This window comes from Achromobacter sp. EB05 (assembly GCF_044232075.1).
Classification (GTDB): Bacteria; Pseudomonadota; Gammaproteobacteria; order Burkholderiales; family Burkholderiaceae_B; genus Achromobacter; species Achromobacter dolens.
The window spans coordinates 1,076,765-1,131,730 of the sequence record NZ_CP155917.1 but is presented as its reverse complement, the minus strand read 5'-3'; the positions used below and the strand labels follow the sequence as shown (position 1 = coordinate 1,131,730).

Sequence of the window (54,966 nt, the reverse complement as noted above, 5' to 3'; positions counted from 1 at the left end):
TACGGCCCTCAGGTTTATTGAGGGAGCAGACCATGTCGATGGCTGACCGCGATGGCTTCATCTGGTATGACGGCAAGCTCGTGCCCTGGCGCGACGCGACCACGCACGTCCTGACGCACTCCCTGCACTATGGCCTGTCGGTATTCGAAGGCGTGCGCGCCTACCGCTCCGAGATCGGCACCGCCATCTTCCGCCTCGAAGACCACACCAACCGCCTGTTCAACTCGGCGCACATCTACCAGATTCCCATGCCGTTCGATCGCGACACGATCAACGAGGCCCAGCGGATGGTGGTGCGCGAGAACAAGCTCGAATCCTGCTACCTGCGCCCGCTGGTGTTCTACGGCCCCGAAAAGATGGGCGTGTCGCCCAAGGGCGCCAAGGTGCACGTGGCGATCGCCGCCTGGCCCTGGGGCGCCTACCTGGGTGAAGAGGCCCTGTCGCAGGGCATCCGGGTCAAGGTGTCGTCGTTCGCCCGCCAGCACGTCAACGTAACCATGCCGCGCGCCAAGGTTGCCACCACCTACGCCAACTCGATCCTGGCCAACACCGAGGCCCTGCAGGACGGCTACGACGAGGCCCTGCTGCTGGACACCGAAGGCTTCGTGGCCGAAGGCTCCGGCGAAAACCTCTTCCTGGTCAAGGACGGCGTGCTGTGCGAACCCGAGATCGCCTCCGCCCTGACCGGCATCACCCGTTCCACCATCCACGCCCTGGCGGCCGATTTCGGCCTGCGCGTGGTGACCAAGCGGCTGACCCGGGACGACGTCTATATCGCCGACGAGGCCTTCTTCACCGGCACCGCCGCCGAAGTCACGCCGATCCGCGAGGTCGACAACCGCCAGATCGGCTCGGGCCGGCGCGGCCCCATCACCGAGAAGCTGCAGAAAGCGTTTTTTGACATGGTGAATGGCCGCAACCCGAAGTACCATCACTGGCTGAGCAAAGTCTGATCCACGCCGCCCTGCCCAACAGGGTGACATTACTGCCCCAACCTACCGATTTACCGGTATTTTTTATTCAGGAAATTCCATGACCGCCGCTGCCCCGGCCGCCGCCCCCCACGAAGTCATCGAAGTCGGCGCCGAAGACCTGCCTGTGTTCTGTCCGGGTCCGAAGGCCCCGCTGTGGAGCATGCACCCGCGCGTATTCCTGGACGTCGCCCGCAACGGCTCGGCGCGCTGCGCCTACTGCGGCGCCGAGTACAAGCTCAAGCCCGGCACCGTGCTGCACGGCCACCACTGAGAATCGCCGCTCAACAGCCATCCGCCCCGCCATCATGTTCGCCACGCCCGAAGAAGCAGAACACGCGTTCTACGAAGCCCTTGAGCAGGGGGACACCGTCCGCCTGATGCAAGTGTGGGCGGACGACGAGGAAGTCGTCTGCATCCACCCGGGAGGCCTGCGCGTCGTCGGCCACTCGGCTGTGCACGAGTCCTGGCAACACGTGCTGGCGAACGGTCCCCTGCACATCCGGCCGCTGCGCCCGCTGGTCATGCTGAGCATGATGTGCGCGGTGCACGTGCTGGTCGAGCAGGTCGCGGTGCGCACACGGGAAGGCACGCAGTTCGCCAACTGCTACGCCACCAACATCTATCACAAGGGCCCCACGGGCTGGCGCATGGTCATGCACCACGCCTCGTCGGCGCCCACTGAAGCCGGGGTGCTCGACTTGCACGACGTGCCCGACATGCTGCACTGATCCGGGTCGACTTTGGCTGCTGCACGTTTCGACACAACGCCCTGCCCTGTTCCGTCCTGGCTGCCCGGAGGCGATGCCCAGACGGTGTACGCCGCGCTGTTCGCGCAGTACCACCGCATCGCCTTCGTGCGCGACCGGGTCGAGACGCCCGACACCGATTTTGTCGACTTCGACTGGACCGGGCCGGGGCTGTTCCCGCACAAGGCCGCCAACGGCGCGCCCGTGAGCGGTCAACAGCCCGTGGCCAACGGCAAGACCGCCGCCGCGCGCTGGATGACCGACGCCGACTGGAAGTCGCTGCCGCAGACGGCCGACACGCCCGCGCTGCTGCTGTTCCACGGCCTGGAGGGCGGCAGCAACAGCCGCTATGCGCAATCCATCGCGCACCATTTCCGGGCGCGCGGCTGGATCGTGGTCATCGCGCACTTTCGCGGTTGCTCCGGCGTGCCCAACCGCCTGGCGCGGGCTTACTACTCGGGTGATTCAGCCGAGGTCGGCTTCCTGCTGAACACGGTACGCAACCGCATCCCGCATGCGCGCTGGCACGCCGTTGGCGTATCGCTGGGCGGCAATGCGCTGCTGAAATACCTGGGCGAGCACCAGGAGGACACCGGCTGGCTGACCGCCTGCGCGGGCGTCTCGGTGCCGCTGGACTTGGTGGCCTGCGGCAAGACGTTGTCCACGGGGTTCTTCAACCGCAAGGTGTACACGGGCCACTTCCTCAAGACCCTCAAGCACAAGGTGCTGGAGAAGGCCCATCGCTACCCCGGCGCCATTGACGTGATGCGCATCGCCCACGCGCGTGACCTGCGCGACTTCGACGACGCCTACACCGCGCCGATGCACGGGTTCCGCAATGCGCTGGACTACTGGACGCGGGCGTCCAGCAAGCCGTGGCTGCCGCGCATCTCGGTGCCCACGCTGGTGCTGAATGCGCTGAACGATCCGTTCATTCCAGCCAGCGCGCTGCCCAAGCCGGACGAGTGTTCGCCCACCATCCTGCTGCACCAGCCCGCCGATGGCGGCCACGCCGGCTTTCCGACCGGCGCCTTTCCGGCCCATTTGGGCTGGCTGCCGCAACGGCTCGGGCGCTTCTTCGAGACCGGGCTGTAGGCGCCGGAAGGCGTCGGCGGCCCGCCTACGGCGTCAGCCCGACTTGAAGCGTTCCAACAGTTGGCGTTCTTCGGCCAGCTTGTCCTTGACTTCCTTGATCTGCACGTCGATTTGCGATTGCTCGTAGAAATCGCTCGACATGCCGCGCGCCTGCTGCAACTGCGATTCCGCCGCCGCGAAGGCGCCGGTCAGGACGTAATAACGCGCCAGGTCGCGGCGCGCCTGCACCGGCTTGCCGGTGCGCTCCTCGCTGTGCGCCAGCATCTGGTAAAGGCTGGGCTCGTCGCTGCCCCACTGCTTGATCTTGGCCCGCAGGTAGTCCTGGGCCTCGGCATGGCGGCCGTTGCTCTGCAACGCCGAGGCGTAGGCGATGCCCAGCGCGCGCTGTTCGGGCCAGCGCTTGGTGGCGGCCTGCGCCAGGTCCAGCGCGCGCCGGTTGTCCTTGCGCGCCAGCGCGATGTCGACGGAGAGCCTGGCCATCTGCGCCGACTCGCGGCCGTCGGCCGCGGCCAGGCCCAACTGGCGCTCGGCCTCGTCCAGGTTGTTGCGCTGGAACGCCTGCAACGCCAGCCCGTAGTAGGCGGCGGAGCGGCGCACCCCGGACAGGGCCTGGGCCTCGTCCTGCAGTTGCTGCGTGGCCGAACGCAGGCTGACCGCGTCGCGGCCCTGCACCACGCGCATCTTGGCGCGCACGTACCAGAAATCGTCGCTGTCGACGTGTCGCGAGGGCGGCAGCGAGCGCACGCGGTTCTGCACGTCGGACATCCGCTCGATAGACAGCGGGTGGGTGCTGGCCCAGGAGCCGCCGCCCGCCCCTTCGTTCAGGCGCGAGGCGTTCATCAGGCGCGAGAACATCTGCGCCATGCCTTCGGCGTCGTAGCCGGCCTTGGTCAGCATGGTGAAACCGGCCCTGTCGGCCTCGCGCTCGGCGTCGCGCGAAAAGCCCAGCTGGCGGTTGATGGCGGCGGCCTGGCCGAACGCGGCCACGCCCATCGCCAGGTTGCCGCCGCCGCCGGCCAGCGCTGCCAGCAGCGCACCCGCCAGGCTGGCCAGCATGACCATGCTGTTCTGGCTCTGCTGCGTCATGCCGCGCGCGATGTGGCGCTGGACCACGTGGCCGATTTCGTGCGCCAGCACCGCCGCCAGTTCCGATTCGCTGCCCGAGGACACGATCAGCCCGGTGTTCACGCCGATGAAGCCGCCCGGCATGGCGAAGGCGTTGATCTCGGGATCGCGCACGCCGAACATCTCGACTTCGGGCACCGCGCCGGGCGCGAAGGCCGCCAGCTTGCGCCCCATGGTGGTGAGATATTGGCTCAGTTCGGGGTCATCGACATAGGTCGGGTCACGGCGCCCCTGCGACATGATCGCCTCGCCGAGGCTGCGTTCCAGCATCGGCGAGAGCTCCGCGGAGGAAGCCGCGCCCATCGAGGGCAGGCCCACGGGCTGGGCCCAGGCCGTGACCGGCAGGGCCGGCGCGGCCAGGGCGACACAGAGTCCGGCGATCGCGCCCCGCTGCGCAATCGAGCAAATGGATGGCATTTTTCTGCGATTCATGAACCTATGATAGCGATGCGCTTAAAATGTTTCATCGATCGCCCCTTATGAGGTTTAAATGCGCCCCGTCCGTAAAGCTGTTTTTCCTGTCGCGGGCATGGGTACGCGCTTCCTGCCCGCCACCAAGGCGATGCCCAAGGAAATGCTTCCCGTCGTCGACAAACCGCTGATCCAGTACGCAGTCGAAGAAGCCGTCGCCGCCGGCATCACCGACCTGATCTTCGTTACCGGCCGCAACAAGCGCGCCATCGAAGACCATTTCGACTCCGCTCCCGAGCTCGAATCCGATCTCGAAAGCAAGGGCAAGCATGAGCTTCTGGCAATGGTGCGGGGCATTCTACCCGCCCACGTCAATTGCCTCTATATCCGCCAGTCGGCGCCGCTGGGTCTGGGCCATGCCGTGTTGTCGGCCGCCCCGGCCGTGGGCGATGAACCCTTCGCCGTGCTGCTAGCCGACGACCTGATCGACGCCGATACGCCGTCCATCAAGCAACTGGTGGATGTGGCTGTGGCCCGCAGCGCCAGCGTGCTGGGTGTGCAGGATGTCCCGCGCGAAGACACGCGCAAGTACGGCATCGTCGCGGCCCAGGCCGACAGCAGCCATGCCGACGGCCGCACCGAGCGCGTGACCCACATCGTGGAAAAACCCGACCCCGCGGATGCGCCGTCGACGCTGGCGGTGGTGGGCCGCTACGTGCTGGAAGCGGCGATCTTCGACCACCTGCGCTCGACCAAGCGCGGCGCCGGCAACGAGATCCAGTTGACCGACGGCATCGCCTCGCTGATGCGCGAGCGCGCCGTGTACGCGCACCGCTACGAAGGCACGCGCTACGACTGTGGCAACAAGGCCGGCATGTTCGAGGCCACGGTGGCGCTGGGCCGGAAGTACCACGGCCTGCTGCCGCAATAAGGCGGCCGGCGCCCGCCCGCCAGACCCGACGCGAGCGCCCCTGCGGCGCTCGCGACGCTTTTGGAGCGGCGCTCAGGCGGAAGCCGCGCGGCGCCCCCGGGCGCGCGCCATGGCGTCGCGGTCGGCCTTGCGCAGGCGACCCTTGGCCGACAGCCGCATCAGGGTCCCGAGGGCCACCATCAGGCCGATCACCTCGACCAGCGCCGCCGGGATCCACATGGTCAGCCCACCGATCGTCTGGTCGGTCTGCGCGGACATGGCAATGGCGCGACCGCACAATTCGAACAGGGGATAGATGTCGCTTTCTGTGAAGGCGATGACCGCACCCGCCACCATCTGCGGCAGCATCGTCAGGATCGGCGAGATCACCCGGCCGCCCGGCGTCATCGCGGCCGGCGGGGCGGGACGGCGGTCCAGGATCAGGTTCCAGTACATGAAGCCGCTGATGACCACGGACCAGTTCATCAGCCGGTACAGCCGCCAGTCGAGCATGGAATAGAACTGCACCGACGGAATCAGCCAGACCAGCACCAGGAACACGAACAGGGCCGGCACGAAGATCTTGTTGGTCAGCACCGCCACGGTGGCCCGGCCTGCGCCGGTGCGCAGGAAATCACGCAGGCGGATGCGCCACGACATCGGCAGCCCGGCGCGCATGACCTGGCCGGGGAAGGCCGCCATCACCAGCAGCGGGCCGAGGTGATGCAGCACCAGGTGCTGGATGCGGTGGATGAAGAACATGCGCTCGGCGTAATAGTCCAGGCGCGTGTGCATGGACAGATACAGCAGCACCATGCCCAGCCAGAACAGCGCGCGGCGCGCGCCCGTCACGTGGTGCACGCGCTGGCCGCGCACGAACAGCACGATGGCCACCAGGAAGGAGGCCACCAGCGTGGGAGAGAACTCCCAGGGTATGAGCCATTCGAGACTGTCCATGCGGGTCATCCGGAAAATGCCGACGGGGGCGTGGCGGGCCGTAACACGCAGCCGGGTCGATTGTAGTAGACCCGGCCGCCCCCTGTACGGCTCAGAACCGGTGCGAAATACCCGTACCGAAGCGCGACGTGTGGGAATGGCCAGGGTCGAACTGGTTGTCCAGGGTGTAATTGGACGCGTAGCCGGCGAACGCATAGAGCGTGGTGCGCGGCGACAGGTCATACGTATACCCCAATGTCACCAATTGCGCATTGCGCGCGCTCGAACCATCCTCCCATTTCCAGTCGGGACGCGCCAGCGACCACTGCACCACCACCGTGCCGTGGCCGACCGGCATGCTGGCGCCCAGCAGCCAGGCGTCGACGGTGCCGCCGCGCGCAAAGGCCGCCGGCCCCAGGTTCCGGCCCAGGTTGTCCGGATCGCCGCCGTCCAGGCCAACGTAGCCGTTGCGCTGGCGCGACCATCCCGCCGACACCTTGAACACCTCGAAGTCGTAGGAGGCGCCCAGTTGCACCGCCTGCGGCCGGCCGTTGCTGCCCTCGACCGGCTCGGCCAGGCGCAGTTGGTCCCAGGTGGCGACCGCCAGCAAGGGGCCGTCCTCGTACTTCAGGCCGAGGCTGAGGGCGCGGCTGTTGGCCGCGGTCTTGAAGCGGTCGCCGTCGTCGGCGTCGAAGGAATAGCCGACGCCCGCCTGGAAGCCCTGCCAGGTCGGCGTGTAGTAGTTGACCAGGTTGCTGAACTGGTAGTTGTCCGAGGCCTTGAAGGTGGCGCCCATGCCCATCTCCTTCCAGGAGGCCAGCTCCAGCGCATTGCCGTAGGTCTTGCCGACGGTGTACTGGCGCCCCAGGCGCAGGTCGCCGTAGCTGTCGTGGGCCAGCCCGACCCAGGCGCCGTAGTTGAACAGTCGGTCGTCATCGGCGCGCTTGCCGGTGGACGGGTCGAAGCCGCTTTCAAGCTGGAAACGGGTGCTCCAGCCGTCGCCCAGGTCCTCGGTGCCGCGCAGGCCCCAGAGGGAATCGGTCAGGCCGCCGTTGAGGATGCCATTGTGGGTGCCCTGTCCGGAGGTGTGGGTGGTGGCGATGCCCGCATCCACCACGCCGTAGAGCTGGACGCCCGGGCCATCGCCGGCCGCACAGACCGTCAGGGGAAGGCTGGCCGCGCCCGCCACGAGCGTCGTGGCAACAGTCGAGATTTTCATGCTTATCTCCAGAATCCGGGGTGGCACCGCCACCGCCGGTGGTATTGAATCGACGGTGGGCGCCTGCCCACCGCCAGGTGTATCAATAGTGACTATTGCCAGCCGTAGCGGCGCACCCACACGCCCTTGAGCAATTGGGTCAGCACGCAGTAGCTCAGCAGGATGCCGGCCAGCCAGGGGAAGTAGCTCCACGGCAGCGCCTGCAACTGGAAGTACTCGGCCAGCGGCGAGAACGGCAGGAACAGGCCCAGCCCGACCACCATGACCGTCATCAGCATCAACGGCCATGCGGCGCGGCTTTGCAGGAACGGGATCTTGCGTGTGCGGATCATATGCACGATGAGCGTCTGCGACAACAGCCCTTCGACGAACCAGCCGGACTGGAACAACGTCTGGTGCTCGGGCGCATTGGCCTGGAATACGTACCACATGAGCGCGTAGGTGGTGATGTCGAAGATGGAGCTGATGGGGCCGAAGAAAACCATGAAGCGGCCCAGCCCGGCGGGATCCCACTGTTGCGGCTTTTTCAGAAGCTCCTCGTCGACATTGTCGAACGGGATCGCGGTCTGCGAGATGTCGTACATCAAGTTCTGCAACAACAGGTGGATCGGCAGCATCGGCAGGAAGGGCAGGAACGCGCTGGCCACCAGCACCGAGAAGACGTTGCCGAAATTGGAGCTGGCCGTCATCTTCAGGTACTTGAGCATGTTGCAGAAGGTCTTGCGGCCCTCGATCACGCCGTCCTCCAGCACCATCAGGCTCTTTTCCAGCAGGATGATATCGGCGGCCTCCTTCGAGATATCCACCGCCGAGTCCACCGAAATGCCCACGTCGGCGGCGCGCAGGGCCGGCGCGTCGTTGATGCCGTCGCCCATGAAGCCCACGGTGTTGCCCTGGGCCCGCAACATGCGGACGATGCGCTCCTTGTGCGCTGGCGTCAGGCGCGCGAACACATTGGCCTCGCGCACCGCCACGGCCAGCCGGTCGTCGTCCATGGCCTCGATGTCGGCGCCCAGGCAGACCTTGCGGACCTCGAAGCCGACTTCGCGGCAGACCTTCTGCGTCACCAGTTCGACGTCGCCCGTGAGCACCTTGACCTCGATGCCGGAGCCGCGCAGCGCGGCCAGCGCCGGGCCGGTGGATTCCTTTGGAGGATCGAGGAAGGCGATGTAGCCGACCAGCACCAGTTCGGCCTCGTCGGCCACGCCATAGGCCTGCTGGGTCGGCGGCAGCTCGCGCACGCCCACGGCGATCACGCGCAGTCCGTCACGGTTCAGGCCGGCGGTGACGCGACGGATGTCGGCGCGGCGCGCGTCCGTCAGCGGATGCACGTCCTTGCCGATCCGCAGGCGGCTGCAGACGGAGAGCATTTCCTCCAGCGCCCCCTTGCAGATCAGTTCGTGGTGCTCGCGGCCGTTCTCGGTTTCGCTGACCACCACCGACATGCGGCGGCGCGAGAAATCGAACGGAATCTCGTCGATCTTGCGGTAGCGCGCGGCCAGGTCCAGCTTGCGTTCCACCTCGGCGTGACGCAGCACGGCCACATCGAGCAGGTTCTTCAGGCCGGTCTGGTAGTAGCTGTTGAGATAGGCGTAGGCCAGCACGTCGTCACTGGTGGCGCCATACACGTCGGTGTGACGTTCGAGCACGATGCGGTCCTGCGTCAGCGTGCCGGTCTTGTCGGTGCAAAGCACGTTCATGGCGCCCAGGTTCTGGATCGCGTCCAGGCGCTTGACCACCACCTTGCGCCGCGACATCCGCACCGCGCCCTTGGCCAGCGTGGCCGTGACGATCATCGGCAGCATTTCCGGCGTCAGGCCGACCGCGATCGCCAGCGCGAACAGCAGCGCCTCGAGCCAGTCGCCCTTGGTGAAGCCGTTGATCAGCAGCACGATGGGCGCCATCACCAGCATGAAGCGGATCAGCACCCAACTGACCCGGTTGATGCCCTGCTGGAACTGCGTCGGCATGCGCGAGGTCTGCGTCACGCGCCCGGCCAACTGGCCGAAGTAGGTGCCGGCGCCGGTGGCCACCACCAGGGCGGTGCCGGAGCCGCTGACCACATTGGTCCCCATGAAGGCCATGTTCTCGAGTTCCAGCGCGTTGGCGGTCTCGACGCGCTGCATGGCGTACTTCTCGACCGGCAGCGATTCGCCAGTCAGGGCCGCCTGGGCCACGAACAGATCCTTGGCGCCCAGGATGCGGCAGTCGGCGGGGATCATGTCGCCCGCGGACAGCAGCACCACGTCGCCCGGCACCAGTTCGGCCAGCGGCACCTCGATCTGGCGCGAGCCCGAAGCGTGCAGCGTGGCGCCGAAGAAGCGCCGCGCATCGCCCTCGCCCATGCCGGCGGCGTCGCTGCGCAGCACCGTGGCGGTGTTCTGCACCATCGCCTTCAGGGCCTCGGCGGCGCGGTTGGAGCGGCGCTCCTGCACGAAGCGCAACAGTGTGGAGATCACCACCATCGAGCCGATGATGATGACGCCCTTCCAGGACTGGTCGTCGGGCTCGGCCATGTACACGTCGGTGACCCACGACAGCGATGCGAGGCCGGTCAGCAGCAGGTTGAAGGGGTTGCGGAACGATTGCCACAGATGGGCGTACCAGGTCAGCGGCTTTTCGTGGTCGACTTCGTTGGCGCCATAGCGCGCGCGGGCCTCATCGGCCTGGACTTCGGACAGGCCGCCGCGGCCGCTGCGGAACATCGAGAACAGCGCATCGAAATCCATGCGCGCCACATCGAGCATGCGACGGTTGGCGCGGCGCGCGGCATCAGAAGAATCGGCCGCGGTGGCAAGTTGCGCGCCGCCCTGCTCCAGCATGGGGGAACGCCGAAAATGGCGCCCCGATCGCCGCAGCCCGGCCGCGGAGGAAAAGAAGGTCTTCAGGAATTTGAACATCGGAGTGTTCCAGTTATTGGTGTTGTTCTGGAAGACACGGGCTGCCCGCCGCCATGCCTTTGCGCGGGCAGCACGGGGCCGCGGCCCGCGCAAAGCAGGCCGTTTCCGCCACGTACAGGCGTGCGCAGGCACCGGGGCGATGTTGCCGGTGTCCGGATCGCGTCGAGGCGCGCCGGGTGCGGAAGGCGGAACGGGAAACTAGCGGAAGAACCGGGGCCGGCTGAACCGGCGCGCGCGGAGCGGGCCTGGCCGGGGGTTCAGGGCTGCGGATTCCGTACAGACCGGGTGACTATCCGGCCAGTCGGCTCGCAAGGGAGAGGACGGGTCAGACAGGCAGGCCGGCGCCGCGCACAAGGCGCAATCGAGGCTCGGGGTCTAAGGCACTGGGCATGGTCTCTCCTGGATTGGCGGACGGCGGCGTCAGGCCGCCAGCGGTTGCGCGCCGAAATGCACGTGGCGCACAGCGGGGTTGGCGCTGAGCCGGCGGGCTTGCGACATCAGTTCGCCGCGCAGCTCAGGCGGGCAGTTCACGGTGATGCAGGCCGAAGCCATGCCGGGGTCGCGGCCCTGGTCGATCTGCACTTGCGACACGTCGAGTCCGGCCGCGCTGAAGTCAAGGCAGATCTGCTTGCGCAGGGCGCCCAGTTCATCGCGCGGGCAGATGACCGTCAGGCGCGAAGTGCCGCGGCGGCGGCCCATGGCGGTGGCGCGGTCCACGCCGGCGCGGCGCAGGAACAAGTCGAAGAAACGCATAGCGGCCTCCATTGCGTAATGGGGAGCGGCTTTCGCGCATACGCGCGCACGCAGGCACACGGCGCATGGCGGGCGGGCACGAAAAAGGCGTGCACGAACGCGGGCGCTGCGACTAGCGGCGGTTCTGGCGGTTTACGTTGGGGAGAATCCCGGCAAGCCGTGGGCTTGCGCTGCTGCCCGGCAAGAAGCCCGGGGCTTGGGATACAACCGCAACCTGCTCAACAGGCTGCGGCAGATGGAGTTCTGCGTGGTCCTGTCAAACAGCGACGTCGATGCAAGATCGACTACTTTCGCCGGAATCGGTATTCACGAAGACTGCTCCTGGGATGGATAACGGGCAAGATTTTACGCGGGTTTCCACTGATGGACAAGGTTTCTGGGCAGAAAAAGCCTCTTCGGTGCAAAAAAGGCGCGGGGCGGTTGCGTCCCGCGCCTTCAAACCCTTCCCGACTCGTCAGGCGTAGAAGTGCCAGCCCAGGTAGGCCGCGAACAAGGCGTAGAAACCACCCACCGCGGATAGCGCCGGCACGCTCATGCCGGCGCGACGGAAGCGCAGCCACAGCAGGCCGATGGAGAGCATGGTGAACAGGCCGGCGGCCAGCAGCGGGCCGTCGAGCAGCCAGGGCGTCAGGAAGATGCCGAGCGCGCTGGGGATGGTGGCCTGGATCATCATGGCGCCGGAGATGTTGGCCAGCGCGAGGCGCTCCTTGCCCTGGCGCACCCAGATCAGCGCGTTCATGATCTCGGGCAGTTCGGTGGCGACGGGCGCCAGCAGCAGCGCGGCCACGTGCGGCGAGGCGCCCATGGCAATGCCGAGCACCTCGATCTGGTTGACGAACACGTGCGAGGCGCCGGCGATCACGACCAGCGCCAGCAGCGTCTGGGTCGCGGCCCAGAACATCGACGGATTGTCGTCGCGCGGCCGCAGCTTGAGCGGCTCGAGGTCTTCGCAGTCAATGCAGTCTTCGTCGTTGCTCAGTTCGCGCTTGATGTACAGGCCGTACGTCGCCAGGAACAGGATGCCGAGCCAGGGCTTCCAGGCAAAGGCCAGCAGGCCGAGCCCGACCTTGAAGACGAAGATGCCCATGAACCAGGCCTGGTCGCGGGCCAGCCGGCGCTGGTCCGCGTTGATACAGTCGGCTTGCGCGGGCTGGCCGCGACGCGCACGCCACAGGGCCAGGCCGACCACGGCGTAGGCCAGCGTCGCCAGCACCAGCGGCCCGCCCATGGCTGCGCCAACGCCGATATCTTTCTGTTCGGGCGTGTCGCCGAACACCACGGCCATGAAGGTCACTGCGCTTTCCGGCAGGGCGGTACCGAAGGCGGCCAGCACGGTGCCGGTCGCGGTGGCGCCGAGCTGGAAGCGGTGTCCGACCCATTCGACGCCATTGACGAAGAATTCGCAGGCGAGGTAGATCACCGCCGCAGACAGGAAAAACAGGAAAAGGGTGAGCAACATATAGACGAGCCGGACGAGCAGAAACCAATTGGCGCGACATTGCGGCTCGCCCGGCCAGGGTGAACGCAACGCGGCCAAAGGTCTCGCCTGGCTGATCCATGCGCGGGCGGGCCGCGACATGGAGACCGTTAGCGCCATGGAGTTCTGGCTACCGCTACGCGGCACCGAACCACCAAGTCTGTTGACGCTAACTCCTTTGGGGACAAAGGATGGCTACTCCCCAATGACAGTGCCGCGATTGTAGCAGCCCGTCCGTGACAGTCCAGTGAATCCATGCGTCGGGCGCGGGAATGCCGCCAGACTGTCGCATCGGCGGCACGACGGGTAAAGTAAACGGCACCACAGCTTCCCGCCGGGCCTTGCGCCCCCTTGCCCATGAGCCTGCCTCCCACCGATATCGCTCCCTTCGCCGCCCGCCGCCAGCGCCTGATGGCGCGAATGCGCGCCGATGGCGGCGGCATCGCGGTCCTGGCCACCGCGCCCGAAGCCATGCGCAACCGCGACGCCGAGTACCCCTACCGGCACGACAGCGACTTCTTCTACCTGACCGGCTTCACCGAGCCCGGCGCCTGGCTGGTGCTGATCGCGGGCGCCACCGACCGCGCGCTGCTGTTCTGCCGTCCGCGCCATATCGAGCACGAGATCTGGGAAGGCCGGCGCTTCGGCCCGGAGGCCGCGGCCGAGCATTTCGGCTTCGACGACGCGCACGCGCTGGACGCGCTCGACGAACTGCTGCCCCGACTGCTGCTGGACCAGCCCACCCTGTACGCGCCCCTGGCCGGCGACAAGCGTACCGACGGCCGCCTGCACCGCTGGCTGGCGGCGGCGCGCGAGGCCAGCCGCGGCGGCCATCAGCCTCCCATGCGGCAACAGGACATCCGGCCGATCCTGGCCGAAATGCGGCTGATCAAGGACCCCAGCGAGATCGCCGCGATGCGGCGGGCGGCCAAGATCTCCGCCGGCGCCCATGCGCGCGCCATGCGAGCAACGCGCGCCGGCATGCGCGAATACGAACTGGAAGCGGAGCTGTTGTATGAATTCCGCCGCCATGGCGCTCAGGCAGTGGCCTACAACAGCATCGTCGCGGCCGGCGCCAATGCCTGCGTGCTGCACTACCCTGCCGGCGAGGCGGTGCTGCGCGATGGCGACCTGGTGCTGATCGACGCCGGCTGCGAGGTCGACAGCTACGCCAGCGACATCACCCGCACCTTTCCGGTCAACGGCCGCTACAGCGGCCCGCAGCGCGCGCTGTACGACCTGACGGTGGCGGCGCAGGAGGCCGCGGCCCAGGCAACCGCGCCCGGCCGCGGCTGGAACGACGGCCATGAAGCCGCGGTGCGGGTGCTGGCCCAGGGCATGCTGGACCTGAAACTGCTGAAGGGGTCGCTGGACGGCGTGATCGAGTCGGGCGACTACAGCCGTTTCTACATGCACCGCACCGGCCACTGGCTCGGCCTGGACGTGCACGATGTGGGCGACTACCGCCAGCCGGGCGGCGCAGCCGGCGCGGAACGCCCATGGCGCAAGCTGGAAACCGGCATGATGCTGACGATCGAGCCGGGCATCTATGTGCGTCCGGCCGACGATGTGCCCGAGGCCTACTGGAACATCGGCATCCGTACCGAGGACGACGCGCTGGTGACGGACGAGGGCTGCGAGCTGATCACTCGCGGCGTGCCGGTGCAGGCCGGCGAGATCGAGGCGCTGATGCGCGAATGAGCGAGCGGCGCGCGCAGGCCGGCATGGCGTCGGCCGCGCTCGTGAGGGCGGCCCCGGACCTACAGCGTCAGGCCGTCCAGCCAGCCCATCGCCACCCAGACGTAGACCACCACCATCGCGATCGCGAACATCGACACGGTGGCGCCCACCAGGCAGGCCAGGATGGCCACCAGCACCGGCCCCCAGCCGGTCCTGGGGGACGGCGGCAATCCGGGGTTGTAGCGGCGGTCGAACTTCTCGTCGGGCATCAGCGAGAACACCGCGCTCTCGATGAAGCCGTCGATCATGGGAATGAACACCAGGAAAAAGGCCGGGTTGTCGTACCAGACCGGGTAGTAGCGGAACGCGCAGAACAGGCTGAGCAGGGACAGCGTCGTCACCAGCCAGGCGTAACGCCGGCCCAGGTACCACCAATGAGCGCCGAGCCAGCCGAACAGACAGGCCAGCAGGCCGACAGCGACCTTGCCGCGAGGGCGGCGCGGGATTGCGGCGGACAGCGAAGAAGAAGCCTCGAGCTGCGTCATATCAATCAACCGGTGAAGGGTCCCGGGCGCCAAGCCGCGCCGGCAGACTCGGATTGTAGTGGACAGGTAAAATCGCGACATGACTATCTCCGCCTTCGACATTGCGATTCTCGGCGCCGGCCCCGTGGGGCGTGTCCTGGCGTTGATGCTGGCGCGCGTGGCGCCGAACCCCTCCCGCATCGCCCTGCTGCAAGGCGCCAGCCCGGCCGCCGCGACGCCAGCCGCCGCCATTCCCGCGGCCGATCCGCGCGTGCTGGCGATGAACCATGGCAGCCGGGTGCTGCTCGAATCGCTGCACGCCTGGCCCGCCAAGGCGGCGGACATCCTCAATATCCACGTTTCCCAGCGCGGCCGGCTTGGCCGCAGCGTGATCCGCAACACCGATTTCAACGTGCCACAGCTCGGCTGCGTGGTCGCCTACTCGGCGCTGCACGCCAGACTGGAGGAATGCGTGGCCGCCAGCGGCGTCACGCTGCTGTCCGGTCCGCCAGCCGTGGTCGACGGCCAGGACGCCGACGGCGTGCGCATCAGCCAGGGCGACACCGCCCTTAGCTGCCGCATCGCCGTGCAATCCGACGGGGCCGGAGGCAGCGACGTGCGCCGCGACTACGGTCAGCACGCCCTGCTGACCACCACCCACGCCAGCCTGCCGCGCCGTGGCTGGGCCTGGGAACGCTTCACCGCCGAAGGGCCGCTGGCGCTGCTGCCGCATCCGCAGACGGCGGACGCCTATTCGGTGGTCTGGTGCAGCGCGCCCGGGCGCGCGGCCGAACTGGCGGCGCTGAACAACACCGCCTTCTCGCACGCGCTGACGGCGGCCTTTGGCGACCGCCTGGGCCGCCTGACGTGCCAGGCGCCGCGTCATGTCTTCCCGCTGGCGCTGAGCGCGCGCCGCGGCCTGGTGCAGGGCCGCGTGGCCGTGATCGGCAATGCGGCGCAGACGCTGCACCCGGTGGCCGGCCAGGGACTCAACCTGGGACTGCGCGACGCCGCCCGGCTGGCCCAGTCCCTGGGCGGCTGGCTGGCCCAGCCGAACGCCAATCCCACCCAGGCGTTGCAAGACTTCGCCCGCGCGCGCCAGGTCGACCGGCTCATCACCGCCGGCGTCACCGACCTGATGCCGCGCATCTTCGCCACCGGCCTGGCGCCGGTAGAACACGCCTGTGGCCTGGCCTTGCTGGGCCTGGATCTGGCCGCGCCGCTGCGGGCGCCGTTGGCGCGCCATCTGCTGCAGGGTTTCCGGGCCTGATCCTCCCCTTTTTTCGTCGGCCTGTTACCAAGCTGTTGCGGACGAAAAAAGAGGGTTCGATCGAGCCGGTTAAAATGTGACCATGCGCATCGGCCCGTGGACTCTCCCCAACAACGTTCTGGTCGCGCCCATGGCGGGCGTGACGGATCGTCCTTTCCGACAGCTCTGCAAGAAATTGGGGGCCGGCTACGCCGTCTCGGAGATGGCCGCCAGCAACCCCAAGCTGTGGGACAGCGTCAAGACCTCGCGGCGCCTGAACCACGACGGCGAGATCGCCCCCATTTCGGTGCAGATCGCCGGCGCCGACCCCGCCATGATGGCCGAGGCCGCCGTGTTCAACGCCAACAAGGGCGCGCGCATCATCGACATCAACATGGGTTGCCCGGTGAAAAAGGTCTGCAACGTGGCCTCGGGCTCGGCCCTGCTGCGCCACGAAGACCTGATCGCCCGCATCCTGGACGCCGTGGTCGAGGCCTGCGCGCCGCTGGGGGTGCCGGTCACCCTCAAGACCCGCACCGGCTGGGACCGCAACAGCCGCAACGCCCTGCGCGTGGCCAGACTGGCCCAGGACGCCGGCATCGCCGCCCTGACACTGCATGGACGCACCCGCGCCGACCTCTATACGGGCGAGGCGGAATATGACACTATCCGCGCCGTCCGCGCCGAGCTGAAAATCCCGCTGATCGCCAATGGCGACATCGACTCGCCCGAAAAGGCCAGGCGCGTCCTGGATTACACTGGCGCCGACGCGGTCATGATCGGCCGGGCGGCCCAAGGGCGTCCCTGGATCTTCCGCGAGGTCGACCATTACCTGCGCACGGGCGAAACACTGGCCCCACCCAGCTATGGGGAAATGCGCGAACTGCTGCTCGAACATCTCGACGACCACTACCGCTTCTATGGCGAACACACCGGCGTACGCACGGCGCGCAAGCACATAGGGTGGTATCTGGACGGCCTGCCGGGCGCGGACTCGTTCCGCGACCGCATGAACCTCATCGACAACACCCGCGACCAGTGGCGGGCGGTGTCGGAATGGTTCCTCAATCTTTCCCGTGACGGCAACCCCAACCCGGCGCCTGTCGCGAAAGCCCTGCTGGCGGCATAACCGCCTCACCACCAACATAAAAATATCTGTACTCCGATGAGCAAGAAAGATGTCCTGGAAGAATGCGTGCGCGCCAGCCTGGAGCGCTATTTCGAAGACTTGGGCGAATCCGAGCCCCACGACATGTGGGACATGGTGATGCGCTGCGTGGAGCGCCCGGTCCTCGAAGTGGCGTTGGAACGGTCCGGCGGCAACCAGTCGCGGGCATCCGAAATGCTGGGCATCACGCGCAACACCCTGCGCAAGAAACTGCTGGCCCATAACATCCAGGTATAGCGCATCGCCGCGCGGGCGGGCCGGCTGGCGCGCCCCGCATGACAGATTTCCCATCCCGACCTGAAGCGAGACAGGCGCCCGCGCCCCACTCCCGTCCCTCACCATGAAAATCGAAACCGCCCTGCTTTCGGTGTCCGACAAGACCGGCATCGTTGAATTTGCCCGCGCCCTGGCCGCGCGCGGCGTGCGCCTGCTGTCGACCGGCGGCACCGCCAAGCTGCTGGCCGAGTCCGGCCTGACCGTCACCGAAGTGGCCGCCCACACCGGCTCGCCCGAGATCCTGGACGGCCGCGTCAAGACGCTGCACCCGAAGATCCACGGCGGCCTGCTGGCCCGCCGCGACAGCGCCGAGCACATGGACACCATCAAGGCGGCCGGCATCGATCGCATCGACATGCTGGTGGTCAACCTGTATCCGTTCCGCGAAACGGTGGCCAAGCCCGACTGCACCTTCGCCGACGCGGTCGAGAACATCGACATCGGCGGCCCGGCCATGCTGCGCGCCGCCGCCAAGAACCACGGCACCGAGGCCGGCGGCGTGACGGTGGTGATCGACCCGGTCGACTACTCGCGCGTGCTGTCCGAAATGGACCAGGGCGGCGGCACCTCGTACGGCCTGCGCCTGGCGCTGGCCGCCAAGGTCTACGCCCACACCGCGGCCTACGACGGCGCCATCGCCGCCTACCTGACCAGCCTGACCGACGCCGAACCGGCGCAGGACGCCGTGCCGGCGCGCCAGGAATGGCCCGGCACCCTGACCCTGCAGGTCAAACAGGAACAGGCCCTGCGCTACGGCGAGAACCCGCACCAGACCGCCGCGTTCTACGTCGACGCGCAGCGTCCGGCCGGCCTGCTGGGCAACTACCGCCAACTGCAGGGCAAGGAACTGTCGTACAACAACATCGCCGACGCCGATGCCGCCTGGGAATGCGCGCGCAGCTTCGAGGCGCCCGCCTGCGTCATCGTCAAGCACGCCAACCCCTGCGGCGTGGCGGTCGCGGCCGACACGCTGGGCGCGTACCAGCAGGCCTTCAAGACCGACCCGACCTCGGCCTTCGGCGGCATCATCGCCTTCAACCGCCCGGTCGACGCCGCCACCGCCGAAGCCGTCAGCGCCCAGTTCCTGGAGGTGCTGCTAGCCCCGGCCTATGACGGCGCCGCGCTGGCCATCCTGGCCGCCAAGAAGAACGTGCGCGTACTGGAAGTGCCGATGGGCACGGGCCAGAACGCCTTCGACGTCAAGCGCGTCGGCGGCGGCTGGCTGGTGCAAAGTCCGGACGCCTACAACGTGCCGCGCGACGCGCTGAAGGTCGTGACCAAGCGCCAGCCCACCGAACAGGAAATGAACGATCTGGCGTTCGCCTGGAAGGTCGCCAAGTACGTCAAGTCCAACGCCATCGTGTTCGTCGGCGGCGGCATGACGCTGGGCGTCGGCGCCGGCCAGATGAGCCGCATCGACTCGGCCCGCATCGCCTCGATCAAGGCCGAGAACGCCGGCCTGACGCTGAAGGGCTCGGCGGTGGCGTCGGACGCCTTCTTCCCGTTCCGCGACGGCCTGGACGTGGTGGTGGCCGCGGGCGCGACCTGCGTGATCCAGCCCGGCGGCAGCGTGCGCGACGACGAAGTCATCGCCGCGGCCGACGAGCATGACATCGCCATGGTGCTGACCGGCACCCGCCACTTCCGCCACTGATGCGCGTCCTCGGCATCGATCCCGGCCTGCGCCGCACCGGCTTCGGTGTGATCGATGCCGACGGCCCGCGCCTGCGTTATGTCGCCAGCGGCACCATCGTGGTGCCGCCGGCGCTGACGCTGTCCGAACGCCTCAAGGTCATCCTGGACAACCTGCGCCAGGTGGCGCGCGACACGCAGCCCGACGTGGCCGCGCTGGAAATCGTCTTCCTGAACACCAATCCCGCCTCGACCCTGCTGCTGGGCCAGGCCCGCGGCGCGGCGCTGTGCGCGCTGGCCGACAGTTCGCTGGCGGTGCACGAGTACACCGCGCTGCAGATCAAGAAGGCCGTGGTCGGCACCGGCCGCGCGGCCAAGGAACAGGTGCAGATGATGGTGCAGCACCTGCTGGCGCTGGACGGCACCCCCGCCCCCGACTCGGCCGACGCGCTGGCCTGCGCCATCTGCCACGCCCACGTCGGCCCCTTGCAGGACCGGCTGACGGAATTGGGCACGCGCCTGAGCCTGAGCGGCAAGACCCGCCTGCGCAACGGCCGCCTGCTCGGCTGAGCCCCGCGCCCCCGCTTCGCGCGGACCCGTATAGAATCCCCGCATCCGCCGCGACTGACGCGGCCCCCCTCTTTTGCCAGGCCATTGCCACCATGATCGGACGCATCACCGGAACCCTGATCGAGAAACTGCCGCCCACCGTCTGCGTGGACGTGAACGGTCTGGGCTACGACATCGACGTGCCCATGAGCACGCTGTACTCGCTGCCGGAAACCGGCGCGCGCGTCACGCTGTACACGCACCTGACGGTGCGCGAAGACGCCCACATCCTCTACGGCTTCGCCACCGCGGGCGAACGCAGCGCCTTCCGTGAACTGATCAAGGTCAGCGGCATCGGCGCGCGCACCGCGCTGTCGGTGCTTTCCGGCCTGTCGGTGGCCGACCTGGCCCAGGCCATCACGTTGCAGGAATCGGGCCGCCTGACCCGCGTGCCCGGCATCGGCAAGAAGACCGCCGAACGCCTGCTGCTGGAAATGCGCGGCAAGCTGGGCGCGGACATCGGCGCCACCGCGCATCCGGTGCAGGATAACCAGTCCGACATCCTGAACGCCTTGCTGGCGCTGGGGTACTCCGAGAAGGAATCGTTGTCGGCCCTGAAGACGCTGCCCGAAGGCGTGGGCGTGTCGGACGGCATCAAGCAGGCCTTGAAGGCGCTGGTGCGCTGAACAGGCCCGCGGCTCGGTTCCGGGCCACAAGCGCCCGGGCGAAGCCCGCGTGACGCGGCGCCGGCTAACGCGCCTGCGCCAGGTAGCCGGGCGCCACCGCTTCCAGCCCCGTCGGCACCACGTTCAATTCGGGCGCCATCGGCGCGCCGCAGATATTGTCGTGGCGCAGGGAATCCAGGTTGTCGCGCGACATCAGGGGCTGGCCCGGCAGGCACTCGAACAGCATGGCCTGCATCCGCCCAAGCCCCATCGGCAAGCTGACCACCGGGCGCGGGTTGCCGCCCCAACCGGCGCACAGACGCGCGATCTCGCCCAGCGTGTAGACCTGCGGGCCGCCCAGTTCATAGGTCTTGCCCCAGGTGTGGGTGTTGCCCAGCGTCGCCAGCATCGCCGTCACCACGTCGCCCACGAACACCGGCTGCATGCGCACGTGTGCGCCGGCCAGGGGCAGCACGGGCAGCCAACGCGCCAGGCGCGCGAACATGTTGGTGAAGCTGTCGTCGGCCCCGAACACCACCGACGGGCGGAAGATCGTCCAGCCGCCCTCGCGCCAGTCGGCCAGCTCCTGCTTGATGGCGGCCTCGCCGTCGCCCTTTGAACGCTGGTACATGCTGGCGCCGTTGGAGTCGGCGCCCAGCGCGCTGACGTGCAGCAGGCGGTGCGCCCCCTGGCGGCGGCAGGCGCGCGCGATGCGCTGCGGCAGGTGCACATGGGCCCGCGCGAAATCGGAGCCATAGGGCCGGCCCGAATTGCCATGCAGGATGCCCACCAGGTTGACGACCGCGTCACAACCGCTCACCAGGCGGTCGAGCGCGTCGTCGTCATGCACGTCGCTGGCGAGCAGGGTGACGGTGGGCAACATCTGGAGTTCTCGCCCCTGGCCATAACGGCGGGTGGGCACCAGGATCTGGTGCTGCCCGCCCGCCAGCCGGGCGATGAGATGACGGCCGATGAAGCCAGTGCCGCCGATGACAAGGATACGCATGGAGCAGCCCCTGTTCTTCAGGATTCAGGCCCGATTCTGCCCTGCGTGCGCCGCCTCCGCAAGCAGGCGGCCAAAGCGCCGGACGATATCCCGCCGGCGCCTCGCCTCCGGGTCAGCCCGCCAGCAACTTGCCGTAGGCCGGAAGATCGACGTTGCCGCCGCTGATGATGACGCCAACGCGCGCGCCCCGCACCGGCACCACGCCCTGGAGCACGGCCGCGGCCGCCAGGCAGCCGGTGGGTTCCACCACCATCTTCATGCGTTCGGCGAAGAACCTCATGGTCGAAACCAGTTGGTCATCCGTCACCGTGACGATGTCGCGCACGTACTTCTGGATGAGGGGGAAGGTCAGGTTGCCGAGATGGGTGGTGGCGGCGCCGTCGGCCAGCGTCTTGGGCGCCTGGATACGGACGATCTCGCCCTTGCGCAGCGACTGCTGGCCGTCGTTGCCGGCTTCCGGCTCGACCCCGTAGACCAGGCAGCGCGGGCTGAGCGCGAATGCCGACAGCGCCGACCCCGACAGCAGGCCGCCGCCGCCCAGGCACACGAACAGGTAGTCCAGCTCGCCCACGTCCTCGAACAGTTCCTTGGCCGCGGTGCCCTGCCCCGCGATCACGTCCTCGTGGTCGTACGGCGGGATCAGCGTGGCGCCGGTCTCGGCCTGGATGCGGCGCGCAATCTCTTCGCGGTCCTCGGTGTAGCGGTCGTAGGTGACGATCTGGCCGCCGTAGCCTTCGGTGGCGGCGCGCTTGGCCGCCGGGGCGTCCAGCGGCATGATGATGGTGGCCTTGACGCCCTGCAGCCTGGAGGCAAGGGCGATCGCCTGGGCGTGGTTGCCCGACGAAAACGTGACCACGCCGGCGGCGCGCTGCTCGGGCGTCAGGCGGGCGATGGCGTTGAAGCCGCCGCGGAACTTGAACGCGCCCATGCGCTGGTAGTTCTCGCACTTGAAGAACAGCGAGGCGCCGGCGATGGCGTCGGCCGTGGTCGAGGTCAGCACCGGCGTGCGGTGCGCATTGCCGGCCAGGCGCTCGCTGGCGCGCGCGACGTCGTCGAATGAGGGCAGTTCGGGCAGCATGTAAACAGTCCTTTGTACGCGAAGAAAGTCGGATTTTATTTGCCGAACAGGTCGCCGCTGCTGCTGGCCGCGCCGGCGGGAGGCGTCAGGCCCAGGTGGCGCCAGGTGGTCAGGGTGGCGGTGCGGCCGCGCGGCGTGCGTTGCAGGTAGCCGTGCTGGATCAGATAGGGCTCGATCACGTCCTCGATGGTGTCGCGTTCTTCGCCGATGGCCGCGGCCAGGCTGTCCACGCCCACCGGGCCGCCATCGAACTTGTGGATGATGGCTTCGAGCAGCTTGCGGTCCATCAGGTCCAGGCCCTGCGGATCGACTTCCAGCATGGCCAGGGCGCGGCCGGCGACGTCGGCGTCGATGGTGCCGCCGGCCTTGACCTCGGCGTAGTCGCGCACCCGCCGCAGCAGGCGGTTGGCGATACGCGGCGTGCCACGGGCGCGGCGCGCCACTTCGGCGGCGCCGTCGGCAGTAATGGTGGCGTTGAGCAGGCCCGCGCTGCGGGTGACGATGCGGCCGAGGTCGTCGGCGTTGTAGAACTCCAGCCGCGAAACGATGCCGAAGCGGTCGCGCAGCGGATTGGTCAGCATGCCGGCGCGGGTAGTGGCGCCGACCAGCGTGAATGGCTGCAGGTCGAGCTTGACGCTGCGCGCGGCCGGGCCCTCGCCGATCAGGATGTCGATCTGGAAATCCTCCAGCGCGGGGTAGAGGATTTCCTCGACCACGGGCGACAGCCGGTGGATCTCGTCGATGAACAGGACGTCGTTCTTTTCCAGGTTGGTCAGCAGCGCGGCCAGGTCGCCCGGGCGCTCGAGCACGGGGCCGGAGGTCTGGCGCAGTTGCACGCCCATTTCATGCGCGATGATGTGAGCCAGCGTGGTCTTGCCCAGGCCCGGCGGGCCGAACAGCAGCACGTGGTCCAGCGCCTCGCCGCGCTTGCGGGCGGCGGCGATGAAGATCTCGAGCTGTTCGCGCGCGCGCCGCTGGCCGACGTATTCTTCCAGCGCCTTGGGCCGCAGGGCGCGTTCGATCGACTCCTCGTTGGGCGACGCCGGTTGGGGCGCGACGATGCGAGGCGCGTCGGGGCGGGAGGAAAGCGAATCGGACTGGATGGCCATGGTGCGGGAACGACTGGATACTGAGCGGGATGCTGCATCGTACCGTAACCGCTGGGCCCGGGGCGGGGTCCGCGCCCAAAACGCCCCCGGGGCGGAATCAGGCGCCGTCCACGACCGGCAGCTTGACCCGCACGCACAGCCCGCCCGACTCGGCCTGCAATAGTTCCAGCGAACCGCCGTGCGCGCGCGCGATGGCCTCGGCCAGCGCCAGCCCCAGGCCGACGCTGCCGGTGCGGGTACGGGCGTCGTCCAACCGGCTGAAGGGTCGCAGCGCCTCCAGGCGCCGCTCCGGCACGATGCCAGGGCCATGGTCGGAGACATCCAGCACCGCGTAGCGGTCCTCGCGCCGCAGGCCGATGTCGACGGGCGGCGCGCCATGGTTCAGGGCATTGCCGATCAGGTTGTCGAGCAGGCGCCCCAGCGCCACTGCGTCCCCGTGCACGACCAGCGCGTCATCGCCGCCAGCGGTCTTGAGCGTAACGTCGGTGCCGGCGCCGCGCCAGGCATTGACGCGCTCGGTCAGCCAGTCGGGCAGCGCCATTGACGCATAGCGGTAGGCAGCCGGATCGGTGCCGCGCACGAAGCCGATGAACTGGTCGACCATATGCTGCATGTCCTGCAGGTCGGTGCGCAGGCCTTCCTTGAGGGCCGAATCGTCGGCCAGCTCGATGCGCAGCCACATGCGCGACAGCGGTCCCTTGAGGTCGTGCGGCAGGCCCGACAGCAGCGTGCGGCGCACGGAATCGGATTCGGACAGCGCGTCCAGCATGGCGTTGAAGCGTTCGCCCAGCACCCGGGTCTCGTGCGGACCGGAAGGCTCCACCCGCTGCGGCTGGCCCGCGGCCAGGCGGTCGGCGGCGTCGGCCAGACGGGTGATGGGGCGGGTGATGTGCCAGGAAAACCCCACCGCCAGCAACAGCAACAGGCCCAGGCCGCCCAGCCAGGCGGCGATGAAAGGCGTGGCCACGGGCGGGTCCAGACGGTCCAGCGGGATCACCAGCCACTCCCGCAGGCGCGGCGCATCCTCGCTGGCCGGGTTGGGCGCCAGCGAGATGAAGATCTCCGGCGTGGGGCCGCGCGACAGCGCCACCCGGGTGCCATCGTTCAGGCGCTCGTTGAGCTGCTGCACCAGCCCGCGCAGGTCGCGGCGGATGTCGTCGGGTTCGGGCTTGTAGCGGCGGATGTGCTCTTCGCGTTCACGCTCGCGTTCGGCGTGGCGTTCTTCGCGTTCGACTTCACGCTCGTCGCCGCGCATCTCGGGCGGCAACGGCGGCCCCTGGATCTGGGCGCTCGGTGGTGGCGGCGGCGGAGGCGGCGGATGCTGCGCATTGCGCGGCGGCGGCCGGCGGCCATTGAAGCGTTGCAGCTTGGCCTCGGCGGGCAGCACCCGCGACCACAGGCGCCACTGGTTCTGCGAGGCGGCGCGCACGAAGTCGGCGCGATCTTCGGCGGGCACTTGCGACACGGCGGCGCGCAAGGTGCGGATGGTGGTGGTGATGTAGCCGATGGCCACGTCTTCCATGAACTTGTGGCGGAAGTACGAGACCGTCACCAGCGTCGCCGCCTGTGTCAGCAACACCGATCCGAGAATCAGCAGGATCAGCCGCGCCCGCAGCGAACGGGGCACCAGAAAGCCGGCGGAGAAGCGCATCAGGGCGAGAACCGGTAGCCGATGCCCCAGACGGTCTGGATCCAGCGGGGTTGCTTGGGATCGTCCTCGATGACGCGGCGCAGGCGCAGGATGGCGATGTCGATGGCGCGATCGTTGCGCTCGCCGGCGTCGTCGTCGCGCGCCAGCGCCAGCAGGCGTTCGCGCGACAGCGGCTTGCCGGCGTTGCGCACCAGGGCTTCGAGCAGGTTGATTTCGCCGCCGGTGAGCTTGACCACGGTGCCGTCGCGCGACAACTGGCGGGTGGAGGGGTCGAACAGGAAGGGACCAAACGCAACCGGGGCGTCCTTGGTCAACGCGGAAGGGCCGCGCTTGCGCCGCAGCACTGCCTCGATGCGGGCCAGCAGTTCGCGCGGATCGAAAGGCTTGCCGACGTAGTCGTCGGCGCCGGCCTCCAGGCCGATGATGCGATCGACGGCCTCGTCGCGGGCGGTCAGCAGGATGACGGGGATATCTTCGCCTTGTTCGCGCAGGCGACGACAGGCGTCGGCGCCGTCGCCGCCGGGCAGCATGCGGTCCAGCACCAGGAGGTCCGGGGCGTAGCGGGTGATGCGCGACGGCAGGTCGCTGGCGTCCGGCGCGAGCAGCGTGTCGTAGCCGTGGCGGTTCAGGTAGTCGGCCAGCAGTTGCCGCAGGGCCGGATCGTCGTCGACGACCAGCAGCTTGGTGTGGTGATTGTCCATGGATGCCATAGTGGAGCCGACCGCCTCTGGCGGCAAGAGCCGGGAAATCATCTGAAATATACCTGTTGCACGATGTTTGCCGGCGATGCCGACCCGTTGCCGCCGACATCGCCGCCAGCCGGGACTGGCCCTAAAATACTGGACATTGCCCCGCATACGCTGGTCCGGTTTACTAAAAATCGTTTACAGCTGGGGCAACGTCCCCTTTCTACACTGTTGGTTATGGTCGCCCCTGCATCCTGGCGCAGGCGGCTGCTGCACACGGCGTTGACGGCTGGCCTGGCCAGCCCGTTGATCCCCGCGTCCGGCGCGCCCGCCGCCCCCTCGTCTCCCCCGCCGGCCCCGGCCTATGTGGCGCGCGGCATCGGCGCCCTGTCGCCGGTGCAGCCGGTGCCGGTGCGGCCCGCGCCCTCGATGGCGTCGCGGGCGGTGCCGCTGGACCCGACACCCTGCGACCTCCAGGGCGCCGAGCCGGCCATGGACACCAGCGTGGCGGGCGGCGGCGAGGACGAAACAATTCCGGGGACGGGACCCAGCCTGTCGGGGGATGCTGCGGCTGGCCCGCTCGGGTGCGAAGCGACCCAGACGGCCGCGGCGCCCGCCGATGCGCCGGATTACTCCTTCGACCTGGAAAGCGGGGACATACCTCGGGTGCCCGTGGTCGTGATCTCCGGCGTATCGCGGCCGAGCCGCCCCTGGTTCGCCTCGGTCAGCGGCCAGGACGGCCTGCGCTACGGCGGCGACCGCAACTGGGTCTACCGCAACACCACCGGTCCGTCATTTTCGGTGGGCAACATCAACGCCAATGCGCCCGCCTGGGGCAGCAGCGCGCCGGTCGGCGGCCTGCAGATCTCCAACCTGCCAAGCACCACGGCGCCGCTGGCCGAGGGCAGCTTCGGTTATTCGTCCTCACTCGGCCGGCTCAACCGCATGGATCCGTCGGCCACTTCCGGGGCGGTCGACTATGGCGCCTCGGTCGGCAACAGCACCGTGCGCTACGGGCTGACGCCGGTGCTGACGCTTGAAGGCCAGATGCAGAGCGCGCCGTCGCTGACCACCCGCGGCATGGGCACCACCTACGCCGCCGGCGACTACGGCACCTTCCAGGCCGGCGCCACCCAGAGTTCGTTCGATGCCGCCAGCGCCTGGCGCTACCGCTTCGGCTACAGCGTGGACGTGGCCGACGCGGTCAACCTGGGCTACACCAACGAGCAGATCGACGCCGGCTTCGGCGACCTGTCGACCTATTCCGGCGGCGTGGCCGCGGCCCCGCAGACCCGCAACACCCTGACCGCCGGGGTGCCGATCACCGGCTGGGGCACGCTCAGCGGCACCTATTCGGGCCTGCACGAAGGTTCGGCGCTGGCCGAGCAGCGGGTCGGCCTGAGCCACAGCATGTTCGTGGCGCCCAAGGTCAAGCTGGCGGTGGGCGCCGACCGCGACATCATTTCGGGCAATTACGAGTGGCGCGCCAACCTCAGCATGCCGGTGGACACCTTCATGCGCGGCACCTGGCTGAGCTGGTGACGCGGCCGGGCCGGTGGACGAAAATGCCCCCGCGCGCCCGGGTCGCCGGATTTGCGGCTTAAAATCCCCGCCATGATGCTCACGGCCTACCCCCATGTCTGACACGCGCGCCCTCGGAGTCCTGCAGCGCGTTTTCGGTTACGAATCCTTCCGCGGCGACCAGCAAGCCATCGTCCAGCAAGTCATCGACGGCGGCGACGCGCTGGTCCTGATGCCCACCGGCGGCGGCAAGTCGCTCTGCTACCAGATCCCGTCCCTGGTGCGCGAAGGCACCGGCATCGTCGTCTCGCCCCTGATCGCGCTGATGCAGGACCAGGTCGACGCGCTGACCGAGCTGGGCGTGCGCGCCGCGTTCCTGAATTCGACCCAGGAATGGCGCGTGGCCCGCGACGTCGAACAGGCCTTCCTGGCCGGCGAGCTGGACCTGCTGTACGTGGCGCCCGAACGCCTGCTGACCGACCGCTGCCTGCAACTGCTGGAACGCGGCAACATCGCCCTGTTCGCCATCGACGAGGCCCACTGCGTGTCGCAATGGGGCCACGATTTCCGGCCGGAGTACCTGGGCCTGTCGATGCTGCACGAGCGCTGGCCCGACGTGCCGCGCATCGCGCTCACCGCCACCGCCACCGCCGAGACCCGTAACGAGATCGCCCAGCGCCTGTCGCTGACCGACGCGCACCACTTCGTCTCCAGCTTCGACCGCCCCAACATCCGCTACCGCATCGTCGAGAAGAACGAGGTGCGCAAGCAGTTGCTGGACATGATCCGCACCGAGCACGAGGGCGAGTCCGGCGTGGTCTACGCGCTGTCGCGGGCACGCGTCGAGGAAACCGCCGAATTCCTCTGCAACCAGGGCATCGACGCCATGCCCTATCACGCCGGGCTCAGCCCCCAGGTGCGCGCCGCCAACCAGGCGCGCTTCCTGCGCGAGGACGGCGTGGTCATGGTCGCCACCATCGCCTTCGGCATGGGCATCGACAAGCCCGACGTGCGCTTCGTGGCGCACATCGACCTGCCCAAGTCGGTCGAGGGCTACTACCAGGAAACCGGCCGCGCCGGCCGCGACGGCCTGCCCGCCACCGCCTGGCTGGCCTACGGCCTGCAGGACGTGGTGCAGCAGCGCCGCATGATCGACGAATCCCCCGGCGACGACGCCTACCGCCGCCGCCTTGGCCAGCAACTGGACGCCATGCTGGGCCTGTGCGAAACCGTGGAATGCCGCCGGGTGCGGCTGCTGGCGTACTTCGGCCAGCACATCACGGCCTGCGGCAACTGCGACGTCTGCCTCGACCCGCCGCAGGCCTGGGACGGCACGGTGGCGGCGCAGAAGGTGCTGTCCGCCGTGTACCGGCTGTGGAAGGAACGCGGCCAGCGCTACGGCGCCGGCCACATCATTGACATCCTGCGCGGCAAGGTCACCGACCGCACCAGGCAGCACGGCCACGAAACGCTCAGCGTGTTCGGCGTGGGCGAAGACCTCAGCGATACCGCCTGGCGCGGCGTGCTGCGCCAGTTGCTGGCGCAGGGCCTGCTGACCGTCGACAACGAAGGCTACGGCACGCTGGCCCTGACCGAAGGCAGCCGCGCCGTGCTCAAGGGCGAGCGCCAACTGATGCTGCGGCGCGAATCCGAAAAGAAAGCCCGCTCCGGCAAGACCGGCGGCAGCCGCGCCAAGGCCGCCGCGATCGACCTGCCCGCCGAACTGCAACCGGTGTTCGAGGCGCTGCGCGCCTGGCGCGGCGAAGTGGCCAAGAGCCACGGCGTGCCGGCCTACGTCATCTTCCACGACGCCACGCTGCGCGAAATTGCGCTGGCCCAGCCCGACTCGATGGACGCGCTCAGCCACATCAGCGGCGTCGGCGCGCGCAAGCTGGAAGCCTACGGCGAGGAAATCCTGCAGCGGGTGGCGCGGCCGGTGCTGTAAGGCCGGGCTTGGCGCGGCATCCCCGGGAGCCGGGGCGGCCGACGGCGGCGGCGCGCCACAGTGGATGGCATGGCCATCCGCCGTCGCCTCACCCCCGGCGGCATCAAGGCGACGGCGGCGGCAACAGCGGCACGGGCGCGCGCTCCTTGCCGAACACCGAGCGATAGGCCAGGATGTTGAACACCAGCACCACCGGGATCCCCACCACCGCGCCGGCCATCACCAGGCGCATCGAGCCCAGCGCGCCAGCGCCGTCCCACAGCGTCATGTCGTCCAGGATCAGATAGGGGAACAGGCTGTAGGCCAGGCCGCTCAGCATCAGCAGGAACAGCGCCACGCACAGCACGAACGGCAGCCAACTGAAGCGGTCGGCGCGGCCCGGCAGGCGCGCCAGCAGCATTTCGGCGGCAACGAAGCCCGCCAGCATCAGCACCCATACGGTGGCCGCGAGGCTCAGGTGGGCGATGTTGCTCCATTTGTAGAAGATGCCGGCGTTGGCCAGGCCCAGCGTGACGGCGATGGCGACCATGCCGACCGCGGTCCAGCGGATCGCGTGCCGCGCCCAGTTGGCCGCGCGGCGCTGCAGCTCGCCGTCGACCCGCATCACCAGCCACGACGCGCCCAGCAGCACATAGGCGGCCACGGCGCACAGGCCGACGAACAGCGCGAACCAGCCATAGCCGGCGTCGGATTGGTAGCCAGTGGCAATGCGCCCTAGCAGCATGCCCTGCCCAAAGGCGGTCATCAGCGAACCGGCCCAGAAGGCGAAGATCCAGCGCGGCTTGGCCTCGTTGCGGGCGCGGATGCGGAATTCGAAGGAGACGCTGCGCAGCACCACGCCCAGCACCATGAAGGTGAGCGGCCCGTAGAGTTTGCCCAGCACCGCGCCCCAGGCGAATGGAAAGGCGGAAGCGAACAGCCCCATGCCCAACAGCAGCCAGAATTCGTTGGCGTCGCGCCAGGGGCTCAGCAGGCTCATCATGCGGCCGCGTTCCTGCTCGGGCGCGAGCTGCAGCAGGATGCCCACGCCCAGGTCGAAGCCATCCAGCACCACGCCGGCAGCGACCACCACGAACAGCAGGCCCATGAACGCCAACGGCATCCAGAAGGAAGGATCATCGGGACTGAGCCCCTGCGAGGCGGCGAGCATGGCGATCATGGCGTTCCCCCGCCCAATTTGCGCACCGGCACCACGCCGTAGCGCGCCGCATGGAACAGCATGCCGGCGAAGGCGGCCAGCAGCAACGCGTACAGAAGGCCGTACCCGACCAGGCCGTACAGCACGGTGCTGGAAGACATGGGGCCCAGCACCTCGGTCTGGGTGATCGTGCCGTTGACCGCGAAGGGCTGCAGGCCGATGATGGACACCCACCAGGCGGCCACGACGGCGATACCGCCGGAAAACATCATGCCGCACAGCACGCGCTGCCACCATTGCGGGACCGCCGCGACATCCATGCCGCGGCGCCAGGTCAACAGAAGCGTGACCCATGACACCGCCAGCATCAGCAGGCCCAGCCCCGCGGCCACCCGTAGCGACCAGAAGGTGAGCGCCACCGGCGGCAGCATGCCGGAATACTTGTCCAGCCCCTGGTAGGTGCCGTCTTCATTGCGGTGCAACCACATGCCGCCAGCGTTGTTCCAGGTCCAGTCGGCCACGTTGACATGGTTGCGGGCGTCCGGCCAGCCGAACAGCACCAGGCGCGGCTCGGCGCCGCTTTCCCAGTAGCCGGCGGCGGCGGCGGCCTTGGCGGGCTGGTACTGCGCCACCATCTGGCCGGCGCCCGAGGCCACCGGCAATTGCAGCACGGAAGCCAGCGCGGCGATCGCCAGGCCGGTCTTGAAGGTGCAGCGCTCGCCGTCGTCCAGCGGACGGCGCAGGGCCTGCAGGGCGGTCACGCCCATCATCAGGAAGGCGGCCGCCAGGGCCGAGCCCACCACCACCACGGCCATGCGCCAGCCGACCGAGGGGTTCAGCACCACCGCCACCCAGTCGTAGACCTGGTAGCGGCCATCGACCAGCACAGCGCCGTCCGGCGTCTGCATCCACGATTGCAGCGCCAGCACCCAGAACAGCGCCACCAGTTGCCCCACGGCCACCATCAGCACCGCCAGGGTGTGGGCGCCGTCGGACACGCGGCGCTGGCCGAACAGCATGACGCCCAGGAAACACGACTTGAGGATGAAGACCGACAGGATGCCGTAGCCCAGCAGCGGACCGGCGACGTTGCCGATCTTGTCCATCAGGCCGGCCCACAGGCTGCCGAGCTGGATCAGCACGGGCACGCAGGCGGCCAGTGTCAGCACGAAGGACAGGGCGAAAATGCGCACCCAGAAGCGGTAGGCGGCGGTCCAGCCGCCCTGCCCCGAGACGCGGGCGCGTATCTTGAAAAACAGCAGGACCCACGCAAGCGCCAGGGCCACGGCCAGGAACAGCGCCAGGAAGCTCAGGCTGGCCACGAATTGCGCGCGGGCCAGGGAAAGGGTGGAGATATCCATGATGGCCCGTAGTGTAGAGCCAGTTACACGACAATGGGGGCCAGTTTGAAACCGCTTGCAGCGAGCCAAAAATGGCTTGTCCCGGGAACGTGGCAAAATTGACGCTTTGTCGCTGCTTTTTCCTATTCTTTCAAGAATGACCTCCGCCACGACGCCGACCCCCGCCGCATCCAATTTCCTGCTCAACATCGTCGAAGACGACCTGCAAGCCAACCGCTTCCAGGGCAAGCGTTGGGCGGGCAAGCCTGGGCCGGCCTCCGTGCAGCAGCAGGGCGAACCCGATCCGGCGAAGATCCGCACCCGTTTTCCGCCGGAGCCGAACGGCTATCTGCACATCGGTCACGCCAAGAGCATCTGCGTGAACTTCGGCCTCGCCCGCGACTTCGGCGGCGTCTGTCACCTGCGCTTTGACGACACCAACCCCGAGAAGGAAGACCAGGAGTACGTCGACGCCATCATCGAGGCCGTGCACTGGCTGGGCTTCGACTGGAAGGCCGACGGCCGCGACAACCTGTATTTCGCCAGCGACTACTTCGGCTATATGTATGAGTTCGCCGAGGCGCTGGTCGAGGCCGGCCACGCCTACGTCGATGAACAGAGCCCCGACGAGATCCGGGCCAACCGCGGCACCCTGACCGAACCCGGCGTCGACTCGCCCTGGCGCAACCGCCCGGCCGCCGAGTCGATCACGCTGCTGCGCGAGATGCGCGACGGCAAGCATCCGGACGGCAGCCTGGTGCTGCGCGCCAAGATCAACATGGCGTCGCCCAACATCAACCTGCGCGACCCGGTCATGTACCGCGTGCGCCACGCCACTCACCACCGCACGGGCAACCAGTGGTGCATCTACCCGATGTACAGTTGGGCGCATCCGGTGGAGGACGCGCTGGAAGGCATCACCCATAGCGTCTGCACGCTGGAGTTCGAGGACCAGCGCCCGTTCTATGACTGGATCCTGGAACGCTTGGCCGAACTGGGCAAGCTGGCCCGGCCGCTGCCGCACCAATATGAGTTCTCCCGCCTGAACCTGAGCTACGTGGTCACCAGCAAGCGCAAGCTGCTGCAACTGGTGCGCGAAGGCCACGTGGATGGCTGGGACGATCCCCGCATGCCGACCATTTTCGGCCTGCGCCGCCGCGGCTACACGCCGGCCTCGATCCGCCTGTTCTGCGACCGCACGGCAGTGTCGAAGTCGGATTCGCGCATCGACTACAGCCTGCTGGAGCAGGCCGTGCGCGACGACCTGGACCCGATCGCGCCGCGCTCGGTGGCGGTGCTGGATCCGCTCAAGCTGGTCATCACCAATTACCCGGAAGGCCAGACCGAGATCTGCACGGCGCCGCGCAATCCGCACGATCCGGAGGCCGGACTGCGCGAGTTCCCTCTGTCGCGCGAACTGTGGATCGAGCGCGATGACTTCCGCGAGGAAGCGCCGAAGAAGTATTTCCGCCTGTTCCCGGGCAACCTCGTGCGCCTGAAGTATGGCTATGTGGTGCGCTGCACGGGCTTCACCAAGAACGAGGCCGGCGAGGTGGTCGAGGTGCAGGCCGAGTACCTGCCGGAGACGCGCAGCGGCACGCCGGGGGCGGACAGCGTCAAGGTCAAGGGCAATATCACCTGGGTCAGCGCGGCGCATGCGGTGCCGGCGCAGATCCACCTGTACGACCGCCTGTTCGCGGATCCGCGGCCGGACGGCGGCGACAAGGATTTCCTGGCCTGCCTGAATCCGAATTCGAAGGAGACGGTGACGGCGTGGCTGGAGCCGGGCACGGTGGCGACGCCGGGGGCGACGTGGCAGTTCGAGCGGCTGGGGTATTTCACGGCTGACTTGAAGGAGTCGACGGTGGAGAAGCCTGTGCTGAATCGGGTGGTGACGTTGCGGGATTCTTGGGCGCAGGGGTGAACGTGGGTTGCTCTGCCGAGTGATGCAAAAGGCGCCTTCGGGCGCCTTTTTTCATGGCCAGCAGGGAGGGTTCTTCGTAGGCCGCGCGAGGCGCTACCGGTGTGGAGACATGGAGTGCTGCTGGACCTTGGGGTTCTGGAGAGGGTTGCGGGGCCCGCCAAAATCGGCCGCGCGGGCGGCCGGTTTTGGCATACGTGGTGTCTGGCGTCGGGGCGATGGGCGCTGCGTGGAGGGGGCGTGGTGGTTGCTTGGGGGCGGGGACGCCCCCCGCCCTCTTTCAGTCCAGTTTGATGTTGGCGGCCTTTACTACGTCGGCCCACTTGGCGGTTTCGCTTTTCATGTAGGCCTCGAAGTCAGCGGGGGTGCCGCCCAGGGGTTGGCTGCCTTCGTCTTCCAGGCGCTTGATGACGGCGGGTTCCTTGAGGACGGCCTGCATGCGGGCGTTGAGCTGGTTGACCATGTCGGCGGACATGCCGGCGGGGCCGACCAGGCCGGTCCAGGCGGAAGCTTCGAAGCCGGGGTAGCCGGATTCGGCCACGGTGGGGACGTCGGGCAAGGCGGCCAGGCGGGCGTTGGAGGTGACGGCCAGGGCGCGCAGCTTGTTGGCGGCGAGCAGGGGGAAGGCGGTCTGCGGGGTGATGAAGTAGAGGTCGGTCTGGCCGCCGACCAGGTCGGTGACGGCGGGGCCGGCGCCCTTGTAGGGGACGTGCAGGAACTCGACGCCGGCACGGCGCGCGAGCATGACGCCGGACATGTGGCCGATGGTGCCGTTGCCGGCGGAGGCCAGGCGCAGTGAAGCGGCGGGTTTTTTCCTGGCGTCATCGACGAGGTCGGCCAGGGTCTTGTAGGGCGAGTCGGCGCGCACCACCAGGACCACCGGCTGGGCCGCCACCAGGCCGACCAGGGTGAAGTCCTTCTTCGGGTCGAAGGGCATCTTCGGGTACAGCGCAGGGTTGATCGCGAGGTTGGCGGCCTGGCCCATGCCGACGGTGTAGCCGTCGGGCTGGGCGCGGGCCACGTAGTCCATGCCGATGTTGCCGGTGGCGCCGGGCTTGTTCTGCACCACCAGGTTCCAGCCGGTGGCCACGCCCAGGCGCTCGGCCAGCAGGCGGCTGACGACGTCGGTGCCGCCGCCCGGCGGCATCGGCACGACCAGGTTGATGGGGCGTTCAGGATAGGCGGCGATGGCGGGCGCGGCGCCGGCCAGGGTGGCGACGGCGATCGCGGCCGCGGCCAGGCGGCGCGGCATGAGGCGCGAAAGGACTTGCATGAGGTTGTCTCCAGATGGGATGCGTAGCGGGACGGCCGGGGCCGGCCGGGTCAGTTCACGGGCCCGACGACGCCCGCTTCGGTCAGGGCCGCGATCTGCGTCGCGCTCAGCCCCAGGGTTTCCAGCAATTGGGCGCCATGCGCGCCCAATGCCGGGGGATCGATACGTACGCCGGGGCGGCGGCCGCCCAGCGTGATGGGCAGCAGCGGCACCTTGGCATGCGCGTTGGCCGCGCCGCTGCCCGCACCGCTGCCCGCACCGTCTTGCGGCAGGGCGATTTCGGCCAGGCCGCCGGTGGCGGCCAGGTGCGGATCGGCGAACAGGTCCTGCGGCTTGGCGATAGGCGCGTAAGGCAGGCCGTGCGCCTCGAAGCGGGCGGCGATGGCGGCGGCCGGCTCGGACGCCAGGCGTTCGCGCAGGATCGGCATGAGCCAGGCGCGGGCCTCGACCCGGTCGTTGTTGCCCGCCAGGCGCGCGTCGGCGGCCAGGTCGGCAAAGCCGAAGGCGTCGCAGAACAGTTTCCACTGGGTATCGGACACCACGGCCAGGAATATCTGCTCGCCGTCCTTGACGGTGAAGACGTCGTACACCGCCCATGCGGAGATGCGGCTGGGCATGGGCGCGGCCGGCTTGCCGGTGACGGCGTACTGCATCATGTGGTGGCCGACCAGGAACACGTTGTTCTCGAACAGCGCGCTCTGCACTTCCTGGCCGCGGCCGGTGCGCTGGCGCTCGAGCAGCGCGGCCATGGCGCCCATGGCGCCGAACATGCCGCCCATGATGTCGTTGACGGCCGCGCCCGCCCGCAGGGGGCGTCCTTCGGGGCCGGTCATGTAGGCCAGGCCGCCCATCATCTGCACCACCTCGTCGAGCGCGGTGCGGTGCTGGTAGGGACCGGGCAGGAAGCCCTTGTGCGAGACGTAGATCAGGCGCTCGTTCAGCTTTGACAGCGTGGCGTAGTCCAGCCCCAGCCGGGCCATGGTGCCGGCCTTGAAGTTCTCGCTGACGATGTCGGCGGTGGCGATCAGCTTGAGCACCAGTTCGATGCCGCGCGGATCCTGCAGATTGACTGGCAGGCTCTTCTTGTTGCGGTTGAACATGGTGAAGAAACCCGCGCCCGAGCCTTTCAGGCGGCGCGTGTTGTCGCCCTGCACCGGCTCGATCTTGATGACCTCGGCCCCCAGGTCGGCCAGCATCATGCCGCAGGTGGGGCCCATCACCATGTGGGTGAATTCGACCACCCGCACGCCTGTCAGCGGCAGCGCCGGTTCGTCGCTGGCTGGATGTGCGTCATGCGTGCTCATGCGGCCTCCCGCGCGTAGGTGAATCCTTTCGGCAGGCCCGCGTCGGGCACGTGACCGTACAACGGTTCGCCCGGCAGCCCGTCGCGCAGCGCGGCGCGGGCCGCCATCAGCGCGTCGACGTCGATGCCGGTATCCAGGCCCATGGACTCCAGCAGGAACACCAGGTCCTCGGTGACGATGTTGCCGGTGGCGCCGGGCGCGTAGGGGCAGCCGCCCAGGCCGCCCTGGCTGGCGTCGAAGGTGTCGACGCCGGCTTCCAGCGCCGCCACCACGTTGGCCAGCCCCTGGCCGCGGGTGTTGTGGAAATGGGCGCCGCCGGCGCGCGCGCCCAGCTCGGCGCGCAGCGCCCTGAACAAGCGACGCACCTGCGCCGGATTGGCGTAGCCGGTGGTGTCCGACAGCCCGACCTCGTCAACGCCCAACTGCGCCATGGCCACCGCCATGCGCAGCGTGTCGGCTTCCGGCACCCGGCCGGCCAGGGTGCAGCCGAAGGCGGTGGACAGCCCCGCCTCCAGCGTCACGCCAGGAAAGCGGGCATCGCGCAGCGCCACCACCGCCGCGACTTCGTCACGCATCTGCGCGTGGGTCTTGCGCACGTTGGCCAGGGAGTGGGCCTCGCTCACCGACACCGGCAGCGTGACCTTGGCCGCGCCGGCCTCGAAGGCGGCCTGCGCGCCGCGCAGGTTGGGTGCCAGCGCCGCGACGTGCAGGCCGGGCAGTTCGCGCGCGCCCACCACCACTTCGGCGGCATCGGCCATCTGCGGCAGCAGCTTGGGCGGCACGAACGAGCAGACCTCGATTTCGCGCAGGCCGGCCGCCGCCAGCGCGCCGATCCAGCGCAGCTTGGCGGGCGTGGGCATGACGGCGGCGATGCTCTGCAACCCATCCCGGGGGCCGACCTCGCTGACTAGAATCTGGGGCATTGACTTTCTCCTTATCGTTCTATAAGATAGAACTTCGTTCTATAAATTATTCCCCATCCGGATTCCGGGTGTCAACCCTGCCTGCCCGAAAGGCCGTTTCGCCATGCCGAGAAAAGCCAGCCAGCCCTCCCTCGCCGACCAGCACGCCGCGCCCGGCGGCGCCGCCGCGGTCGATCGCGCGCTGTCGGTGCTGTCCGCCTTCCGCGCGGGCGACGCCTCGCTGTCGCTGGCGGAACTGGCCGAGCGCACCCAGCTCTACAAGAGCACCGTGCTGCGCCTGCTGGCCTCGCTGGAACATGGCCGCCTGGTGCAGCGCACGGCGGATGGCCAATACGCACTGGGCGCGGAGATCGCGCGGCTGCACGCCGTGTATGCGGCGTCGTTCTCGCTGGAAGGGGTGGTGATGCCGGTGCTGCGGGAACTGACCCGCGTGACCCGCGAAAGCGCCGCGTTCCACGTGCGCCAGGGCGACCATCGCCTGTGCCTGTATCGGGTGGATTCGCCGCAGCCGGTGCGCGACCACATCAAGGCCGGCGACCTGCTGCCGCTGGAACGGGGCGCGGGCGGACGCGTGCTGATGGCCTTCGCCGGCGCGGCCGGCGAGCCGTACGAGACCATCCGCCACAGCGGCGTGGTCGTGCTGGAGGGCGACCGCATGCCCGAGTTGTCCGGCATCTCGGCGCCGGTCTTCAATGAAACGGGCGCCCTGGCCGGCGCCGTCACGCTGACCATGCCGACGCCTCGGCTGCAACGCGAGCATGCTGCGCTGGTGGTGGCCGCCGCCGCCGAAGCCACCCGCAACCTGGGGGGTTTTTACCCTTGGCCGACCGATTGAACGGGGCCTGGGCGGGTTATCATGCCCGACATTCCGCAGACGGTTGCGCGCGCCCCTTCCCGGCGCCCCGAGCCGCCAGCCCCAACCAAGATGAACACTGAATCCCTAGCCCTGGACTTCAAGAGCGCCACCCTGTATGCGATCCGGGTGGTCCTGCACAGTGCCGACCCCGAACGCCTGAACGCCGCGCTGGCCAAGCGCATGGCCGACGCCGGCAGCTTCTTCGAGAATGAACCCGTGGTGATCGACGCCAGCCGCGTCGAGGACGCCATCGACTGGGCCGCGCTGGTCGCCGCCTTGCGCGGGCACAACCTGCCCCCTATCGGCGTGGTGGCCGAAGGCGCCAACCTGGCCGCGGCCCGCGCCGCCGGCCTGACGCCGGTGGAGCTGTCGACCCCGGCCGCGCGTCCGACACAGGTGATCGACACCGCGCCGCCCAACGACGTCGCCACGCCGGTGCCGTCGGTGCCGGCCGCCGCCGTCGAGATCGCGCCCGCCCCCACGCCCGCCGCCGAAGCGCCGGCCGATAAGGCAACGGAAAAGGCAACCGAAAAGACGGCCGATCAATCCGCGGACAAGACTGCCGGCAAACCCGCCGCCGAGCCGCTGCCCGAGCGCGCCGCCGCCAGCACCACGTCGGCGCCGAGCCCGACGCCGGCCGCGCCGCAATCGTCGTCGGCGCTGGTCATCACCCGGCCGCTGCGTTCCGGCCAGCGCGTCTACGCGCGCCACACCGACCTGGTCGTGATCGGCATGGTCAGCCAGGGCGCCGAGGTCATCGCCGATGGCAACGTGCATGTGTACGGACCGCTGCGCGGCAAGGCCATGGCCGGCGCGCGCGGCGACACGTCGGCACGCATCTTCACCACGCACCTGGATGCCGAGTTGCTGGCCGTGGCCGGCGTGTACCGCGTGGTCGAAGACAAGCTCGACCGCTCGCTGCACAACCAGCCCGCGCTGGTACGGCTGGATGGCGACACCCTGCGCATCGAGGCCCTGAAAGCCTGAGATGCCCTGCCCGGGATCCATGCCGGCCGGACTGGCGCAAGACCGCGCCAGCGCGAAACGGTCCTGCAACGCAATACTCTGTCAGTCTCGAACGGGCCGTGCCCGTTCAACACATTCTGTAAGAAGCCTTACACGGGCTTTTTGCTTTACGATAACGCGATTTATTCGAACATAAGGGTTTGATCGTCATGACACGCATTGTTGTGGTGACTTCCGGCAAAGGCGGCGTGGGTAAAACCACGACGAGCGCCAGTTTTTCCGCGGGCCTCGCGATGCGGGGCCACAAGACCGCTGTCATCGACTTCGACGTCGGCCTGCGCAACCTCGACCTCATCATGGGCTGCGAGCGTCGCGTGGTGTATGACTTCGTCAATGTGATCCAGGGCGAAGCCACGCTGAACCAGGCGTTGATCAAGGACAAGCAGCTTGAAAACCTGTTCATCCTGCCCGCCTCGCAGACGCGCGACAAGGACGCGCTGACGCAGGAAGGCGTGGAAAAGGTCATCAACGACCTGAAGGAAATGGGCTTCGACTACATCGTCTGCGATTCGCCCGCCGGCATCGAGACGGGCGCGCTGATGGCGGCCTATTTCGCCGACGACGCGCTGGTCGTGACCAACCCCGAAGTCTCGTCGGTGCGCGACTCCGACCGCATCCTGGGCATCCTGGCGGCCAAGTCCAAGCGCGCCGTCGAGGGCGGCGAGCCGGTCAAGGAATTCCTGCTGCTCACGCGCTACAACCCCAAGCGCGTGGTCGACGGCGAAATGCTGTCGCTGGGCGACATCGAGGACATCCTGCGCATCAAGCTGATCGGCGTCATCCCCGAGTCCGAAGCCGTGCTGCAGGCCTCGAACCAGGGCCTGCCCGCCATCCACCTGAAAGATACCGACGTGTCCGAGGCCTACAAGGACGTCGTGGCCCGCTACCTGGGCGAAGACAAGGCCCTGCGCTTTACCGACTACGAAAAGCCGGGTTTTCTGAAACGCCTGTTCGGAGGCAAGTAAGCAATGTCCTTCCTGTCGTTTCTGCTTGGTCAAAAGAAAACATCCGCTTCCGTCGCCAAGGAACGGTTGCAGATCATCCTGGCCCACGAGCGGGGCCGTGGCGATTCGCCCGACTACCTGCCGCAGTTGCAGCAGGAACTGATCGCCGTGATCTCGAAATACGTGAAAATCAACCCCGAGGACATCAAGGTGCACCTGGAACGCCAGGACACCCTCGAAGTGCTCGAGGTCAAGATCGAGATGCCGCAAAGCGAGTCCTGACGCGTTCTCCGCGCGCCGCTGGCCGGCGCCGGATGCGCGCGCAACGCACGCAAAAAAACGCCCGGCGATGAACTGACCCCCAGAAGTTGGACAGTCAGCTAAAGCCCGAAGGCCTGAGCTCGGTATTGCACCGGGCTCAGGCCTTTTAGCTTGAGCTTGATGCGATCGTGATTGTAGTAACGGATGTACTGTCGAATGCCGGCTTGCAACTGCTCGATGCTTTCGAAGCGATTCAAGTGGAAGAACTCAGCCTTGAGCGTGCCGAAGAAGCTTTCCATAGCGGCATTGTCCAGGCAGTTTCCCTTGCGTGACATGCTTTGCGTCACCGATCTATCTGCCAGCATCCGCCTGTAGTTCTGCTGCTGGTACTGCCAGCCCTGATCGGAGTGCAGCACTGGACGCTCCGTCGGCAGCAGCCGCGCCAGCGCCTTCTTCAGCATGCTGCCCACGAGCTTGAACACCGGCCGGCGGCTGGTCTCGTAGGCCACGATCTCGCCGTTGTATAGGTCCATCACCGGCGACAGGTACAGCTTCTCGCCTCGTACGTTGAACTCGGTCACATCGGTGACCCACTTTTGGTTCGGACGCGCCGCCTCGAAGTCGCGCGCCAACACGTTGGCCGCCACGTGGTGTGATTGGCCTCGGTAGGACCGGTACTTCTTGGCGCGCACCAGCGACTTCAAGCCTAGCGCCTGCATCAGCTTCTGCACGGTCTTGTGGTTCACTAGCTCACCGGCCTGGCGCAAGACCGCCGTAATCCGGCGGTAGCCGTAGCGGCCCTTGTGACGGGCGTAGACCGCGCTGATGCGCTGCTTGAGCTCGGCGTACGGGTCCACGGCTCCGAACGACTTCAGGTGGTAATAAAACGTGCTGCGCGACAGCTTGGCGACGCGTAGCAGTAGTGCCAGCGGATGCTTGGGCCTTAATCCTTGGACCACTTGCGCTTTCCAACCAGCGCCCGGGTCTTCTCCGCTTCGATCAAGGCCTTCATTTTTTTTAGGTAATCGTTCTCCGCGCGCAGATAGGCCAGCTCTTGCTCGAGTTCTTCCTTGGTCATGTCCTTGGACACCGGCTCTGGGGGTACTTATGCGGCATGCTTGCTCCTCGGCGCTTGCGCGCCAGCGCCTCTATACCCCCAGCATCATACTGGGCGCGCCATTTCGTAATGTGCCCTGTATGACGAATCCCCAGCAACACCGCTGCCTGCGTGTCCGACAGACCTTCGCGCCGGATCTTGATCAGCACCGATTGTTTGAAGGCCGCGCTGTACGAGCCAGATTGCCTGCGCAACCCGTTAACGCCATGCGCTCGAAAACTCCCGACCCAGCGCCGCACCATTGAGTGCGGCACTTCGTATCGGCGCGCCACCGATTTGAAGCCGTCCGTGCCTTGCAGGTACGCCTGCACCACTTTGATCTTGAATTGCTCTTCATACTTCGCCATGTAAAAACCCCCGAAGGTCGGATCAATATCCAACTTTCGGGGGTCAGTTCACGATGCCGGGCGTTTTTGCGTGTGGGCTCGGCACGCCAGCCGACGCTGGCGACTGCCTCGTCCGCGGCTTAGTGCTTGCCCACCTGATCGCCGATGACGCCACCGATGGCGGCGCCACCCACCGTGCCGAGAATGCCGCCGTTGGTGATGACGGCACCCGCCACACCGCCGAGCGCCGCACCGCCCACCGTGCTTTTCTGGCGATGGCTCATGCTGTCCCACGACGAGCAACCCGCCATGGCCGCGGCCATGGCAACAGCGACACAGATTTTGGAAAGAGATGCGATTTTCATGATGAGGCTCCTATTCTTGTCCCCGGGGTCGCACCAAGATCCAGACGCGAGCGCACGATGCCCCTTGTGGGTTTAGAGCCTTCAGGATCGCAAAATATCCCGCCCCGCGCTGTGAAGTTTGCCCAGGAATTGTGTCAAACGGCGAGGGAATCCTTGCGCTTCCCAGGGACAGTGTTGCTGGAACGGGCCGCTATTTGACCAGACGTAACACGTCGCGGAAGCGTGCATGCTCGCAAGTCTCCAGCCACTCGAAAATGGCCATTTCCGACGTGACGATCTCGGCGCCGTGGGCGCGCGCGCGGCGCAGCGCGGCATGATGGTCGGATGGCTTGCGCGAGCCCGCCGCGTCGGCCACCAGCACCGCCTTGTAGCCCAGCTCGGTCAAACCGATGACGGTCTGCAACACGCAGATGTGGGCTTCGCAGCCGGTCACCAGGACCGTCTTGCGCGCCGCCGGCAGCCAGGCCTCGAAGCCACGCTCGCGCGCGGCGGAGAAGTGCATCTTCTGGAACGTGGACTGCACCAGTTCGGCCAGCGGCGCCACCGTGACGCCCAGCATCTTGCTGTGATGTTCCGTCGCGACCACGGGCACATCCAGCAGCCGAGCGGCCCGCGCCAGCTTGGCGTTGGCCGCCAACACCGCGTCGCCGTCGTGGATCACGGGCATCAGGCGGCCCTGCATGTCGACGATGAGCAGCGTGGAATCGGAGGCTTGCAGCAGCATGGGAGGTCTCCTGAGGTTGAAGGCGGTATCGACGATACGGTATGACCATCACGCCAAACCGCTTCATTCAATGATATCTCGGGGGATCAACCGCCAGGCTCAAGGTGTTGGCGAGTGCCCGCAGCCGTTTGTCCCTGGTCCATAGCGCAGCGCCAGGTGTCAGTCGCGTGGACGCCAACAAGTGTAAATCCACATAGCCGATGCCCTTTCCAAACAATTTCGCGCTATGAAGAAAGTGCATGACTTCGTCATGACTCGCACGCACGACTTGAGGCAATAGCGACATCGCACCCAATACGACATCACGTCGGCCCAACGAACCCAGCGCCAATTCACCCGCGATGAACGGGTGCATCAATACACTTTCTTCCTCGAGCAAGCGCACCAGATATGGCTCGCCGTCGGATAAATGGTCTATCCAGATGGAAGTGTCAACCAGGATCATTGCAGGTTTCCGTCTGCCGCCGCGGGATAGGCTTCAACTTGGGCGAACTACCACCAAGCTTGGCCAACCGCTTCGCGGCCTCTTTCTGCACGAGCTGGGTCAACGCTCGCGTTACGAGCGCCGATGTCTCCTGGACGCCCGTATAGGTACGGGCCAATTCGAGCAGGTCGTCATCGAGCGTCACAGTCGTGCGCACACTGGCCTCCTTGCAATGATTGGAGCAAAAATTCGCATCAAATGATGAACTTTTTGATTCTATCATCCGAAAAAAAATCCCGGCGCGCAATGGCCGGGATTTTCGGACCGCCTGGCAGGCCGGCTTACTTCAGCGCCTTGTAGCGCAGGCGCTTGGGCTTGGCGCCCTCTTCGCCCAGGCGGCGCTTCTTGTCGGCTTCGTACTCCTGGTAGTTGCCGTCGAAGAACACCACTTGCGAATCGCCCTCGAAAGCCAGGATGTGCGTGGCGATACGGTCCAGGAACCAGCGATCGTGGCTGATGACCATGACGCTGCCGGGGAACTCCAGCAGCGCGTCTTCCAGCGCGCGCAGCGTTTCGACGTCGAGGTCGTTGGACGGTTCGTCCAGCAGCAGCACGTTGCCGCCGGCGATCAGCGTCTTGGCCATGTGCAGGCGGCCGCGTTCACCGCCCGACAGTTGGCCGACCACCTTGTTCTGGTCGCCGCCCTTGAAGTTGAAGCGGCCCAGGTAGGCGCGCGAGGACATCTCGAACTTGCCCACGGTGATCACGTCGGCGCCGTCGGCGACCGCGTCGAACACGGTCTTCTTGTCTTCGAGCGCGTCGCGCGACTGGTCGACGTAGGCCAGCTTGACGGTCTGGCCGATCTTCACTTCGCCCGAATCCGGTTGCTCGCGGCCCGCGATCATGCGGAACAGCGTCGATTTACCGGCGCCGTTGGCGCCGATGATGCCGACGATGGCGCCAGCCGGAATCTTGAAGCTGAGGTTGTCGATCAGCAGGCGGTCGCCGTAGGCCTTGCTGACGTTGTTGAACTCGATGACCTCGTTGCCCAGGCGCTCACCCACCGGAATGAAGATTTCCTGGGTCTCGTTGCGCTTCTGGTATTCATAGGACGACAGTTCCTCGAAGCGGGCCAGGCGCGCCTTGGCCTTGGCCTGGCGGCCCTTCGGGTTCTGGCGCACCCACTCCAGTTCCTTCTTGATGGTCTTCTGGCGGGCCGATTCGGAAGCCTCTTCCTGCTTGAGGCGGTCTTCCTTCTGCTCCAGCCACGAGCTGTAGTTGCCCTTCCAGGGAATGCCGTAGCCGCGGTCCAGTTCGAGGATCCATTCGGCGGCGTTGTCCAGGAAGTAGCGATCGTGGGTCACGCCCACGACGGTGCCCGGGAACTTGTGCAGGAACTGTTCCAGCCACTCGACGCTTTCGGCATCCAGGTGGTTGGTGGGTTCGTCCAGCAGCAGCATGTCGGGCTTGGACAGCAGCAGGCGGCACAGCGCCACGCGGCGCTTTTCACCGCCGGACAGGTTGCCGACGATGGCATCCCAGGGCGGCAGGCGCAGCGCGTCGGCGGCGATTTCCATCTGGTGTTCGATGTCGTCGGCGCCGCTGGAGGCGGCGGCCGCGATGATGGCTTCCAGCTCGGCCTGTTCGGCGGCCAGCGCGTCGAAGTCGGCATCGGGCTCGGCGTAGGCCGCGTAGACCTCGTCCAGGCGCTTCTTGGCGGTGACCACCGCGCCCAGGCCTTCCTCAACCGCCTGGCGCACCGTGTGCTCGGGGTTGAGCTGCGGCTCCTGCGGCAGGTAGCCGATGTTCAGGCCCGGCATGGGGATGGCTTCGCCTTCGATCTCGCGATCCACGCCCGCCATGATCTTCAGCAGCGTCGACTTGCCCGAGCCGTTCAGGCCCAGCACGCCGATCTTGGCGCCAGGAAAAAACGAAAGCGAGATGTCACGCAGGATCTGCCGCTTGGGCGGCACGATCTTGCCGACGCGGTTCATGGTGTAGACGTATTGGGCCATGGGCTCGTATAGGGAAAGAAAGCTGATGAATCGCTGATTGTAGGCCGGAACCCGGACAGGCGTGCGGGCGGGGTCCGCGCGCGGGTGGCAAGGCTATATTTACGGCTTGTGTCCGTTCCATGACGCCTTTCGCGGCGCCCTGCCCACCCCGATGACCGAAGCCGACCTGCTGGCCCGCACCCCGTTTCCCGCCACCCGCGACAGCCTCGCGGCGCAATTGCGCGAGGGCGGCCTGCGCCCCGGCGCCACGGTGCTCGTGCACACCTCGCTGCGCGCCCTGGGCTGGATCGCGGGCGGTCCCGTGGCGCTGATCCAGGCCTTGCTCGATTGCGTCGGTTCCGACGGCCTGGTGGCGATGCCGGCGCACTCCTCCGACCTGACCGATCCCGCGCAATGGCAGGCGCCGCCGGTGCCGGCCGCCTGGCTGGACACCCTGTGCGAGCACATGCCGGCCTACGATCCCGCCATCACGCCCACGCGTGGCATGGGCGCGGTGGCCGAACTGTTCCGCACCTGGCCCGGCGCCGTGCGCAGCCTGCATCCCACCTGCTCGTTCGCGGCCGTCGGCGCCGGCGCCGACGCGCTGACCGCCAACCACCGGCTGGACGACCCGCTGGGCGAAACCTCGCCGCTGGCAAAGCTGCTGCGCGCCGACGCCGAGATCCTGCTGCTGGGCGTCGGCTTTGACGTCTGCACCATGCTGCACCTGGCCGAACAACGCGCCTGGCCGACACGGCCGCGCCAGCCCGAGGCCTCGCCCATCATCGAGCACGGCCGGCGTGTCTGGAAGCGTTATGACCAGCCCGCGCTGCTCGACTCCGACCATTTCCTGCCGGTCGGCCAGTCGTTGATCGACGCCGAACTGGCGCGGCGCTTCGCGCTGGGCGCGGGCCACGGCCTGCGCGTGCCGGCCAGGGTGGCGGTGGAACACGCCCTGCGGTACTGGCACGGCAAGCCCGTGCCCGACTGAGGCGCGTGGCGCCCTACGAGGTTGCCCGCGCGCGGCGGGCCCCGGCGAAGGGCGCCCGCATCTGCGCCAGCATCACGCCGGCCAGCGCCATCGCGCCGCCGACAATGTGGAACAGGTGCGGTTTCTCGTCCAGGAACAGCGCCGCGATCGCCACCGTGGCCACCGGCATCAGGTTCAGGAACACGCTGGCGCGGGCCGGCCCCAGGTGGCGCACGCCCTGCATCCACAGGAACGGCGCGAACAGCGACGGGAACAGGCCGGCATACAGCACCAGCGGCAGATTATCGCCATTGAGCGGCGAGGCCGGCGCCATCAGAAAGGCGGGCAACTGGAACAGCACGCCGAACGCCACCTGCACGTACAGCGACACCCATGGCCCGGCCGGCAAACCCCAGCGCCGCAGCAGCACGCCGTACAGCGCGTAGGCCAACGCCGCCACGCCCATCAGCACATCGCCATGGTTCGCGCCCACCGACAACAGGCGCGCCGGATCGCCTTCGCCGATCAGCAACGCCAGCCCCGCCAGCGACAGCAGGCCGCCCAGCAGCGCCATCAGGGAGGGACGCTCGCGCAACACCACGGCGCCGACCGCGATGGTCAGCAACGGAATCATCGCGGTGATGATGCCCATGTTGGTGGCAGTGGTGCTGCCGGCCGCGACGTAGGCCAGGCCCTGGTACAACGCCATGCCCAGGCCGCCCAGCACCGCGAACTTGGGCAGGTACGGCCACAGCGCGCGCCGCTGGCGCCAGGCGGCCGGCAGCGCGAACGGCGTCAGCAGCAGCCCCGCCAGCGCCCAGCGGTAAAAGCCGATGGCGGCCGGCGCGATCACGCCGGCCGCCATCTTGGTCACGATCATGTTGACCGACCAGATCAGCGCCGCCAGCAGCGGGAACAGCAGATAGCGGGCGGGAGTGGGCGAAACATCGGCGCGCGTCATGGGGATAAAACCAAAAGCAGATAACGGCCGGCCAGTGTAGGACCTGTCCGACTCACTGTATATAATGAAAAACCGACAACCACCAGTGAACTTCGGACATGGACCTCGCCGCCGCCCCGCCCAGCCTTGGCCCGGGCCGCCCCTATCCGCTGGCCTGCCGCATCCTGCACTTCCTGCCGCACTCGCGCATACAGCGCCACAGCTCGCCCTGGGGCGAACTGAATTTCGCCCTGTCCGGCATCATGGAAATCGGCATCGAGGACAGCACCTACCTGTCGCCGCCCCACTACGCCATCTGGATACCGCCGCACGTCTCGCACTGCTGCCAGAACCAGGGGGAAGTGCACTACGCCTGCATCGACATCCCGGCCGCCGCCTGCGCCGACCTGCCCGCCAGGCCTTGCACGCTGGAGATCAGTCCCGTCATGCGCGCCATTCTGGCCGACTTCGAACGGCGCGGCATCGCCTATCCAGATACGCCGGACGACCGGCGCCTGGCGCAAGTGGTCATCGACCAGATCCGCGTCGCCCCGGTCTACGCCAGCTACCTGCCGTCCACGACCGAACCCGTGCTGGCCCCCATCCTGACCGCCCTGCAGCGCCAGCCCGGCGACAAGCGCGGCGCCGCCTACTGGGCCGCCACCGCCGGCATCACCGAACGCACCCTCCTGCGCCACTGCCAGCAACACCTGGGCATGTCGTTCAACGAGTGGCGCCAACGCTTGCGCGTGGTCAGCGCGCTGGAAATGCTCGACGCCGGCCAGTCAGTACAGGTGGTATCGCGCGAACTCGGCTACAGCACGCCGTCCGCCTTCATCGCCATGTTCCAGCGCCTGACCGGCCAGTCACCCGACAGCGCCCGCAAGCGCGCCCCGGCGGCCGCCTGAAGGCCGCGTAATCCAAGCGCCCGATGCAAGCCGCGCGCGATCGCGAGACAATAGCGTCTGCATTTTCTTCGTAACGCCGTCCCCGCGGCATCATCGCGCCAGGAACCCCCATGTCCGCCTCCGCCACGCCCCCGCCTTCCCTGACCCACTTCAGCGCGACCGAGCTGGACATGCTCGCCAAGACCGCCGACGCCCTCAGCGCCTACCTGGGCAAGCCCGTCCTGGCCGAAGTGGTGCTGGGCGAAGAAGGCACCGAATGGGTCACCTATGGCGTGCCCATTGACGAAAACGCCGAGCCCGACGAAGAACAGACCCACGTCCAGCTCGGCGGCCCCGGCGCCCGCCTGCTCGGCAACCGCGGCGGCCTGCCCCCGACCGGCGACGACACCTACGACTGCCTCTACCTCTGGGCCATCCAGATCTCGCTGAACGAAGGCGAACGCTTCATCAAGCTCGACCACGACGGCGAGGAATCCGCCTGGTCCGACAACCTGGAAGATGTCCTGCCCTTCGCCCTGACCGAGGAACCCCTGCCCGACCCGGATGAGGAAGACGACGACGAGGACGAGGACGACGCCCACGACCACGCTCACGACCACAACGATCCGGGTCACCGCCACTGAACCGGAAGGCAGGCGGCAGGCCCCAATGAGCCGCCCGCCACCAAGCAAAAAGGGCTTCCCAAAAGAAGCCCTTTGCCAAAACCACTCTCCCGCGACACCGCCCCGCCAAAAAAGCGGGCAAGCGAGCAAGCCAGCACCACCTCGACGCCCCACCCCTCAGACGCTGCAACGGGCCGCCCGCGCGGCCCCGTTGCAGCTGCCCCGCAAGACCCTCTCCCCCCACGACGGTGCCGGCAAACACGCCAAGCACACCAGTCGCCCCAGCACCCGTCATGAGCCGCTGACGCAAGTCTGTCGCGGCGGGCGGCGGGGTGTGCGGGGCGTGTAGATGCGCCCAAGGGAATCCGTAGATACCGTCTTGGCCGTCAAGTAGAAAAAGCGTAGTCAGGTCTGTAAGGCTGCCGCGTCTTGAGCACACCGAAGCACAGATGTACCACCTTGCGCATGCAAGCACCCAGCGCCGACATCTTGGTCTTGCCCGCCGCCAGCAGCCGTTGATATAACGCCCGCACATGGGGGTTGTGTTTGGAAGCAACAACGCCGGCCATATACACCTTGGCCCGTACATCAGCGGGACCTGCCTTGGACATGCGGCTGCGCCCGCGTAGCGACGTGCCCGACTGTCTCCGCACCGGCACCAGGCCTAGATATGCCGCCAGATCCTCGGCGCACTTGAACTGGTGCATGCGCATCACTCGCAGCATGGTTCTGGCCACCTTCGGGCCGACCCCGGGGATGGAGGACAACAGCTTGGTGTCGTCCTTCAGGTCAGGGTGCCGGTCGATGTGGTCATCGATGGCCTTCTCCAGGCGAGCGATCTCCTTGTCATAGAAGCTCAGGGTGTCACTGATCGAACGCTCCACCAGCTCCGAGGCCGAACTGGCCTCGATCTTCTCTTGGCGGTTCATCGTGCGCAGCCGATCCTTGGACAGCGCGTCCAGCTGGGTAATCAAGGCGCGTAGCTCGCGCACATGTGCCGGCGGGGCTGCCAAGCACCAGGCCTCATCGCCACGCCATAACGAGCCAACACCAGGCTATCGAGTGCATCTGTCTTGGAGCGCATCGCCATTGCCCGACTGAAGTCGTGCACGCTGGCCGGGTTGGCGATCGACACCGCGATGCCGCCGTCATGCAGCGTCGTGGCGGCCTGCTCGTGATACGGGCCCGTGGCTTCCAGCACGGCATGGGCCTGGTCGGCTCCCACCCCGTGCTTGGCGCACCATCGAACCAGTTCGTGCACTCCGTCCCGACTATTAGGCACAACCTTGCTCTTGCGCTTGTCGTTCTCTGGATCCAGCAACAACGTGCAGTCCAGCTTCAGCTTGGAGACATCAATACCCAGATAGATCATCGTTCATACCCCCTCATACAAGAAAGTATGCCAACTGCGCCCACTTACCTTGTGCATGCAGGGTCAATCAGCCCTAGGCTACCGTCCAGTGTCCGCGATGGCGTCAGAGGTGAGAGACAGGGGTTTGGTCTACGGAACAGGGTTAAGTCCCTCGGGAGCCAAAGAAACTCACCTGCCTCTCATGGAATGGTAGCTAACCATCCCAGGGATCAAGATACAAGGGAGCCGAAGGCGGACGAGGATGACGCAGGGGCAGTCCGGAGCGAAGGCTCCGGACCGCAATCGTAGCCCCGCACACCCCGCCGACCGCCGCGACAGACGCCTCAAGAACCCAAACAACCCGCAGGACTAAGACAGCAAAAGATCACCCCGCAATCCGCCCCTCCTCCACCGCATGGCAAGCCACCACCGCCCCCCCCGCCATCCGCCCCACCGGCGCCTCCCCCCTGCACCGCTCATTCGCATGCGGACACCGAGGATGAAACGTGCACCCCGACGGCGGATTCAACGGATTCGGCACTTCCCCCGCCACTGCAGTGCGCGGCTTGCCGGCCCCATCGATATCCGGAATCGCCGCCAGCAGCATCCGCGTATATGGATGCCGCGGCCGCGCGAACAGCTCATCGCGCGGCGCCACCTCCACCATCCGCCCCAGGTACATCACCCCGACCCGATCGGCCACGTGATGCACCACCGCCAGATTGTGCGAGATGAACAGATAGGTCAGCCCCAGCTCGCGCTGCAGGTCCTTCATCAGGTTCAGCACCTGCGCCTGCACCGACACATCCAGCGCCGAGGTCGGCTCGTCGCACACCAGGAACTCCGGATTCACCGCCAGCGCCCGCGCGATCGAAATCCGCTGGCGCTGCCCACCCGAGAACTGGTGCGGATAGCGGCCCTGGTCGGCCGGATCCAGCCCCACCTGACGGAGCAGCTCGCCGACTCGCGCCGTGCGCTCGGCCGGCGTCATCTTCGTGTGCGTCAGCATCGGCTCGGCGATGATACGGCCGACGCGCCAGCGCGGATTCAGGCTCGCGTACGGATCCTGGAAAATCATCTGCAGCCGCTTGCGCAGCTCGCGCCCGCCCGGCTCCGCCATGCGCGACAGCGGCTGGCCGTCGAAACGGATATCGCCGCGCGTCAGCCCATACAGCCCCACCAGCATGCGCGCCACCGTCGACTTGCCGCAGCCCGACTCGCCCACCAGCGCCAGGGTCTCGCCGCGATTGATCTCGAACGACACGCCATCGACCGCGCGCAGCATCACCCGCGGCTTGCCCGCCAGCTTGCGCTCCAGCCAGGGCGGCGACACATCGAACCAGCGCGCCGCGTCCTTCACCTGCACCAACGGCGTGCTCATGGCGTCACCTCGACTTCGCTTTCATGCAACCAACAGGCCGCTCGGGACGTGCCCGCCGGCATCAATTCAGGCCGATCCTGGCCGCAACGCGGCAGGCGCCGCCCGCAACGCGGATTGAAGGCACAGCCCGGAGGAATCGCGTTCAGCCGCGGCATGCTGCCGTCGATCTGCACCAGCCGCTCGGCATGTCCTTGCAGCGACGGGATCGATCCCATCAGCCCCATCGTGTACGGATGGCGCGGCTGGTGGATGACGTCGCGCACGGGGCCGATCTCGGCCACGCGTCCCGCGTACATCACCGCCACCCGGTCCGCCGTTTCCGCGATCACGCCCATGTCGTGCGTGATCAGCATCACCGCCGTGCCCTGCTCGCGGCACAGGCGCTTGAGCAGCTCGATGATCTGCGCCTGGATCGACACGTCCAGCGCCGTGGTCGGCTCGTCCGCCACCACCAGCTTGGGCTCGGCCGCCAGCGCCAGCGCGATCACCACGCGCTGGCGCATGCCGCCCGAGAACTGGTGCGGGTAGTGATCGATGCGCTCGCGCGCCGCCGGGATGCCGGTGGCCGCCAGCAGCTCGACCGCGCGGTTGCGCGCCTGCGACCAGCTCATGTCCAGATGCGTCACGATGGTCTCGGCCAGTTGCCGGCCCACCGTGTACAGCGGATTCAGGGAGGTCAGCGGGTCCTGGAACACCGCGCCGATCTCGCGGCCGCGCACGCGGCGCATCTGCTCGTCGGGCAGGTTGTCGATGCGCCGGCCCGCCAGCAGGATCTCGCCGCCGGCGATGCGGCCAGGCGGTTCCAGCAGGCCGATGATGGACGCGCCGGTCAGCGACTTGCCGGCGCCCGATTCCCCCACCACGCCCAGGACTTCGCCCGCCTGGATCGAAAAGGACACGTCGTCCAGGGCCAGCAGCGTGCCGCGACGCGTGGGGAACTCCACGCGCAGGTTGCGGACTTCAAGTAATGCGCTCATAGGTATTTCTCAAATTCGTGTTCCACGTACAGCGCCCCCGAGGCCGATGAAATGCCGACGGGGCCATCGGGATGCCGCGGAGCCGGCTTCGCCGGTCCGCCAGCATGCCCCCTTGAGGGGGAAGCGCGCAGCGCTTCGGGGGTGGGCCATCACCCTAAGCGCGGGTTGAGTGCGTCGCGCAGCCAGTCGCCCAGCAGGTTGACCGACAACACCAGCAGCACCAGCGCCGCGCCCGGGAAGATGGTGATCCACCATTCGCCGGAAAACAGGAAATCGTTGCCGATGCGGATCAGCGTGCCCAGCGACGGCGCCGTCGGCGGCACCCCCACTCCCAGGAACGACAGCGTCGCCTCGGTGATGATGGCGGTCGCCAGGTGCACGGTGGCCAGCACCAGCACCGGCCCCAGCACGTTGGGCAGCACGTGGCGGAACATGATCACGGGCGAGGCCACGCCGATCACGCGCGCCGCCTGCACGTATTCGCGGTTCTTCTCCACCAGGGTCGAGCCGCGCACCGTGCGCGCGTACTGCGGCCAGCCGGCCAGCGCGATGGCGCCGATCAGCACCGGGAACGCGATGATCTCGTGCAGCTCGCGCGGCACCGCGGCGCGCGCCACGCCGTCGATCAGCAGCGCGATCAGGATCGCCGGGAACGACAACTGCACGTCGGCGATGCGCATGATGAAAGCATCGATGCGCCCGCCCGCGTAGCCCGAGATCAGCCCCAGCACGATGCCGATCAGCATCGACAGCAGCACCGAAGCCAGGCCGATCAGCAGCGACACGCGGGTGCCGTACAGGATCGCCGAATACAGGTCGCGGCCCTGGCTGTCGGTGCCCAGCAGATAGGTCGACTGGCCGTTGGGCGACCAGGCCGGCGGCAGCAGCGCGTCCAGCAGCTCGACCTTGGTCAGGTCGAACGGATTGTGCGGCGCCACCCAGCCGGCCCCGAAGGAGCCGATCAGCAGGGCCGCCAGCAGCACGGTGGCGACGATGGCCACGGGCGCCCGGCGCCAGGCCCAGGCAATGTCGCTGTCCCACCAGCGTTTCAGAACGGCACGCATCAGTGGCCACCTCCGCCGCGGGTCAGCCCGGAGCGCAGGCGGGGGTCCACGACAAAATACAGAAGATCGACGATCAGGTTGATCACCACGAACACCAGCGCGATCAGGCACAGGTACGCGGCCATCACCGGCACGTCGGCGAATTGCACCGCCTGGATGAACAGCAGCCCCATGCCGGGCCACTGGAACACCGTCTCGGTCACGATGGCAAAAGCGATGATGCCGCCCAGTTGCAGTCCGGTGATGGTGATGACGGGCACCATGGTGTTCTTGAGCGCGTGGCCGAAATGGATGGCGCGCCGCTTCAGGCCGCGGGCGCGCGCGAACTTGATGTAATCCGAACGCAGCACCTCCAGCATTTCGGAGCGCACCAGCCGCAGCACCAGCGTCATCTGAAACAGCGACAGCGTGATCGACGGCAGGATCAGGTGCTTCCAGCCATTGGCGGTGAACAGGCCGGAGGTCCACCAGCCCAGCGCCACGGTATCGCCGCGGCCGTAGCTGGGCAGCCAGCCCAGTTGCACCGAGAACACCAGGATCAGCAGGATGCCGATCAGGAAGGTCGGCAACGACACGCCCAGCAGCGAGCCGGCCAGCAGAAGCTGCGACAGCAGGCTGTTGCGCTTGAGCGCGGTGTACACGCCCAGCGGCACGCCCACCACCAGCGCCAGCAGGGCCGCCACCAGGGACAGCTCCAGCGTGGCCGGCAGGCGCGACTTGAGCAGGCTCGAAACGGGTTCGCTCTGGCGCAGCGAAATGCCGAAATTGCCCTGCGCGGCGTTGGCCACGAAGTGGCCGAACTGGACGATGGCGGGCTCGTTCAGCCCCAGGCGCTCACGCAGTTCGATGCGCTCGGCATCGGTGGCGTCCTGCCCCAGCATGATGGTGACAGGGTCGCCGACGTATTGAAAAAGCACGAAGGCCAGCAGCGCGACGGTGAGCATCACCGCTACGGCCTGCAACAGGCGACGCAGTATGAAAGCAAACATAGGCGGGAAAGGCAAAACGGCGAAGCCCCGCGGGGCTTCGCTGTCTGGTTAGCCGGAAGGGCGGGGTCAGTCGACCTTGACCCAGTCGGCAACGAGGCGGTTGTCCGCGCGGTGGATCACCGACACGTTCTTGCGCATGGCCCAGGGAATGACCTGGTCATGCAGCGGGATGTGGCCGAATTCCTGCGCGTGCACTTCCAGCACCTTGCGGATGTCGGCGTCGCGCTTGGCCGCGTCGGTTTCGGTCTTGATGCGGTCGATGATCGCATCAAGGTCCTTGTTGCTGTAGTTGCCCAGGTTGTACATGCCGTCCGCGCCCTCGCCCTTGGTGCGGATCAGGTTCTGCAGCGTGTACATGGCGTCGAACGTCGGCACGCCCCAGCCGAACAGGTAGGCGCTGGTGTCGGAGTTCTGCACCTTGGGGAAGTAGGTCGAACGCGGCATGGCGTTCATGGTCGCCTTCACGCCCACCTTGGCCCACATGCCGACCACGGCCTGGCAGATGGCTTCGTCGTTGATGTAGCGGTTGTTGGGACAGTCGAGCGTGAAGTTCAGCGTGCCGT

The 54,966-nt window shown here is 67.6% G+C and carries 52 protein-coding genes, 1 pseudogene and 1 riboswitch (1 of these 54 running past the window's edge); of the genes and pseudogenes, 22 read left to right on the top strand and 31 right to left on the bottom strand.

The window, feature by feature from the left end:
- The first annotated feature begins 32 nt into the window (after positions 1 to 32).
- The 4 genes from AAID08_RS05185 (at position 33) to AAID08_RS05170 (ending at position 2,815) form a co-directional block, all read left to right on the top strand.
- Positions 33 to 953, top strand: a complete 921-nt coding sequence (locus AAID08_RS05185; protein WP_144655815.1) for a branched-chain amino acid transaminase — start codon at positions 33 to 35, stop codon at positions 951 to 953.
- Between the two features lie 79 nt (positions 954 to 1,032).
- Positions 1,033 to 1,245: a zinc-finger domain-containing protein gene (locus AAID08_RS05180; RefSeq protein WP_054432911.1), complete on the top strand. Its 213-nt coding sequence runs from the start codon at positions 1,033 to 1,035 to the stop codon at positions 1,243 to 1,245.
- 34 nt (positions 1,246 to 1,279) lie between these two features.
- Positions 1,280 to 1,702, top strand: a complete 423-nt coding sequence (locus tag AAID08_RS05175; protein ID WP_054501767.1) for a nuclear transport factor 2 family protein — start codon at positions 1,280 to 1,282, stop codon at positions 1,700 to 1,702.
- Positions 1,703 to 1,714: 12 nt separating this feature from the next.
- Entirely contained in the window at positions 1,715 to 2,815 is a 1,101-nt protein-coding gene (locus AAID08_RS05170; RefSeq protein ID WP_054501768.1) for a YheT family hydrolase, read from the top strand.
- 33 nt (positions 2,816 to 2,848) lie between these two features.
- Here the strand turns inward: AAID08_RS05170 and AAID08_RS05165 are convergent, their stop codons facing one another.
- Positions 2,849 to 4,357, bottom strand: a complete 1,509-nt coding sequence (locus AAID08_RS05165) for a M48 family metalloprotease (protein WP_372416752.1) — start codon at positions 4,355 to 4,357, stop codon at positions 2,849 to 2,851.
- Between the two features lie 73 nt (positions 4,358 to 4,430).
- Between AAID08_RS05165 and galU the strand changes: the two genes are divergently transcribed.
- Positions 4,431 to 5,282 carry a UTP--glucose-1-phosphate uridylyltransferase GalU gene (gene galU / locus AAID08_RS05160; protein ID WP_054501770.1) on the top strand — a complete coding sequence of 284 codons (852 nt, stop codon included), beginning with the start codon at positions 4,431 to 4,433 and terminating at the stop codon, positions 5,280 to 5,282.
- 72 nt (positions 5,283 to 5,354) lie between these two features.
- Here galU and AAID08_RS05155 read toward each other — a convergent pair whose 3' ends face one another.
- The 5 genes from AAID08_RS05155 to AAID08_RS05135 form a co-directional block, all read right to left on the bottom strand.
- On the bottom strand, positions 5,355 to 6,227 hold the full coding sequence (locus tag AAID08_RS05155; protein ID WP_116793588.1) for a cytochrome c oxidase assembly protein: 873 nt from the start codon (positions 6,225 to 6,227) through the stop codon (positions 5,355 to 5,357).
- A gap of 82 nt (positions 6,228 to 6,309) precedes the next feature.
- Positions 6,310 to 7,416 (bottom strand): porin, encoded by a 1,107-nt coding sequence (locus AAID08_RS05150; protein WP_175142081.1) that lies wholly within the window; start codon positions 7,414 to 7,416, stop codon positions 6,310 to 6,312.
- A gap of 92 nt (positions 7,417 to 7,508) precedes the next feature.
- Positions 7,509 to 10,316, bottom strand: coding sequence for a magnesium-translocating P-type ATPase (gene mgtA, locus AAID08_RS05145; protein ID WP_395757426.1), 2,808 nt, complete (start codon positions 10,314 to 10,316; stop codon positions 7,509 to 7,511).
- A 420-nt stretch (positions 10,317 to 10,736) separates the two neighbouring features.
- On the bottom strand, positions 10,737 to 11,069 hold the full coding sequence (locus AAID08_RS05140) for a hypothetical protein (RefSeq protein ID WP_026382636.1): 333 nt from the start codon (positions 11,067 to 11,069) through the stop codon (positions 10,737 to 10,739).
- A gap of 454 nt (positions 11,070 to 11,523) precedes the next feature.
- Positions 11,524 to 12,528 carry a sodium:calcium antiporter gene (locus AAID08_RS05135; protein WP_054501967.1) on the bottom strand — a complete coding sequence of 335 codons (1,005 nt, stop codon included), beginning with the start codon at positions 12,526 to 12,528 and terminating at the stop codon, positions 11,524 to 11,526.
- A gap of 79 nt (positions 12,529 to 12,607) precedes the next feature.
- A riboswitch (yybP-ykoY riboswitch) is annotated at positions 12,608 to 12,769 on the bottom strand.
- Positions 12,770 to 12,903: 134 nt separating this feature from the next.
- Between AAID08_RS05135 and AAID08_RS05130 the strand changes: the two genes are divergently transcribed.
- Entirely contained in the window at positions 12,904 to 14,247 is a 1,344-nt protein-coding gene (locus tag AAID08_RS05130) for an aminopeptidase P N-terminal domain-containing protein (RefSeq protein WP_116793585.1), read from the top strand.
- Positions 14,248 to 14,306: 59 nt separating this feature from the next.
- Here the strand turns inward: AAID08_RS05130 and AAID08_RS05125 are convergent, their stop codons facing one another.
- Positions 14,307 to 14,771 (bottom strand): TM2 domain-containing protein, encoded by a 465-nt coding sequence (locus AAID08_RS05125; protein WP_054501774.1) that lies wholly within the window; start codon positions 14,769 to 14,771, stop codon positions 14,307 to 14,309.
- 79 nt (positions 14,772 to 14,850) lie between these two features.
- Here AAID08_RS05125 and AAID08_RS05120 point away from each other — a divergent pair, with 79 nt between their 5' ends.
- From AAID08_RS05120 to ruvA, 6 genes are all read left to right on the top strand, one after another.
- Positions 14,851 to 16,020, top strand: coding sequence for a UbiH/UbiF/VisC/COQ6 family ubiquinone biosynthesis hydroxylase (locus AAID08_RS05120; protein WP_395757425.1), 1,170 nt, complete (start codon positions 14,851 to 14,853; stop codon positions 16,018 to 16,020).
- An 82-nt stretch (positions 16,021 to 16,102) separates the two neighbouring features.
- Entirely contained in the window at positions 16,103 to 17,128 is a 1,026-nt protein-coding gene (gene dusB / locus AAID08_RS05115) for a tRNA dihydrouridine synthase DusB (RefSeq protein ID WP_162876769.1), read from the top strand.
- A 36-nt stretch (positions 17,129 to 17,164) separates the two neighbouring features.
- The gene (locus AAID08_RS05110; RefSeq protein ID WP_006217670.1) at positions 17,165 to 17,404 is read left to right on the top strand and encodes a helix-turn-helix domain-containing protein; all 240 of its coding nucleotides are present in this window, start codon (positions 17,165 to 17,167) and stop codon (positions 17,402 to 17,404) included.
- Between the two features lie 103 nt (positions 17,405 to 17,507).
- Positions 17,508 to 19,097, top strand: coding sequence for a bifunctional phosphoribosylaminoimidazolecarboxamide formyltransferase/IMP cyclohydrolase (purH, locus tag AAID08_RS05105; RefSeq protein WP_395757424.1), 1,590 nt, complete (start codon positions 17,508 to 17,510; stop codon positions 19,095 to 19,097).
- Positions 19,097 to 19,645, top strand: coding sequence for a crossover junction endodeoxyribonuclease RuvC (gene ruvC, locus AAID08_RS05100; protein ID WP_049071645.1), 549 nt, complete (start codon positions 19,097 to 19,099; stop codon positions 19,643 to 19,645). The genes purH and ruvC overlap by 1 nt, the downstream gene beginning before the upstream one ends.
- 92 nt (positions 19,646 to 19,737) lie before the next feature.
- Positions 19,738 to 20,310 (top strand): Holliday junction branch migration protein RuvA, encoded by a 573-nt coding sequence (ruvA, locus tag AAID08_RS05095; protein WP_006393160.1) that lies wholly within the window; start codon positions 19,738 to 19,740, stop codon positions 20,308 to 20,310.
- 64 nt (positions 20,311 to 20,374) lie between these two features.
- Here ruvA and AAID08_RS05090 read toward each other — a convergent pair whose 3' ends face one another.
- The 5 genes from AAID08_RS05090 to AAID08_RS05070 form a co-directional block, all read right to left on the bottom strand.
- Complete coding sequence (locus AAID08_RS05090) at positions 20,375 to 21,295, bottom strand: complex I NDUFA9 subunit family protein (protein ID WP_054501777.1); 921 nt, start codon at positions 21,293 to 21,295, stop codon at positions 20,375 to 20,377.
- 112 nt (positions 21,296 to 21,407) lie between these two features.
- Positions 21,408 to 22,373: a threo-3-hydroxy-L-aspartate ammonia-lyase gene (locus AAID08_RS05085; protein WP_064523839.1), complete on the bottom strand. Its 966-nt coding sequence runs from the start codon at positions 22,371 to 22,373 to the stop codon at positions 21,408 to 21,410.
- 35 nt (positions 22,374 to 22,408) lie between these two features.
- Entirely contained in the window at positions 22,409 to 23,482 is a 1,074-nt protein-coding gene (gene ruvB, locus AAID08_RS05080) for a Holliday junction branch migration DNA helicase RuvB (RefSeq protein ID WP_054501779.1), read from the bottom strand.
- A gap of 97 nt (positions 23,483 to 23,579) precedes the next feature.
- Positions 23,580 to 25,133, bottom strand: a complete 1,554-nt coding sequence (locus tag AAID08_RS05075; RefSeq protein WP_054501780.1) for a HAMP domain-containing sensor histidine kinase — start codon at positions 25,131 to 25,133, stop codon at positions 23,580 to 23,582.
- The gene (locus AAID08_RS05070; RefSeq protein WP_006388986.1) at positions 25,133 to 25,834 is read right to left on the bottom strand and encodes a response regulator; all 702 of its coding nucleotides are present in this window, start codon (positions 25,832 to 25,834) and stop codon (positions 25,133 to 25,135) included. Before AAID08_RS05070 ends, AAID08_RS05075 begins: the two co-directional genes overlap by 1 nt.
- Positions 25,835 to 26,056: 222 nt before the next feature.
- Here AAID08_RS05070 and AAID08_RS05065 point away from each other — a divergent pair, with 222 nt between their 5' ends.
- The gene (locus AAID08_RS05065) at positions 26,057 to 27,361 is read left to right on the top strand and encodes a fimbrial protein (protein ID WP_395757423.1); all 1,305 of its coding nucleotides are present in this window, start codon (positions 26,057 to 26,059) and stop codon (positions 27,359 to 27,361) included.
- Positions 27,362 to 27,455: 94 nt separating this feature from the next.
- Positions 27,456 to 29,285 carry a DNA helicase RecQ gene (recQ, locus tag AAID08_RS05060; RefSeq protein ID WP_395757422.1) on the top strand — a complete coding sequence of 610 codons (1,830 nt, stop codon included), beginning with the start codon at positions 27,456 to 27,458 and terminating at the stop codon, positions 29,283 to 29,285.
- Between the two features lie 103 nt (positions 29,286 to 29,388).
- On the opposite strand, the gene AAID08_RS05055 is transcribed toward recQ, so the two are convergent.
- Both AAID08_RS05055 and AAID08_RS05050 read right to left on the bottom strand, forming a co-directional pair.
- The gene (locus tag AAID08_RS05055; RefSeq protein WP_054501782.1) at positions 29,389 to 30,444 is read right to left on the bottom strand and encodes a cytochrome d ubiquinol oxidase subunit II; all 1,056 of its coding nucleotides are present in this window, start codon (positions 30,442 to 30,444) and stop codon (positions 29,389 to 29,391) included.
- Positions 30,441 to 31,784, bottom strand: a complete 1,344-nt coding sequence (locus AAID08_RS05050; protein ID WP_054501783.1) for a cytochrome ubiquinol oxidase subunit I — start codon at positions 31,782 to 31,784, stop codon at positions 30,441 to 30,443. Before AAID08_RS05050 ends, AAID08_RS05055 begins: the two co-directional genes overlap by 4 nt.
- A gap of 136 nt (positions 31,785 to 31,920) precedes the next feature.
- Between AAID08_RS05050 and AAID08_RS05045 the strand changes: the two genes are divergently transcribed.
- Positions 31,921 to 33,687: a glutamine--tRNA ligase/YqeY domain fusion protein gene (locus tag AAID08_RS05045; RefSeq protein ID WP_064523363.1), complete on the top strand. Its 1,767-nt coding sequence runs from the start codon at positions 31,921 to 31,923 to the stop codon at positions 33,685 to 33,687.
- Between the two features lie 277 nt (positions 33,688 to 33,964).
- On the opposite strand, the gene AAID08_RS05040 is transcribed toward AAID08_RS05045, so the two are convergent.
- From AAID08_RS05040 to AAID08_RS05030, 3 genes are read right to left on the bottom strand one after another with little or no spacing between them, the layout of a single operon-like run.
- On the bottom strand, positions 33,965 to 34,957 hold the full coding sequence (locus AAID08_RS05040; RefSeq protein ID WP_080977322.1) for a tripartite tricarboxylate transporter substrate binding protein: 993 nt from the start codon (positions 34,955 to 34,957) through the stop codon (positions 33,965 to 33,967).
- Positions 34,958 to 35,007: 50 nt separating this feature from the next.
- Complete coding sequence (locus AAID08_RS05035; protein WP_395757421.1) at positions 35,008 to 36,261, bottom strand: CaiB/BaiF CoA transferase family protein; 1,254 nt, start codon at positions 36,259 to 36,261, stop codon at positions 35,008 to 35,010.
- A complete protein-coding gene (locus tag AAID08_RS05030; protein ID WP_395757420.1) occupies positions 36,258 to 37,184 on the bottom strand; it encodes a hydroxymethylglutaryl-CoA lyase in 927 nt (308 codons plus the stop codon). The genes AAID08_RS05035 and AAID08_RS05030 overlap by 4 nt, the downstream gene beginning before the upstream one ends.
- A gap of 103 nt (positions 37,185 to 37,287) precedes the next feature.
- Here AAID08_RS05030 and AAID08_RS05025 point away from each other — a divergent pair, with 103 nt between their 5' ends.
- The 4 genes from AAID08_RS05025 (at position 37,288) to minE (ending at position 40,292) form a co-directional block, all read left to right on the top strand.
- Positions 37,288 to 38,019 (top strand): IclR family transcriptional regulator, encoded by a 732-nt coding sequence (locus tag AAID08_RS05025; protein WP_064522726.1) that lies wholly within the window; start codon positions 37,288 to 37,290, stop codon positions 38,017 to 38,019.
- A gap of 90 nt (positions 38,020 to 38,109) precedes the next feature.
- Positions 38,110 to 39,027 carry a septum site-determining protein MinC gene (minC, locus tag AAID08_RS05020; RefSeq protein WP_395757419.1) on the top strand — a complete coding sequence of 306 codons (918 nt, stop codon included), beginning with the start codon at positions 38,110 to 38,112 and terminating at the stop codon, positions 39,025 to 39,027.
- A 188-nt stretch (positions 39,028 to 39,215) separates the two neighbouring features.
- Positions 39,216 to 40,031 (top strand): septum site-determining protein MinD, encoded by an 816-nt coding sequence (minD, locus tag AAID08_RS05015; RefSeq protein ID WP_006388978.1) that lies wholly within the window; start codon positions 39,216 to 39,218, stop codon positions 40,029 to 40,031.
- Positions 40,032 to 40,034: 3 nt separating this feature from the next.
- Positions 40,035 to 40,292, top strand: a complete 258-nt coding sequence (gene minE, locus AAID08_RS05010; protein ID WP_006393143.1) for a cell division topological specificity factor MinE — start codon at positions 40,035 to 40,037, stop codon at positions 40,290 to 40,292.
- A 98-nt stretch (positions 40,293 to 40,390) separates the two neighbouring features.
- Here the strand turns inward: minE and AAID08_RS05005 are convergent, their stop codons facing one another.
- The 7 genes from AAID08_RS05005 to ettA form a co-directional block, all read right to left on the bottom strand.
- On the bottom strand, positions 40,391 to 41,380 hold the full coding sequence (locus tag AAID08_RS05005; protein ID WP_395757799.1) for an IS3 family transposase: 990 nt from the start codon (positions 41,378 to 41,380) through the stop codon (positions 40,391 to 40,393).
- Positions 41,346 to 41,768 carry a helix-turn-helix domain-containing protein gene (locus tag AAID08_RS05000; RefSeq protein ID WP_395757418.1) on the bottom strand — a complete coding sequence of 141 codons (423 nt, stop codon included), beginning with the start codon at positions 41,766 to 41,768 and terminating at the stop codon, positions 41,346 to 41,348. The genes AAID08_RS05005 and AAID08_RS05000 overlap by 35 nt, the downstream gene beginning before the upstream one ends.
- 86 nt (positions 41,769 to 41,854) lie before the next feature.
- The gene (locus tag AAID08_RS04995; RefSeq protein WP_006388976.1) at positions 41,855 to 42,079 is read right to left on the bottom strand and encodes a glycine zipper 2TM domain-containing protein; all 225 of its coding nucleotides are present in this window, start codon (positions 42,077 to 42,079) and stop codon (positions 41,855 to 41,857) included.
- Positions 42,080 to 42,269: 190 nt separating this feature from the next.
- On the bottom strand, positions 42,270 to 42,803 hold the full coding sequence (locus tag AAID08_RS04990; RefSeq protein ID WP_064522723.1) for an isochorismatase family protein: 534 nt from the start codon (positions 42,801 to 42,803) through the stop codon (positions 42,270 to 42,272).
- Positions 42,804 to 42,870: 67 nt separating this feature from the next.
- Complete coding sequence (locus tag AAID08_RS04985; protein WP_372416451.1) at positions 42,871 to 43,248, bottom strand: type II toxin-antitoxin system VapC family toxin; 378 nt, start codon at positions 43,246 to 43,248, stop codon at positions 42,871 to 42,873.
- Positions 43,235 to 43,510 carry a type II toxin-antitoxin system VapB family antitoxin gene (locus AAID08_RS04980; protein ID WP_194957033.1) on the bottom strand — a complete coding sequence of 92 codons (276 nt, stop codon included), beginning with the start codon at positions 43,508 to 43,510 and terminating at the stop codon, positions 43,235 to 43,237. Before AAID08_RS04980 ends, AAID08_RS04985 begins: the two co-directional genes overlap by 14 nt.
- A gap of 58 nt (positions 43,511 to 43,568) precedes the next feature.
- Complete coding sequence (gene ettA, locus AAID08_RS04975) at positions 43,569 to 45,242, bottom strand: energy-dependent translational throttle protein EttA (RefSeq protein ID WP_175168413.1); 1,674 nt, start codon at positions 45,240 to 45,242, stop codon at positions 43,569 to 43,571.
- 106 nt (positions 45,243 to 45,348) lie between these two features.
- Here ettA and AAID08_RS04970 point away from each other — a divergent pair, with 106 nt between their 5' ends.
- Positions 45,349 to 46,212 (top strand): aminoglycoside N(3)-acetyltransferase, encoded by an 864-nt coding sequence (locus AAID08_RS04970; protein WP_395757417.1) that lies wholly within the window; start codon positions 45,349 to 45,351, stop codon positions 46,210 to 46,212.
- Positions 46,213 to 46,225: 13 nt separating this feature from the next.
- Here AAID08_RS04970 and AAID08_RS04965 read toward each other — a convergent pair whose 3' ends face one another.
- Positions 46,226 to 47,152 (bottom strand): DMT family transporter, encoded by a 927-nt coding sequence (locus AAID08_RS04965; RefSeq protein ID WP_372416458.1) that lies wholly within the window; start codon positions 47,150 to 47,152, stop codon positions 46,226 to 46,228.
- Between the two features lie 98 nt (positions 47,153 to 47,250).
- On the opposite strand from AAID08_RS04965, the gene AAID08_RS04960 reads away from it, so the two are divergent.
- Together AAID08_RS04960 and AAID08_RS04955 are read left to right on the top strand one after the other, a co-directional pair.
- Entirely contained in the window at positions 47,251 to 48,039 is a 789-nt protein-coding gene (locus AAID08_RS04960) for a helix-turn-helix transcriptional regulator (RefSeq protein ID WP_116793227.1), read from the top strand.
- Between the two features lie 110 nt (positions 48,040 to 48,149).
- Positions 48,150 to 48,662 (top strand): hypothetical protein, encoded by a 513-nt coding sequence (locus tag AAID08_RS04955; protein WP_395757416.1) that lies wholly within the window; start codon positions 48,150 to 48,152, stop codon positions 48,660 to 48,662.
- A gap of 365 nt (positions 48,663 to 49,027) precedes the next feature.
- Here the strand turns inward: AAID08_RS04955 and AAID08_RS04950 are convergent.
- From AAID08_RS04950 to AAID08_RS04925, 6 genes and pseudogenes are all read right to left on the bottom strand, one after another.
- Positions 49,028 to 50,013 (bottom strand): annotated as a pseudogene (locus AAID08_RS04950) (IS110 family transposase).
- 364 nt (positions 50,014 to 50,377) lie between these two features.
- Positions 50,378 to 51,373, bottom strand: a complete 996-nt coding sequence (locus AAID08_RS04945) for an ABC transporter ATP-binding protein (protein ID WP_054501791.1) — start codon at positions 51,371 to 51,373, stop codon at positions 50,378 to 50,380.
- Positions 51,370 to 52,350: an ABC transporter ATP-binding protein gene (locus AAID08_RS04940; protein ID WP_054416502.1), complete on the bottom strand. Its 981-nt coding sequence runs from the start codon at positions 52,348 to 52,350 to the stop codon at positions 51,370 to 51,372. The genes AAID08_RS04945 and AAID08_RS04940 overlap by 4 nt, the downstream gene beginning before the upstream one ends.
- Positions 52,351 to 52,499: 149 nt before the next feature.
- Complete coding sequence (locus tag AAID08_RS04935) at positions 52,500 to 53,414, bottom strand: ABC transporter permease (protein ID WP_054501792.1); 915 nt, start codon at positions 53,412 to 53,414, stop codon at positions 52,500 to 52,502.
- The gene (locus AAID08_RS04930; RefSeq protein WP_006388963.1) at positions 53,414 to 54,403 is read right to left on the bottom strand and encodes an ABC transporter permease; all 990 of its coding nucleotides are present in this window, start codon (positions 54,401 to 54,403) and stop codon (positions 53,414 to 53,416) included. The genes AAID08_RS04935 and AAID08_RS04930 overlap by 1 nt, the downstream gene beginning before the upstream one ends.
- A gap of 66 nt (positions 54,404 to 54,469) precedes the next feature.
- Positions 54,470 to 54,966 carry the final stretch of an ABC transporter substrate-binding protein gene (locus tag AAID08_RS04925; RefSeq protein ID WP_049071609.1) on the bottom strand. Its footprint extends 1,075 nt past the window's final position, so 497 of the gene's 1,572 nt are visible here — the last part of the coding sequence; its start codon lies beyond the right edge, outside the window — the gene reads right to left on this strand; its stop codon occupies positions 54,470 to 54,472.

Excerpts from the sequence above, each read along its gene's own strand:
- AAID08_RS05040 (WP_080977322.1), bottom strand. The coding sequence starts at position 34,957 with ATGCAAGTCCTTTCGCGCCTCATGCCGCGCCGCCTGGCCGCGGCCGCG.
- AAID08_RS04930 (WP_006388963.1), bottom strand. The coding sequence starts at position 54,403 with ATGTTTGCTTTCATACTGCGTCGCCTGTTGCAGGCCGTAGCGGTGATG.
- AAID08_RS05125 (WP_054501774.1), bottom strand. The coding sequence starts at position 14,771 with ATGACGCAGCTCGAGGCTTCTTCTTCGCTGTCCGCCGCAATCCCGCGC.
- AAID08_RS05135 (WP_054501967.1), bottom strand. The coding sequence starts at position 12,528 with ATGTTGCTCACCCTTTTCCTGTTTTTCCTGTCTGCGGCGGTGATCTAC.
- AAID08_RS05065 (WP_395757423.1), top strand. The coding sequence starts at position 26,057 with ATGGTCGCCCCTGCATCCTGGCGCAGGCGGCTGCTGCACACGGCGTTG.
- AAID08_RS05075 (WP_054501780.1), bottom strand. The coding sequence starts at position 25,133 with ATGCGCTTCTCCGCCGGCTTTCTGGTGCCCCGTTCGCTGCGGGCGCGG.
- minC (WP_395757419.1), top strand. The coding sequence starts at position 38,110 with ATGAACACTGAATCCCTAGCCCTGGACTTCAAGAGCGCCACCCTGTAT.
- minD (WP_006388978.1), top strand. The coding sequence starts at position 39,216 with ATGACACGCATTGTTGTGGTGACTTCCGGCAAAGGCGGCGTGGGTAAA.
- AAID08_RS04940 (WP_054416502.1), bottom strand. The coding sequence starts at position 52,350 with ATGAGCGCATTACTTGAAGTCCGCAACCTGCGCGTGGAGTTCCCCACG.
- AAID08_RS05110 (WP_006217670.1), top strand. The coding sequence starts at position 17,165 with ATGAGCAAGAAAGATGTCCTGGAAGAATGCGTGCGCGCCAGCCTGGAG.
- AAID08_RS04995 (WP_006388976.1), bottom strand. The coding sequence starts at position 42,079 with ATGAAAATCGCATCTCTTTCCAAAATCTGTGTCGCTGTTGCCATGGCC.
- galU (WP_054501770.1), top strand. The coding sequence starts at position 4,431 with ATGCGCCCCGTCCGTAAAGCTGTTTTTCCTGTCGCGGGCATGGGTACG.
- AAID08_RS04945 (WP_054501791.1), bottom strand. The coding sequence starts at position 51,373 with ATGAGCACGCCGTTGGTGCAGGTGAAGGACGCGGCGCGCTGGTTCGAT.
- AAID08_RS05175 (WP_054501767.1), top strand. The coding sequence starts at position 1,280 with ATGTTCGCCACGCCCGAAGAAGCAGAACACGCGTTCTACGAAGCCCTT.
- AAID08_RS05045 (WP_064523363.1), top strand. The coding sequence starts at position 31,921 with ATGACCTCCGCCACGACGCCGACCCCCGCCGCATCCAATTTCCTGCTC.
- ruvC (WP_049071645.1), top strand. The coding sequence starts at position 19,097 with ATGCGCGTCCTCGGCATCGATCCCGGCCTGCGCCGCACCGGCTTCGGT.
- AAID08_RS05185 (WP_144655815.1), top strand. The coding sequence starts at position 33 with ATGTCGATGGCTGACCGCGATGGCTTCATCTGGTATGACGGCAAGCTC.
- ruvA (WP_006393160.1), top strand. The coding sequence starts at position 19,738 with ATGATCGGACGCATCACCGGAACCCTGATCGAGAAACTGCCGCCCACC.
- AAID08_RS05155 (WP_116793588.1), bottom strand. The coding sequence starts at position 6,227 with ATGACCCGCATGGACAGTCTCGAATGGCTCATACCCTGGGAGTTCTCT.
- AAID08_RS04985 (WP_372416451.1), bottom strand. The coding sequence starts at position 43,248 with ATGATCCTGGTTGACACTTCCATCTGGATAGACCATTTATCCGACGGC.
- AAID08_RS05070 (WP_006388986.1), bottom strand. The coding sequence starts at position 25,834 with ATGGACAATCACCACACCAAGCTGCTGGTCGTCGACGACGATCCGGCC.
- AAID08_RS04980 (WP_194957033.1), bottom strand. The coding sequence starts at position 43,510 with ATGATAGAATCAAAAAGTTCATCATTTGATGCGAATTTTTGCTCCAAT.
- dusB (WP_162876769.1), top strand. The coding sequence starts at position 16,103 with ATGCGCATCGGCCCGTGGACTCTCCCCAACAACGTTCTGGTCGCGCCC.
- AAID08_RS05025 (WP_064522726.1), top strand. The coding sequence starts at position 37,288 with ATGCCGAGAAAAGCCAGCCAGCCCTCCCTCGCCGACCAGCACGCCGCG.
- ruvB (WP_054501779.1), bottom strand. The coding sequence starts at position 23,482 with ATGGCCATCCAGTCCGATTCGCTTTCCTCCCGCCCCGACGCGCCTCGC.
- ettA (WP_175168413.1), bottom strand. The coding sequence starts at position 45,242 with ATGGCCCAATACGTCTACACCATGAACCGCGTCGGCAAGATCGTGCCG.
- recQ (WP_395757422.1), top strand. The coding sequence starts at position 27,456 with ATGTCTGACACGCGCGCCCTCGGAGTCCTGCAGCGCGTTTTCGGTTAC.
- AAID08_RS05050 (WP_054501783.1), bottom strand. The coding sequence starts at position 31,784 with ATGGATATCTCCACCCTTTCCCTGGCCCGCGCGCAATTCGTGGCCAGC.
- AAID08_RS05090 (WP_054501777.1), bottom strand. The coding sequence starts at position 21,295 with ATGCGTATCCTTGTCATCGGCGGCACTGGCTTCATCGGCCGTCATCTC.
- purH (WP_395757424.1), top strand. The coding sequence starts at position 17,508 with ATGAAAATCGAAACCGCCCTGCTTTCGGTGTCCGACAAGACCGGCATC.
- AAID08_RS05150 (WP_175142081.1), bottom strand. The coding sequence starts at position 7,416 with ATGAAAATCTCGACTGTTGCCACGACGCTCGTGGCGGGCGCGGCCAGC.
- mgtA (WP_395757426.1), bottom strand. The coding sequence starts at position 10,316 with ATGTTCAAATTCCTGAAGACCTTCTTTTCCTCCGCGGCCGGGCTGCGG.
- AAID08_RS05180 (WP_054432911.1), top strand. The coding sequence starts at position 1,033 with ATGACCGCCGCTGCCCCGGCCGCCGCCCCCCACGAAGTCATCGAAGTC.
- AAID08_RS05165 (WP_372416752.1), bottom strand. The coding sequence starts at position 4,357 with ATGCCATCCATTTGCTCGATTGCGCAGCGGGGCGCGATCGCCGGACTC.
- AAID08_RS04935 (WP_054501792.1), bottom strand. The coding sequence starts at position 53,414 with ATGCGTGCCGTTCTGAAACGCTGGTGGGACAGCGACATTGCCTGGGCC.
- AAID08_RS05030 (WP_395757420.1), bottom strand. The coding sequence starts at position 37,184 with ATGCCCCAGATTCTAGTCAGCGAGGTCGGCCCCCGGGATGGGTTGCAG.
- AAID08_RS05130 (WP_116793585.1), top strand. The coding sequence starts at position 12,904 with ATGAGCCTGCCTCCCACCGATATCGCTCCCTTCGCCGCCCGCCGCCAG.
- minE (WP_006393143.1), top strand. The coding sequence starts at position 40,035 with ATGTCCTTCCTGTCGTTTCTGCTTGGTCAAAAGAAAACATCCGCTTCC.
- AAID08_RS05085 (WP_064523839.1), bottom strand. The coding sequence starts at position 22,373 with ATGCTGCCCGAACTGCCCTCATTCGACGACGTCGCGCGCGCCAGCGAG.
- AAID08_RS05140 (WP_026382636.1), bottom strand. The coding sequence starts at position 11,069 with ATGCGTTTCTTCGACTTGTTCCTGCGCCGCGCCGGCGTGGACCGCGCC.
- AAID08_RS04960 (WP_116793227.1), top strand. The coding sequence starts at position 47,251 with ATGGACCTCGCCGCCGCCCCGCCCAGCCTTGGCCCGGGCCGCCCCTAT.
- AAID08_RS05055 (WP_054501782.1), bottom strand. The coding sequence starts at position 30,444 with ATGATCGCCATGCTCGCCGCCTCGCAGGGGCTCAGTCCCGATGATCCT.
- AAID08_RS05120 (WP_395757425.1), top strand. The coding sequence starts at position 14,851 with ATGACTATCTCCGCCTTCGACATTGCGATTCTCGGCGCCGGCCCCGTG.
- AAID08_RS05035 (WP_395757421.1), bottom strand. The coding sequence starts at position 36,261 with ATGAGCACGCATGACGCACATCCAGCCAGCGACGAACCGGCGCTGCCG.
- AAID08_RS04955 (WP_395757416.1), top strand. The coding sequence starts at position 48,150 with ATGTCCGCCTCCGCCACGCCCCCGCCTTCCCTGACCCACTTCAGCGCG.
- AAID08_RS04990 (WP_064522723.1), bottom strand. The coding sequence starts at position 42,803 with ATGCTGCTGCAAGCCTCCGATTCCACGCTGCTCATCGTCGACATGCAG.
- AAID08_RS04965 (WP_372416458.1), bottom strand. The coding sequence starts at position 47,152 with ATGACGCGCGCCGATGTTTCGCCCACTCCCGCCCGCTATCTGCTGTTC.